Below are 57,671 nucleotides of genomic sequence, written 5' to 3' on the forward strand. Positions count from 1 at the left end.
GTTTCCCGGCCGCAAAACGGGGCCTTCGGGCCCCTTAGTTTCTTCCGCTGGGGCGGACCTTCCCTCCTGAACCGGAGGCCGGCCTCCCCATGCATTCGATGGGATCCGGGCCGGGAAGCCCCGGCCCTCGCAGCTCAGGGGCCCTGGGTCAGGACCTTCCCCCCGCCGGAGAAGTGTTTTCCGGCAAGTTTCCCGGCGTTTACCATGATCTTGCCGCCGTCCCCGTCCAAGAAGGAGTATCCGAAGAACGCCTTGGAATCGACATGGGAGAGATCGCCGCCGAAGCCCACTTCAGCCAGATCGGTCCCAGTGAACGCGCCGTACCCGATAAACGCCACAGAGGACAGGCCTGCATATGTCAGCGACCCACACCCGAAGAACGCGTGCTTCCCGATAGATGCTACCCCGCTCAGATCGATTCTAGCCAGGGACCCGCAACCGCTGAAGGCGCTGGTGCCCAGGGTGTCGGCGCCGCCGAGGTAGACACGCGCAAGGGACGAGCAGCCGAAGAAGGCGTACGCACCGACGGAGGCCGCCCCGTTCAGGGTGACTGAGGCGAGGTTCCTGCAGCCGTGGAAGGCGCTGCGGCCGACGTCCACCTCGGAGATGACCGAAACGATGGAACCGTTCCTGAGGAAGGCTTTGGGCGCGATAGATGTGACGGTCCATTCGAACCCGAGGTAGCTGATGGACGCGGGGACGAAGATATCGGTCGCATCATCGTCGGCCAGGCGGACCGCGGTCACTATCTTGGAATCCGCCCCGTTGTCGGTGATCCTGTACTTCACGCCGTCGTAGACGATGGTCCCCCTGAGGGGCGGGACGTACAGCTCGAGACAGGTGGCATCCACACCGGTGAACTTGTGGCCGGCCATGGCTTCAGCGCTGAAATCCATCGGCCTTTCGTTCTCATCATAGAATTTGCACCAGAGGAAAGCGCCATTGCCGACTTCCGCAAAATCCGCTCCGAACACGATGTAATTGAGGCCGTAGCATTCCGCGAAGGCGTAATCGCCTATGGACACTTCGCCGCCCGAGAACTTGAGGCACTCGAGCGCGCTCCCGCAGAATGCGTAGTACCCGATGGTGGTGACGGTGGCGGGGATCTTCACGTAACGGAAGTAATTGCCGTCCGGGTCCTCATCCTTCAGGGCGGCCCCGGCGCCCATGAAAGCCATGGAGGCTATCTCCTTGACGGTCGCCGGTATGTCGAGGCTCCGCTTCGAGGCGGGAAATTTCAGGAGCGTGGATACCTCTTTGTCGTACAGGACCCCGTCCACGGACGCGAAAGTCGCGTTATCTCCGAGCACCTCTATAGACGCGAGATATGGGCTGTCAAGGGCGTTGTCCCCGATGGACGCGACCTCGGTGCCGATCGAGACCGACACTAAGGTTTCGCATTCCGCAAAGGCCCGTTCGACGATCGCCACGGGAAAATATTCCGCGCCGCCGTGCTTGACCATCGAGGGCACGGACAGGGATTCGGGGGCCCCCACGAAGCCTGCCGCGGATACCCGGCCATCGGAGAGCAGGGCGTAGCACACGGAGCCCTCCGAGAACCCCTCGTACAGATTGCCGTCGCCGGGGCCCACGAACTCCCTGCCGCGGAGGGTTTCGGCGTCTCCATCAAGCTCCGTGTCCCCGCTGTAGAAGGATGCGTCAAATGCACCGGGCCCGAGATAATCCAGAGAATCGGAGAACCTGACGTATGCCAGATTTTCGCAGTGACTGAATGCATTATCCCCCACGCTTGTCGCCGAGGGCAGGCTCACCTCCCTCAGGAACTCGCAGCCCCAGAAGGCGTCTTCCCCCACGCTTGTCGCCGAGGGCAGGCTCACCTCCCTCAGGAACTCGCAGCCCCAGAAGACGCCTTCCCCCACGGACTCCACCGTCCAGTCGATACCGTCGTAGCTCACCGTGCCTTCCACGCGCACGGGGCTGCCGACGTAACCTATGATATTAACGTATTGTCTATGTTCGTCAGTCACTTCGTATACGATGTCGTCCGCGGTGAATTCTTCACCTTCCGACAGCGCCTCGGCGCCGTCCGAGAGGGAGACGGCCGCGAGAGCTATCATCGCCAATGCGATGGCGGCGGCCGATGCCCACTGAAAGCCGCGCAGATTCAATGTGCTTGGTTCCATGGGAAAAGCCACGCCTCGCGCGCACTTAATGGTAGCGATGATCCCCGGCCCGACGGATCTGCCGCCCGGCACCGAACCGCGGCGGGGGTTCAGCGGATGCTGTGTCCGTCCGTGTTAACAGGTTAAAGGAATTAACAGAATTACGTTTGAAACATCATTCTATTATTTCAGTCCCTTCCGTGCGGGCCGCTCCCCACCGGCGTCGACCGCGGAAAGAACGCGGTTCCCCACCGAACATCGAACGGGGCCCGCATCGTCCCTGTTGGGAGCGGGAACCTTCGATCTGGCTCGGGCGGCATCAAAAACGGGCAGGCCCACCTGTTACTAATGCCATTCAAAATACTTTCCCCATTTCTTACAATCAGGATGATGAGGTTCCTTCCTTGCAAAGCCCATTGACTTGCCGTCCTTCATACCGGCGGCCACATCCTTGAAAGACGACTTGCTGACGCGCTTAATTCTTCGAGTTTCCGCCCTATATGCCATATAGGACGAAGCGTCATCGCCAGTCTATTCTTTTATTGGGGTCCGGATACATGGGCCCGTACCCGTGGAAAAAATCCCCTCTGGCCTCGACCTCCGCAGCCTTCGCCTCGGCGGACGCTGCAGCCGCCAGAACGTCGTCCTCGGAGATCAAATATGCCTCCGCCAGGAACGCGACGGTCTCGTTCCTCTCCCTGCGGATGTACGCCCTCGCCTCCAGGAACGTGCATCCGGCGATCTCCTGCAGCAGCCACAAACGGGTACAGTACCTGACCTTCCTCTCCCTCTCCTTCTTGTTCATCGCTTCCTCCTCGGAACCATTGGTATCCGTTGCCCTCACAAAGATTCGGCTCGATCTTGCCGATGTATTTGGTGAGATCGACTCCGGACAGCTAAGACTTGAAGTATTCGAACCATGCCCCGTATTCGTCTAAGTCCATACCGAAAATCTCTTCATAGAACCAGGGCCAGTCGGCTCTCAGCTAGTCGCACCCTACGAACGTCGCCTCCTCGAACGTGAGACCAACCTTCTCCTGCAGAGCCCAGAGAAGAAGAGCATACTCCTCCTGGTAATCGAATATAAAACAGTCCGAATGCTCGGGTCTAAGAATCGGATCGTGCCTGATCTCGCCCACTATCCTCAACTCTCCGTCCGGGCGCTCAGCTCTTTTTTTCCTTCTCCCATGGGATTCCCTCCCGACTCGCTTTCGGATATCTCCAAGGACGTCCTTGTCCCCTCTTTCTTTTTTGATTTCCTCGTGCGGCCTTAGTTCCTTTGCATCATCTTCGCTGCCATATCATCTTTTATCGATTTTCTCTTCGACATCTCGCTCATGACAGTTGATTCCGATTTCGATGGCGAGAAACCCAAAGCAGATTCTATTCAGCTAACATCATCAGAACGAAGGTTCTGAGTAACTATTCAGGACCTTCGCAGTAACACTATAGTAAAATATCATTACGATAGGTCCTGAATAGTTACCTTCCAACTATCTGCGACGATTTTGGAGTCTTGCTCTATGATTTCCCATACAAACACCGTTTCAACTGCGCGATGCCCAGATTCTAACCTCGATGGAAACAGCGACCACTGGTTAAGTAGGCGCCACAGATTGGTTGCTGCGGGATTCATATGAGCAAAAAGAGATCGAAAAGAACAACATACAATGGGCATCCAGAAGGCGAATCTGCCGACCCTATAGTGAAACTGCTGAAAGAGTTCATACCCTGCTCGCGTAAGTATTTCGCAGGCATAGGATGCGAGCCATTCGTGAATGACGACGGGGACTATCAGATACTCCGGAAATTCTCTGGTGAAACGGATATCATATCCTCCAACAAAGAAGGAAGAATCAAAATGACGGTCACTTACATCGTATCTCCGGGCAGGAATCTGCGTCCGGAGACGATCGCCGCCCGCAAAGGGATAAAACTGTTCGAGAGAAACCCGGACGAATTCCTCTCCGAAAGCCCGGACAGAATCCGGAGATATTGCTCCGTAGCAGTGGTCATAGATCCACCCGCAGAGAACAGATGGACCGTCTCATCGTACAACATAAGATGCATGCGCAAAGACAAGGAATACTTCGGCGAGAATGGAGAGGAATTCATGCATATCATAGTCCTGAACCTGGGCCCAAGCAAAGACAGCAATATGAAGGACGGCGCAGGCCTGTTGGGCGTGATATTCGACAAGGATCTCACATTGAAGGAGACCGTATACGCCTTGGAAAAAAGGTTCATGCTGTCCGCCGATCTGAACATAATGGAAGAGATCGCCACCTTACACGGATACCTGAGAGGGTATGCCGATGGAAAGAGCATGGCAGAGCCTGCTTACGATTTCGGGAAGGCAGTGGAGAACATACAGAGAGGGGAATTCATTGCTCTGGCCGAGATGGTCATGCGCGTCCATGACGAATGCGGAGTGCCGATCGAGGATCCCATCAGAGTATTGAAACTGAATGAAGAAGAACGTGAAAAGGTCCTCGCGGAAGTGGAGAAAATCCTGAAAGCCAGGGAGTGCTTTGCCAGGATGCCGAAGAAGACCGATGTCCCCGATGCGAACCGCGAAAATCAGGAGTCTTCAGCGGACGAACCTGCCGCTTGATGCCGTTTTTACCCGTATAGCCTTATCTCCGTAGTATGGCACGCCCATTGGCTTCTCCATGCCCACCGATTCTGCACAGAATAGATTTCAAAGTGTCCCCCATCGGATTCGCTAATGGGGGATCCGGAAATCGCACGATCTCCGGCAAAACTCGTGCCCAGTCATGACAAGCGTTCCAATTCCTCTGCGGCCTCCTCATTGCCGTTCTCTGCGGATTCCGAATACCACCTCTTCGCTTCCTCCAGGGATTTCGGGACTCCCTTCCCTTGCTCGAAGAAGCGCCCTATATGAAGCTGAGCCAGCGCATTGCCACCTTCCGCTGCCTTCAGATACCATTCCGCCGCCTTCTCATAGGATTTGTCCGCTGCCATCCCGTTCTCGTACATATAACCGAGATTGTTTTGAGCCGAGAGATGGCCTTGGTCTGCCGCTTCGGAGAACCATCTGAAGGCTTCCGCATCGGATTTCGGCACACCCTTCCCATCCACGAACATCAGACCGAGACAGAATTGCGAATGCGGATCTCCGAGCTCAGCCCCTTTCCTATACCATTCCGCCGCCTTGATATCGGAATGGCCCGGCCACTCCTCATCCTCATAGATGAGACCCAGTTCGTTGGAGGCGTCCAGCATCCTGCCTTCGAACGCTTTCTCCAGCAGAGGAATCGCCCTCTCATAGGATTGCTCGACGCCTTCCCCGAGGCGGAGAAGCCTCCCCAGATTGTAGCAGGACCTGATGTGCCCCTGGGATACGGCCTTCTCGTAGAACTCGGCAGCTTTCTCGCAGGATTGCTCGACGCCCTCGCCCTCCTCATACATAGAACCCAGATTGTTCTGGCAGTATGGGTCTCCGAGCTCAGCCCCTTTCCGATACCATTCTGCAGCCCTCTCGTAAGATTTCTCGATGCCTTCCCCGTTGAAAAGCGAGACGGCCAGATTGAAGCAGGCATCCGCATCCCCGCCTTCTGCGGCCCTCTCATACCACTTGACAGCCTCCTCGCAGGACTTTTCGACGCCCTCGCCCCTCTCGTACATCCCGCCCAGAAGATACTGGGAACGCGGATCGCCTTGATCGGCGGCCTTGGAATACAATTCGATGGCTTTTGCGTAGGACCTCTCCACGCCTTCCCCATCCCTGTACATGGAAGCGAGATTGCACTGCGCCCTGATATTGCCCTGATCGGCTGCCCTGGAAAACCAGATCAGCGCATCATCGTAGGACTGATCCACGCCCAGGCCGTGCTGATACATCATTCCGACGTTGTTCGCCGCGTCTGCATCCCCATCATCAGCGGCCATTTCGAACAGCTCGAAAGCCTTCTCGTAAGATTTCTCCGTCCCGAGCCCGCTGAAATATAAGAGCCCCAGGTTGTTCATAGCCCGGGGGTATTTCGTGGCCGCCGCTTCTGAGTACAGCTCGATAGCTCTCTCGTAGGACTGCTCCACGCCCAGGCCGTGGTCATAAAGATAGCCAAGATCGCACTGCGCCACGTCCAGCCCCATTTCGGCGGCTTTCCCGTAGTATTCGGCGGCCTTCGCATAGGATTGTTCGGTGCCCTTCCCGTTCTCGTAAAGATTGGCCAAGCAGCGGTATCCCATGGCGTTGCCTCTGTCTCCGGCTTTCTTATACAGCTCCAGCGCTTTCCGGAAGGACTCCTCCGTCCCTTCCTTCTCATGCCTCAATGCCATCATCTACAGACAGAACGCGTTCCCATACTCTGCGCCCAAAGCGTAGAGGTCCATGCCGTCGTAAAACCCGTCCCCGACAATCCCCAATGTCTGGCAGAGATTTCCGGCGCGTTCCATGGCGAACCCGTCGCCCGCATCGGCAGCCAGACCGTACCACCTTATAGCTTCGATCAGACTGGGACGGACCCCCAAGCCATGCTCGAATGCCAGCCCCATCATGCATTGCGCGTCGCGGTCCCCATCTCCGGACGCCTCGGCCAAAAAATCCAACGTTTCCTCGTCCGTGCCGAAGAAACCTGACCATTCGCCCATCCTGGCCGCCAAACGGGACGACATCTCCGAATCCTTCCCGCCGCCTTCCAGCAGCCACCCCACCACCGCGGAAACATCTTTCATGAGGGACGGATGGCAAAAAACGTATTTCGCCCTTGCTTCCCGCCTTCTGCGGATCGGATGGGCATCGCAACGATCGCTGCCGCTCTGGCTTCCGCTGACTTGGACCGATCCGATTACGACGGCCGATCGGGCGCCTCAATGATGGCCTTTCTCATAGGGCCAAACCGGCTCCGGCTGCTCTCCGGACAGATATTTCCTGAGCGTATCGGCCTCAACGACGCTGCATATGACCTCGGCAGCCTTGTTCCCCTCTTGGTTGTATGGGATCGTCGCGTCTTTTCCCAGATACGGGCATATGCCCCTCTCGCCGGCCCCATAATAGGTGGTAATCACGCAGAACTCCGTCAGCATCCCGGCGAATAGGACGCAGTCGATGCCGTTCTTCGACAGGATATCCTCCAGATCGGTCTCCTTGAAGCAATTCATATGCTCCTTGCGGACGATTATATCTGAATCCTCCACTTCCAACCCCTGAAGCCATTCGTCGCCGTCGTCGCCTTCGTAGCCGCAATGGGACGGGCCGACGAATCCGACGAATATCACCGGGGCGCCATATTTGCGGAAAATCCTTGCGTATTCGTTGATCGCCTCTACGGCGGGTTCCATGCGCTCCTTCCAATCCGCAACCGGGAGCGAGAATTTGCGCTGGGGGTCGATGACTATCATCGCCATCTTCTTGCCCCATATGGATTCGGCTTTCATATCTGCACCTCCATAGAAATCGGCTCATACATCTCTTCCAAAGCGACCAGAACGACATCCTCCCTCGAATTTGCCATTTCCTTGAGATCATCCGCGAATCCGCACCCAGAGAACAGCATCAAAATGAGCTTATTGTCTATCTTAATCTTTTTGGAGCCGCTCTGAAGCCTCTTGAAATCGCGCATATCCATGGGGTCCCCGTGGAACCTGGACAGGGTGCATATGTTCACCATGCGCCCATCTGCGTCCCTCGCGATGACGGCGTAATCGGCATCCGGCCCGGAAGGACCTCCGCCGCGAACCTTCCCGACAGATATGGTGTTGTAGTGTATTTTGACGTATTCTTTGGTGATGGTCCTGAATATATCGGAAAGATAAGGCTCCAAAGCATCCAAAGCCGCGACGAATGCCTTGTCCTCGGAGAAGAAATCGTCTCCGAGCCTGCACTTCGTTATCACGGTGAAGTAGAATCTCAGAATATTGCTGGAGAAAACGCACACCCAATTCCTTTTGTCGAAATCGGAGAATTCGCGGGATACCATCCCTCTGTTCTCCATCTCAGCGATCGCCTTCTGGCACTGGCCTGCTGACAGCCCGGACCTTGACTGGATCTCTTTCGGGGATTCCGCCCCGGAGGCCATCGCGTAGAGTACCCTGATGCAATCCCCCTTCGGGGCCACATCGGACATGGTGGATTCGACTTCCAGAGAAAACACAGACATCTTGCCTATGAACTGATCCCTTATTGCATCCTCAGGATCGCCGGCCAGAAGATGCTGGTATGCGGGCGTCCCTCCGACGATCGCGTAAGCCTTGAGCTGCTGGATCGGCCCGAACTCCGGATGGAATCCCGCACATTCCAGATAGTTCATGGGCCTGATCTCTTTCGGATTCGTTATCCTGCCGAAGATGGAGCTGTCGGTATCGCACGCGATAAGGAAGATCTTGGTTTCCTTTATGTCGCGGGAGAGGAATCTGGAGAGAGCGCTGTACATGTGCGGGAACTGGGCCATAAGCTCGGAATAATTGTCGAGGATGACCACAGTCCTTTTCGTGCATATCTGTTTGAGGCGGTCGAACAGCTCATCCTCATCTTCGATATGCTCTTTCTCGCCGGAGCATCTCCCGACAGCCTCCTCGATATTGCGCAGCAGATCCGATTTTGGGCCGTTGAAGCCGGAAATATATATGTGGCGCTTGTACTCGCAGAATTTCTGAAGCAAGGCGGTCTTCCCCAGACGCTTCCTTCCATATATGGCGCAGCTCTGAGGGGCTGCTTTGTACAGGCTCTCCAAATAATCCAGATAATCGCTCCGACCGACGAATCCGTCCATGCCCATAAAACGCCGTTTGTTTATAAGATAATTCTAGGGCAGTGTTTTTAGGAAAGACTAAATTTATATAATATTTAGGTATTCCTAAATTTAGGCAACAAAAGGAGGCGGATAATAAAGAAAGAGTGAAACCAAAACCGGCCCGCGAAAAGTCCAGTGGCAAAAAAGTAGTATCACACGGGCCGGCCGTATACCAAAACTCATTCCCGGTAGAGTTCCGGACGCCTTCTGTCAAGATAATAAACGTTCCTCATCGTGACGTATCCGTCGCCCTCTCTTATGAGCTCAAGCGGTTCCTTGCGTAGATCCGTGACCAATCTGGCCTCGTCGCCGGAGGAATCCTGCGCGATGACCTTCCCGAAGGGATCCAAGACCATGGCGCACCCGCCGAAATTCACGCCGCAACCGTTGTCTCCGGAAGCGTTGACAGCCACAACATACACCGAATTGTCGTAAGCTCTGGCCGGAAGCGTCCTGTTCCAGATGTCCATCCTGCGCTGGGGCGGAAGGGAAGAGGCCGTCGGCATAAGAACTACATCCGCACCGTTCTGCGCGTATGTGCGGGTGATGTCGGGGAAATGCGATTCCCAGCACAGCTGTATGCCGAAAACCGCCTTTTTCGTGTATATGACGTCCAATGAATCTCCCGGCACAATCCTCTCGGATTCGGCGTCGCCCAGATGCGTCTTCCAGTATTCGCCGACTATCTTACCCCTCTCGGCGATGGCTTGGACTATATGGCCTTCGTAATCCACGTAGCCGAAACAGATGCAGATATCCATGGACGCCGCGACCAATCTCCTGAACTCAGAGGAATACTCGCCCGTCTCGACGATCTTGCCGGACGACACTGCATACCCTGTCAGCGAAAGCTCCGGGAAGACTATCATGTCCGCCCCTAGCATCTTCGCCTCCTCTATTTTCCTCAGCATGGAATCGAGGTTCCCGGCGATGTTGCCCGCTTCGGACCTCATGCATGACAACGCTATGCTCATGTCCTCCATGGAATCCGAATGCAAGGGATAGGTTATTGCGGTATCGATTTGGATTCGCCATTATGTGCGTTTCGAAAAAAACTAAACGAATAATATTTTGTAATATCCCGCCGCGGATGGCCCGAGGCGGGGAAATGATTTCATTCGGCTCTCTGAGAGTCGTCGGCGATCGCGTCACCTTCGGGGATTAGAACGTCAGAGCCGATTTCCGAGGGCTTCTTCACCTTGAAGATGATCCCTATGAAGACCAGCAGAAGAATTAGCACGCCTCCGGTGAGGAACGCGAAATCCACGCTGTTGGCGAAGGCCAGAAGGATCTCGCCTGCGACCTGGTTAACCTGATCGGGCACGAGAATGGCTACCTGCGCCCAGAACTCCGGGTCGAGCAGCGAATCCAGCACGCCGGTGTTGTGGGGGACGATGTCGTAAACGGCCTCTGGCAGAAGCTTGAACAGCTCGCCGTCGATCTTGTTGGATATGACCATCGCGAAGATCGCGCTCCCTATGGTCGCGCCTACCGACCTGATGAGATTGACGGCGGACGTCGTCATCCCTATCTCGGAATTCTCGGAGCTGTTCTGGACGGCAGTCATGATGACGCCTATGAAACATCCGAGGCCGAAACCGAGGATGAACAGAGACATGACGTAGTACCCAACGGTGGTCCCGACTGTCATCTGGGACATCAGATAGAGCCCTGCGAAAGCGATGACGGGCCCGGAGCAAAGCCACAGCCTATATCCGGTCTTTTCGAGCAGAGCTCCGCTGGACAGCGAAGTGATCATCATGCCTGCGACCAATGCCAAGGAATAATACGCCGAATCCAAGACGGAGTACCCAAGAACGTAGATCGAGAACATCGATGCGTAGGTCATGGCTCCCATCATGGCTATCCCGAAGATGAACATGAAAAGAGCCGCCTTGACGACCACGCTGTTGTGGATCAGATGGGGCGCGATGATGGGCTCTGGAACTCTCCTCTCATTGATGACGAACAGCGCGATGAGCGCCAAAGCGAGGGCCACCATGGCGAACGATGTGATGCTGAACCAATCGAATTTGTCCCCTCCGAACTGGAAGAAGAGCAGAACGTCGATGAGCATTACAGACAGGAGAGCGATACCCACCTTGTCTATCCTGACCGATGCGGAATCGCTGATGGGCGTGGGGAACTTCTTGATCGTCAGCACGTATGCGGCCGCGGCCATCGGGATGTTGATGTAGAATATCCAATGCCAGCTGATGTACTCGGTTATGTACCCTCCGATAAGGGGGCCTATTCCGCTTCCGATCCCGAAGATGGCGCCGAGCATCCCCTGCATCCTAGCCCTCTCGCGCGGGGAATATAGATCTGCCACGGCGGCGGTGGCGACGGGTATCAGGATACCTCCGCCCAACCCTTGGATAGCACGGCAGGCGATGAACATCTCCATGCTGGTGGACAGCCCGGCCAGGAACGATCCCGCCACGAAGATGGTGAGTCCGATGAGGAAAAGCGGCTTCCTTCCGTAGAGATCCGAAAGCTTCCCTGAAATGGGGATCATCACGGTCTCACACAGCATATATGCCGTGATCATCCATGCATAAAGCTCCGCGCCATGGAGATCTTCTATGATTCTCGGCGCGCACGTGCCGACGATGGTCCCGTCGAAGCACGCGATGAGCATGGCGAGCCCGAGGCCCAGCATTATCATCTTGCGGACCTTGGGATCTATGTTTTTGTAGGTTATCTGTTCGGCTGCCATCTGAATTACGGACGGACATTTCCTTCTGATATTTGTAGGTAAGCGAAGATCGATTCAGAACCGTGGCGACTGGCCCGGTAACGTCAGCTGTTCTCGCGGATATCCGCCACATATGGCTCATAAATGCTCCCGGCAGATATTTCATCGGCGCGTTCGGCGACCTTCGACATCACACTCAAGAAAACCTTCAGATCTTCCTCAGGTATCCCTGTGAAAAGCCTTTCGTTCAGATCGTCGACGATCTCCCCCGCTTTCTTCGAAACAACCTCCCCCGAAGGGGTCAAACTTATCGACCACACTTTTCCGGTGCTGTCATTCCTGACGTATCCGCAGCGTATGAGCTCGCGGACGACGATGGAAACCCTGGATTTGTCTAGTGGGATGCATTCGCACAGGCTCTTCTGGGATATGCATGGATGCTCCCTGATCGCCAGCAAAAACGGTATGTAATAGTACTTGAAGCCGCATTCCTCGGCCTTCTCTGAGCTGACGGTACGCACGCACCTGGACATTATGTCCAAGAATTGGTGAAATTGAGCAAGCGAATAATCATCCATAATTCGTTGAAGATGTATGAGTTTATAATAGCAACCATCAATCTTTATGTGGGGATTGTCTAATACCGTCCTCAGGTGCGAAATATGCAGCTTTATCACGACAAAGATGCGGACCTTTCGATATTCGACGGCAAAAAAGTTGCCGTCCTCGGATACGGAGCGCAAGGAAGGGCGCAGGCCCTCTGCTTCCACGACTCCGGCATCGACGTCACCGTGGGCGTCAGAAAAAACGGGAAATCCTGGGAGAAAGCGAAGGAAGACGGCCTCAAAGTCGCCGAGTTCGCAGACGCGGTGAAAGGCGCCGACGTCGTCCTCATGCTCCTTCCGGACGAAATCCAGCCTGACATCTACAAAGAATATGTGAAGCCCAACCTCAAGAAAGGAGCGGCCCTCGAATTCGCGCATGGATTCGCCATAACATACAAGCTCATAGTCCCGCCCAAAGACGTGGATGTCATCATGATGGCGCCCAAAGCCCCCGGAGACATGGAAAGGATCGTCTTCACCGAGGGATTCGGAGTGCCTGCCCTGATATGCATCCACCAGGACGTCACCGGAAACGCCAAAAAGATTGCCCTCGGACTCGCGAAAGGGCTCGGGGCCACCCGTGCCGGAGTGTTCGAAACCACTTTCGACAACGAGACCTACACCGACCTGTTCGGAGAGCAGTCGGTCCTCTGCGGAGGCCAGACGGAACTCATCAAGAAAGGGTTCGAGACCCTCGTCGAAGGCGGGTACCCTCCCGAGATGGCCTATTTCGAGGTTCTGCACGAGACCAAACTCATCGTCGACCTCATCAACAAGGGCGGATTCGAGCTCATGTGGCATGTGGTCTCCAACACTGCGGAATATGGCGGCATGACCAGAAGGGAGAGGGTCGTCACCGACCAGTCCAAGAAGGCCATGAAGGAGATCCTCACCGAGATCGAGAACGGAACCTTCAAAGACCAGTGGAGAAAGGAGTGGGCCGACGGCCTCGTCAACCTCAAAGCCATGGAAGAGAAAGAGAAGCAGCTCCAGCTCGAAGTAACCGGAAGAGAGATCCGCAAGCTCTTCGAGAGAAAGAACTGAAGGCGGAAGGGGAGAGATATGAGCGAGATATCCATAAGGTGCGTCCATGCCGGGGAATTCCGCGGCGATCTCGACCATTCGGACATATCGAATGCCATATGGCTCTCCCCGCCCGTCACCCTTGAGACGAACATGCTGGGGGGCATGATGTACTGCGAATTGCCCCTGGATGCCGTCCTGCCCAAGGAAAACCGCGTTACCAAATTGGAGATCGGGGACATCGCCTATTGGCCCGGCCCCGGCGCATTCTGCGTCTTCTTCGGCCCGACTCCCCTGAGCGGGGAGGATGGCAAACCTGTCGCCCCTTACCCCGTCATAAAGATCGGAAAGATGATCGGGGACTGCTCCGGAATGGATCGCATCGGAGACAGGCAGAGGATAGTCCTGTCGCCTGTGCTGCGACCGCCGGGAACCCCATTTCAGAAGAAATCATCCAGCTTTTTGACTTTGGCGGATGGCTTCGAAGCCTTCGCCTTGTTCCCCTTCTCCTTCGGCGCGAAAGAGAAGAGATCGGCCTGCTGGTTCCCTGTCATAAGGTCCTTCTCAGTCCATCCGAAGACTTCTGTTATACGGGACGCTGTCTGGGCGATGCGCTCGGCATAATACCTGTAATCCGGCTTCCCGACGAACGGAACGCCGCTGACGTAAGGCTCCACCTTCTGCGGGGTGCTGCTCCCATCGGTCACTATCCATGAGACCTTCATCCCCGGTATGAACTCGTATCCTCTATCTATCATCTTCCTGGCAGCCTGGACGTTGGCCATCCTCTCCGGATTCTCGTATGCGTCCAATCCCTTGCACGTCCTGGAGATCACCAAGCTTCCGATAGGGACTTCCCCTTTCAGCGTGTTTTGGACCGTGCGTCTGACGGTTTCCAGCGCCTCCGAATTCTCCTCGGCGAGGATCTTCTCGAACAGCCCGGCCAGAAGGTCGCTCTGAAGGTCGAACGAATCGGAGCGGCGCATCTCGTAGCCTCTCACAAGAAGCTCGTCGGAAGCCTCCGGCCAGACCACCTTCCCCACGTACCTCTTCTTCATCCCGTGGGTGAACATCGGCTCCAGAAGCTTCTCGAACTCCAGTATCCCGCCGTCCTTGGAGAAACGGTCGGCCATCTTTCCGCCGAAATTCACGGCACCTTCCAGCGTATGGTCGGGAGACTGCATGAAAACCGAGTCGGTATCGGAATAGATTACGGAGATGCCCTCCGACTCCACCGTCTCTATTATCCCTTTGATGTTGGATCTGGCGAACGACGTTATCGCAGAGCCTATGCTCTTGTCGGTGAAACGGTAGAACGAGGAAGCGAAGACCCCGTAGAACGTATTCATCAGGACCTTGACCGCTGCCTGCAGACCGTCCAGATAATGCTTCTCATGGTCATCAGACGTCTGCTTCATCCTCTTCTTTATGCTGTCCCTCTCGTTCATCAGATCGGAAAGGAGCTGCGGCAGAAGCCCGACCCTCCTCTCCTTGGACATGAACCTGGCTCCGGACGGGCTCTTGATCTCCCCGTCGGGAGACAGCGTGGTGAAGCAGATGTTCTTCGCGATGATCAGCGACGGATACATGGATTTGAAGTCGAGGACGCACACCCAATGATACAGACCTGGGGTCATGCTGTGGACGTATCCCCCTTCGATCTGCTCCCCGGACGACGTCCTGGCGCCCATCGGAGGAACGCCGACTTTGTTCCTGTCGGCCATGCGTATCAGAAGGGAATCCACCAGCTGTGATGAGCCTGAGGTCAGCACGTCCTCCAGAGTAAGCTTGGACACGTAGGACAGGTCCATCCCTTTGCGGACCGTCCCCACCTCTATGAGAATGCGAAGCGCGAGCTCGGCATCCTTGATGCAGTATTCCTTGACCTTCCCGGGGTTCTCGGCCCATTCCCTGTCCATATGCTTCGGATCGACGTCCAGCTTCTGCTCCCCTAAAATCTGCATGGAAACGGCGTTGAGCGTCTCCTGCTTGGGCCTGAGCTCCCTGCGGACCGCCCACCAGGCATCGCATATCACTCTGCCTTTGACCCTCCAGAACCTGTCGTTGACGAGCCTCGGCTGGCTTCCGTCGCGCCCCCACGGCATCGGATCCCTGACTTTGCAGGCCTTCGCCCTTTCGTCGATCTTCCTTATGTCGTAGTTGTCGATGTTGTATCCCGTGATCACATCGGGATCCTCTTTCCTGATGATCTCCGCGAACGCCCGGATAATCTCTTCCTCGGTCCCGACCGCGGGCTCGCAGGCTCTTATGCCGTCCCTGTCGTGTATGACGGCGCATATCGTATAGAGCGTGTCGTGCTCTACGCTGTTCTCGACGTCGAAGGAGAGTATCCTGAGCCCGGGATCGAACGCCTCTATGTTCTCGAAGGATTCCATCTCGATGACGACGTCGGTGCCGTATTGCCTATCGGACGGCTTCCCGGTGACCCTTATGCACGCGCCCATATCGTTGTCGTAGAAGAAACGGTGGTGATGGGGTATGTCCCCGGACAGGATCCTGTTCTTCTTCCTGATGGCGTTCCTCCATTCGGACAGCTTGCGGGGGTCGCTGAAAGTCACCTTGAGGACGTCGTGCACCTCGGACTTGTACAGCAGCCTGTCGGGCTCGGCGGACTCTATCCCTTCCTCCTTGGGCAGCAGATCCTTGAGCTCAGGCGCGGGATCGACCACGAAGAAATATGGCTTGAACCCGGAGGCCAAGACCGTCACGGACTCGCCCGTCCTCGCCCTTCCGAAGAGCTCGATGCAAGCGCCGCCCCCGTCTTGGACGAAGGAAGATCCTATCAGCCTAAGGTCCCAGGTTCCCATATGGATCACTTGTTCGCGACTATCCTTATGATGTCGCCGTCCTGAAGCTCGTAGTCGGCGCCCACGGTGCGTTTGGTGCGGGCGTTCACGGCGCGGATGAATTTGTCGCCCAGATCGGTGTGGATCTTGTACGCGAAATCCCTGGCGGTCGTGCCGCGGGGAACCAGGAAAGCATCCGGCAGCACCCTTCCGAAGTGGTCGGTGAACTTGTTCTCGTCTTCCACCGGATATACGGCTATCAGGCCCAGCATCTTGTAGGCGGCGTCCTCCAAGCATTTCTGCACTCCGGTGCCGCCGTACTTGTCCATGTTGGCCTTCATGTACTCCAGGCCTTTCCTCTGGGCGTCGGTGAGCTTCTTCCCCTCCACCACCTTGAAGGTGGGATCTCCGGGCACATATTCGACCAGACCTGCCGCGGCGGCCCTCTTCAGCGCCAGCTCCGTCTCGGCCATGGTCACGACGCAGATGTCGTTTATGGCTTCGACCTTCTCGATGTTGCCCTCCGGCGCGATGTCCGCCTTGTTCATGGCGGCGATCATCGGCTTGGACCTCTTCCTGATCTCTTTGCACAGCCTCAGCAGCGATTCGTCGTCCCACTGGGTAGGGTCGTCAGGCAGAGGAGCCTCTCTGAGCGCGTCCTTGACCTGCTGCTCGGTGACGTTGAGCCCTGCGAGCCTCTCGTGGAGTATGGCCTCCGGCTTGCTGCCCTGCATCCTCGCCTGCCTGGCGATCTTGGAGAAGCCGTTCTTGATTATCTCTCTCATCCAGCATTCGATCTCGGTCCTGAGGAACAGGATGTCCTCGGTGGGATCATGGGACCCAGGCTCTCCGGGCACACCCTCGATATCTGTGGAACCGCTGACGTCGACGACGTTTATGAGCGCGTCTGCCTGTCTGAGGTCGTCCAAGAACTGGTTCCCAAGGCCTTTGCCCTGCCAGGCGTCAGGCACCAGCCCGGCCACATCCAGAAGCTCGACCGGAATCATCCTAGTGCCGTTGACGCAGAGCGAATTGTGCGGGGTGCAGGTGACCCCGAGCCCTTTGCACGGGCATGGAGCACGGACGTATCCGACGCCTTTGTTGGGCTCTATTGTCGTGAAGGGATAGTTGGCGATCTCCACTGGAGCCATGGTTGCGGCCCCGAAGAATGTGGATTTCCCGACGTTCGGCTTCCCTACTATTCCGATTTGCATGAGATCAATGGGAGTATATCTCGCATCGGATTAGTTTGTATCGTCCAGAGGGCGCCCGGAGCCAGGATGCCTTGCACGATACACCGCATCGGCCAGCTCCCCTATCTCCGCCGGGCGGAGGTTCTCTATCCTCTCGTCCAGATACGGGAACCCATCGGCGGAATCGATCATGCGGGTAGCCTTCAGGGACGTGCCGATCTTCTTCCTGCGGTGGTTGAACGCTACCTCGACTACCCTGAAGAAAGTGGCCTCGTCAAGCACGCTGAACGGCGCCTTCCTGGGGACGATCCTGACCAATGCGGAATCGACTTTGGGCCTGGGGTCGAACCTTGACGCCGGGACGCTCTCCAATATCTCGCAATCGGCACGATAGAACAGATCGACGGTCAGGCGAGAATAGTCGGGGCTGCCCACGTCGGCGACCATGCGATCGGCGAATTCCTTCTGGACCATCACCACGGCGGACCTGAAATCATAATCCAGAAGCTTGAAGATGATCGGGGTGGAGACGCTGTAAGGCAGATTGCTGACGAAGACGTCGAACTCCGGGAACGGGACCTTGACTGCGTCCCCGCGTATGAGAGTCAGACGGCCGCCGTACTCGCCTTCTATGTAGTCGGCGAGCTTCTCATCCAATTCTATGCAGGTCAGGCTTCCTGCGGCCTCTACAAGCCTTGAGGTGAGGACTCCGAATCCGGGCCCGACCTCGAGAACCCTGTCGCCTTCCCTTATGCCGGCGTATCCGATGTGCCTGTCGGCCACCCTGCCGTCGATCAGAAAATTCTGGCCCCTGCTCTTCCTCGGGACGAAACCGGGGTCAGGCCTGCCCGCACCCGTCATTTCGACACGAACAGATAGCGCTTGAGATCGGGGCTCTCGATCTCTTCGATAATGCGCCTGGCGAGCAGCTTCTCGGGGACCTTTATCTTGGCCCTCTCGGTGAGATCGGCGAAACCGGTGAATTTGGCTTTCTCCCTCTCCCTGAGGATCTCCTCGACGGATTTCTTCCCCAGACCGGGGATCTCCTCCAGAAGGTGCTTGCGGAGGCTGATCGCCTGGGCTTCGTTGAAGAACCTGATGAATCTGTCCTCATGGAGCTTCACGATCTCGATGATGGCGTATTCCAGCTCCGACAGGGCGTTGTTGGTAAGCTCCCCGTACCCTATGCGGCTCTTGACGTGGTCTATGACGTCGCGCTTCTGCGTCGGGGTGTCTTTGCCTATGTAGACCCTGTCCCCCACGCCGAATATGGCGTTCGTCTTCGGGACCAGGATGAAAAGCTTGAACTCCTCGTCCCCCACGGCATAGGCCACGGGCTCTTTCTTTCCCATGCCCTGGCCCGAAATGCCTGTCGGCAAGTAATCCAGGATGTATGCGAACTCTTCCGTATGAACCGCCTCCGGAAGTCTTATCCGATGTATTTCGCCACTATGTCCAGGATCGACTGGATCCTGTCGGCGGTGAGTTCGATCCTTTCCTTGTAGAATATGGCGCGGACATCGTTGGGGTATTTCGGCAGTATGTCCGCGATTTTGGCCGCTATGCGGTCGTCAACTATGTCGAGGGCGCTGACCTCTTCGACGAGCCTGCGCGTGTCCTCGGCGGAAAGGTAGGAGACTTTCTGGGCGTGCTCGAGCGCCGACTTCTGCGACGTGAGAAGCTCTCTCTTCTCGCTTTCCTCCGTCAGGAGTTCCTTCACTTCAGCCAGTGTTACGTAACGCTCAGATATAGTCTCACTTCCTTTTGTTTGTCGTTTCAGCTTTTGTTCTTCACGAGGTGCTCGGGGCGTGCGATGACGGTCTTGACTTTGTCTCCGTCCTTGACGCTGACCTCATAGGCGCTTCCCCTCTCTCCGATGATGACCCCGGTGAGGCCGTGGAATCTGGAGAAGGGCATGCCTTTGTGCACGCTCGGGTCGATTATTATGTTGACTTTCTCCCCCTCTTCGAAGGTCTGAAGGCCTTTGGTGATAGGGGAAAGCCCGCGTGCCCTCGCCTTCTTCTTCAGAAGGTTGCGGGTTTTGGTCCTTGTTCCTCTGGATGCTTGCATTCTGATCCCTCATGGTTCATAGTAGTTTATCGCCAACACATCGAGGGCTTCGACTCTGCACTGCACCCCGAGCCTCTCGGAGAAGCTCGGAACGCTGCGCCCATCATCGCCGGACACGAATTCCTTGACGTAGGTGCCCGAATCTGTCTCCAGCTCGAGATCGAACGAATCTTCGGAGATCGAGTCCGCCTTTACCCAGTGGACCGTCCTCTTCCTCACCAAATCGGCGCGTCTGTGCTCGACACGATGCGGAGTTCTCTGGTCTATATTGGCGTTCTTGAACGATAAGGCAACGTCAACTACTCTATCTTTATTAACTTTCCCCTCGACCACTACATGCGCGCGATATACCTTGTCAGATGCCGCTCCTTTGTATCTTTCGACGGCTTCGCGCTTCGCGAAATGCAGATCGCGGTATGCCGCCAGGCCGCCGGCATTGGCGCGTTCGGCTAGCTCGGCCAAGTCTATCCCCCTGATTTTGGGGTCGCTGATCTCCAGGACGAAGGGTCTCCCATCCCCCAGCATGCGGGCGTCGATGTCCTCGCGGCCCATCCCATGGAAGAAATGCTCCTTGCCGCCGGTCATCTCCAAAGCTATGTCCCCGATGATCTCCTGCACGGATGTGGAGTACATCTTCCCTTTCCCATGGCAATGGTCGCACCCTTTGCCGTGGCAGACCCTGCAGGGCCATATGGTCTGGGGGATCTCCCTGCTGTATTTGTTGTAGCGGCCGGCTATGAAAAGCGGAGCTATGTCCAAAGTCACGTCGGCGAAGCGGGTGTCCACGCAGGCCACGACCTGAGGGTTCTTGAACTCCACCGGGCGATGGATCTTGCAGATGGCGATCTTGCCGATCTCGCGGTTGAGCTCTGATTTGATCCCCTCGGCGTTATCCAGGCCCATCTCCGCGACGATTTCCTTCTCTCTCTTGGCGATTTCAGGTTCAACCCTGCTTCCGATCAGGAAATTCTCGGACTCGACCGAGTTTACGCTCTCTGCCGCCGCGTCCGCGAACCTCTCGAGCATATCGAACACGTTCTCGCAGAGGGGGCATATCTCCTCCGCCTCGGACTCGACGCCCTTTTCGGATAGGGCCTCGCGGATCATCCTGCCGCGGACGTCGTTGGTCATGTTCGTCCCGAGCTTGCCGAACATGCGCCCGAGGCAGCGGTCGCAAAGGCCCATGCCGGCCAGCTTCCCGGCGGCTTCCAGATTCCCGGCGATCCATTCCTCCATCGGCGCACCTCAGATGTCGAACCCCATCTCGCTTATCCTGAGCAGAGGGCGCTGGCTTTCCATGTAATGGTAGACGGTGGCATGCTCGCTCCCATGGATGAGAAGCTCCACCGCGTGTTTTGCTACGGGGAGGCTGACGCTGTTGCCTATCAGACCCACGGTATTCCCGTAGATGACCATGTCGCACCCGGTCAGCTCCTCGATGAGCTTGCGGGTCTTGCCGCCTTTCCCTATTATGCGGCCTCTCACGCGGGATACCTGGGTCGCCCCCACGGCATCCTTTATGTCCACTATCTCGAGGTACTCGTCGTCATCGAAGAGCCTCATGGCTTTGTCGGGGTTGAATCCCCTACCGACCGCCTTTATCACATCCATAATCTTCAGCGCCATAACGGGGTCCTCAAGCTCCACTTCGTCATGGATTATGACCTCCCCGTCCTCCGCGCTGATCTCCAGCTTCACCCCGGAGATGTCCTGAAGGGCCTTTTTCGTCTCCCCGCCCTTCCCTATCAGCGTCCCTACCCTGTCGGCGGGCACTCTTATCGATCTCATTCTTCATCCCCTTCCTCTTCGTCGTCGATCCCGTTGAGCGCGCAGTCCATGATTTTCTCTGCCTCTATGATATCCGCGCCCCTCTGTCTGAAGAACCTGTTGACGTTGGCTATGTCCCTCATCAGATACTCTTTCGCGTTGTAATGGTCGCAGGTCATCGCCTGGCCGACGTCGATGAGTATCGGCTGCCCATCCTGCATGAGGATGTTGTATTCGCTGAGATCCCCATGGACCAGATGGGCGTCGCGCCAGCCGTCTATTATGAATGAGGTGACCTCATCGTAAATGTCTGTGGGATCGTCCAGAACGCAGTCTTTGAGCTGGGGCGCCGGCCCCGTCTCGTCGCCTATGTACTCCATCAGGAGGCAGTTGTTCTCGAACGCAACCGGTTCCGGCACCGGGATATCCGCGTCGTAGTATCTCAGAAGGTTCTTGTATTCCTTGTTTACCCACGCGTAAATCATCTTCCAGCGGTTGCCGCTGACCCCTTTGAACCTGGGGTCGCCCTCGATGTACTTCGATACCCTCTTGAACGTGGAGGTGGAGGTCCTGAATATCTTCAGAGCCAGCCCCTCGCCGTCCTCGTCCGTGACGTAGAAAACGTTTCCCTCTTTGCCGGTGGAGATGGGGTAGTGCACCTTATCCAGAAAACCGTCGGACATGAGGTCATAGATCGTCATGAGGGTCTTTTTGTCGAAGACCTCGCCGTCGGTCTGCCGTTCGTCTCCCGTTTTATTGGTCTTAAGGGCATCCACGTGCTTTTCGAGGTAAGCGTACTTCTCTTCGTATGACGGCATGCGGATCCCCTTGGATCTCAGAAGATGTCCAGATTCTTGGGCACTTTGTTCTTCTTGCTGAGGTTGACCGCCTGGGTTCTGGTGTATCTGAACCTTATGTCGCATTTGTCCGGCTGGAAGTCCCAGACGGAGACGATAAGCAGATCTCCCTCTCTAATCCACATTCTTTTCTTTATTTTGCCGGGGATGCGCCCCACGCGGGACACTCCGTCCTCGCACATGACCTTGATCTTGGATGCCCCCAGGAGCTGATCGGCTATGCCGAATATCTCTCCCTCTTTGATGTTGGGCATGCGGATGCGGGATACATCCTCCTCGGTGCTTTCCATAGGCTGCTCTGTCATTGCCATCTCCGCATAACATGAATCGACGTTTTATAAAAACATAACCATTTTTTCGGTGCGAAGCCAGACTCGGAATACGGCGCTGGGACATGAAAACCCGTGGGCTTTCGGAAACCATTATAAACGATGCTGTGATGGGGCTATTGCGCTCCAGTGGTGTAGTGGCCAATCATTCAGCCCTTTCGAGGCTGATACCTGGGTTCGAATCCCGGCTGGAGCACTATCACTTCTAAATTTTGGATGGCTGATTGTTTGTGACTGTAATCGCGGGCGCCGCCTCAGATTTCGCCTTTGATCATCCTGTCGCGCATCTTCTCGCTCTTCTCGCAGAGGTCGTCCAGATCAACGTCGTCCGTGGCGTAGACCTCCGGGAACTTCTTTTCCGATAGCAGCCTGTCAGCCAGATGCCTGTCCGGGAAATCCCCGCTGTCAGCGAATCCCCGGTCCCACTTGTCGGCCAGATCGAGAACCGCCTGTATGCCTTTGTCGTAGAAAGTCCCGGCCAACACGGCGCCGACGGTGGCGCTCTCGGAAATGACGGTTATGTTGCTACCTCTGATCGCTATCTCAGACCCGTTGAACGACATCGCCAGGCCGCTGCTGTCCTTCACAAGGCTCAGACTCTGGTAATCGGTGTGGTCGTCGCCGATGTATATGGTCCCGTCCAGATCGATGCCGCGCTGGCGCCTGAGATCCAGGATTCTGTACGCCTTCTTGCTGGAGTCCATCGGCTGGCAGGATTCCATCGCAAGCCTGCCCTCGTCCGTCATGCCGTCGCCCAGGAAATGGTCCAGCTTCTGTATGATTTTGATGTCCCTTTTGTCCAAGTTGGTGGGTACGTTGAACTGGTATGTTACGTCGGGTATCTCCAGGGAATTCATCTCCGCCGCCATTTCCCTGAGGACTTTGGAGCCGATGCGGCCGATCTGCCCGGTGGTATAATCGTATTCGGTGGGCTCGGACTCGCATAGCGGCGTTCTGAGCTTTTCCTCGAGGGCCATCAGCGCTTGGTCATACGAAGAGGTGGTGATGAAAGTCGGCAGAAGATCCGCCAGATACTTCATGACTTCCGGGGCATTGTCGACCAGCCTCAGAGATTCTTTGGCCGCCTTATAGATGAGATAATTGGTTGCCCCGTAGGCTTTGAGAAACGGCAACGCGTACTTGGGGACGTTCCCGGCCACCAGATCGTCCCTTCCCAGAACGTAAGTGACTAAGCAATCGTATCTGGATAAGAGATCGTAAAAATGCTCGCCGTCAGGAATGAAATGGGCGCATATGTCCCTCGTGCTGTCGTTGCGGGACAGGAATCCCCTGCATCCGCATATGACCATCTTCTCTGGAGGCAGACCAAGCTCCAGGGTGGGGTCGAACTCTCCGGACATTCCTCTCACTCCAAAGACGCGTCGACCTGCGAGGACAGATCGTACGGTCCGTCCAGAGGCTCCCCTTCCGCGTAAAGCCTTTTGTTTTGTATGGACACGCGGCCGTCGGCGAACGCCTTTATGGTGGCGACGATCAGCGGGAGCTCGCGTTTGGCGCCGTCCTCCCTTATCCTCTTGAAGAGCGGCTCTTCCGTGCCTTCCATCTCCTTGATCTCATCCAAAGTGTATGATTCCAGCTTCTTGCCGAGATCCTCCCAGAGAGCATCGTATTCCCCTCCGCGGATCGGGAAGCAGCAATAGGTCAGCGGGGCGCCCCTGTCCCATTCCTCGGTGCAGATGTGCATCATCGCGCCTTGGCGGTCGGCATTCTCGGCTATCAGCTGCCAGATGACTTCCTGCCATGTCCCTTTGGGGCCATCAGGAAGTGCGGGATGCAGGTTCAGCATGTCATACTGCTGGCAGGTCTCGTCGTCCATCCACATCATGTAACCCGCGAGGATCCCCAGATCGAAGCCGTAGACGGAGGTCTTCTCCCTAAGGAGCCTCCCGTATTCGACCCTCCAAGCGGCTTCGTCGCTCTTCCTGAGCTCGGGCATGAACCTTTTCCAGGACGCGGTCAGCAGCGGTATGCCGTATCCGCGCACCATATCGAAGAACATCTGCCTCTGCTCCCTCTTGGGGTTGTCTTCCTCCTCGTTGTCCCAATTGCAGAAGACGAAGGGTATTTCGATGTCCAGGACGCCCTCGTCTCTCTTATCCATGACCGCTTTGAGCAGATTGCGAGACCCTGGGCCCCTTCCCGTGGAGAACCATCCTAACCTGAGCATCGCTCCCCCATGATTGAACAGGGATATAGAATTTCAGACGTCGAACACCACCGTGACCGAGGGCGTCTCCCGATCGACCTCCATCATATGGTAGGTCACGGCCTTTACCTCGGACCTTATCCTGTGCTTGGATCTGTCCAGCCTCTCGCCCCTCCCCCTGCAATGGACCTTGTTCCCGTCGATGGAAACTTCGATCTCTTTCAGGATGAGGTTCTCGCAATCCTCGATGAAAAGCAGCTCCGAGAGGAACGAGAACAGCATATCCTCGTCGTCGATACCCTCGACCTCGAATTCCGTCGCCACGGATTCCCCTATGCCGGAGAGATCCACGGTCTCGTTGAACAGGGCGAAACCCGCGTTGGCGAAGCACTCCTCCAACGTGCTTCCGAATGCCTTCACCATCATATCGGCGGTGTGGTCTATAAGGGCGTATCTCTCCATGCCACCGGAATCCGCCCGCCCGATTTTAACGTTGCCCGGATCCCCATGGGCAAATTGAAAAGCATATCCGACGTTGCCCCGCCATGGACGGCATATTCTTGAGAGCCGAAAAGTTCGCCGAGGGAGTTTTCGCAGGTGATTCCGGCGGACATGACATCTACCATACGCTCCGGGTGCACTCTGTGGCCAGAAGGATATGCGCGGAAGAGGGCGGGAACGAGAGGATAGTCCGCCTTGCCTCCCTCCTGCACGATGTGGACGACCCCAAACTGTTCGGGAACGCTGGATATGCCAACGCCATGCGCTTCATGGAATCCGAGGGGATCCCGGCGGAAGAGCGGGAAAAGATAATCCGGATAATCTCCCAGATATCTTTCAGAGGCTCGGGCTCATCGGTGCCTGACACCTTGGAAGGGAAGATAGTCCAGGATGCCGACAGAATGGATGCCATCGGAGCCATTGGCATCGCCAGAGCCTTCGCATACGGCGGAAGCAAAGGGCGCCCGATGCACATCCCGAGCGAAAAGCCGAGGGAATCCATGACCGAAGAGGAATACAGATCGGAAGGCACGACTCTGAACCATTTCCATGAGAAGCTCCTGAAGCTGAAAGGGCTGATGAACACCGAATCTGCGAGGAAAATGGCGGAAAGGCGGCACAGCTACATGGAAGAATTCTTGGACGAATTCCTCAGGGAATGGGACGGAAAAATGCGATGGCCACTCTTATCGTAGAATTATTACGTTATTCGTATTATCAATTATAATTAGCATACGAATCTGTCTTAATACCTGTATTTTTACGAAAAATATCTTAATATACCATCCCATTTGGGGCCTCATGCGCATAACAATAGCCGGATGCGGATCGATCGGCCAGATGCTGGCTGAAGCCGCCGACGAGATGGCCGAGGTGAAGAGAATATACCTCACCGACTCAGACAAAGCGAGGGCTGAGGGCCTGGCGTCGAGACTGAAGAAGGGCATCGTCGTCGAAAGCGTGGAGGAGGAGCTGTACCATTGCGATCTTGTCATTGAATCGGCCACCCAGGAAGCCGCCAAGGCCATCATCCCCAAAGTCGTGGCCAGAGGCGTCGACATCATGGTCATGTCCGTGGGCGCCCTTGTGGACGACGATTACAGAAAATCGGTCACCGAGAAAGCGGCGGAATGCGAGGCGAAGATATACATACCGTCCGGAGCCGTGTGCGGGACCGATGGGCTGAGATCTTCCTCCATGGGCAAGCTGGATGAGGTCGAGCTCATAGCCATACAGGGGCCGAAAACCCTGTCCGGCGTGGATTATGTCATCAATAAAGGGATAGACGTCGGAAAGCTGACCGAGAAGACCGTTGTCTATTCCGGCACCGCCAGGGAAGCCGTTCAGATGTTCCCCAAGAACGTGAACGTAGCGGCGACGGTGAGCCTTCTGGGCATAGGGTTCGACAGAACCAAGGTGACCATAGTCATGGACCCGGAGACCCACAGCAACTCCTACGAACTGAAGCTCAAAGGGGAATTCGGCGAGATGGACTGCAGCACATACAACGTCCCCGCCCCGGATAACCCGAAAACTTCGTACCTCTCGGCCATGTCGGCGATATCCGCTCTGAAAAGGATAGTCAGGAACGAATGGATCGGAATCTGATTCGATTCTGACAGAGGGCGGGCTTCCGATGGGGATGTCCTATCCCAAAAACCGGATTCCCGCCCTTTGGCATCCCTTCTGAAGAGTCCTCCCGCAGGACTTTTCCATCAGGAGTTTCCGATTATTTTGGAATCCCAAAATATTTCATGCCAACTCCGCATTAACCTCCATGGCCAAAACAAGAGCCGAAAGGCTCATATCGAATGCGGAAGGCATGGATGCCGTCGTCATAGCCAACGATGGCGAGCCCTTCCTGGACTCCACGTTCTGGTATCTGACGGAGCAGAGCTCGGGCACTTTCGAAAGCTCCTTCGCGATCGTGAAAAAGGACGGGTCCATGGACGTCATAGTGAGCGTTCTGGAGGAGGAATCGGCGAACGCCGGCAAAGGCGACGTGCGCGTGTACCATGACCGCGAAGAGAGGGAAGCGTTCATCAAAGAAGCCCTCCGCGGATGCTCCAAAGTCGGTTTCAACATGCATTCGGCCACTTACGCCGCAGTGCAGTACATAAAGAAGGTTGCGGGAGAGTTCGAACCTATAGACGCCGGAAAAGCCATCGGCGACACCGTGTCGGTGAAGGACGCCAAAGAGATCGAAGCCACCAGACGCGCCTGCGACATCTCATCGAAAGTCGCGGCCGAGATTCCGGATTACCTCTCGGAAGGCGTCTCTGAAAGAGAAATCGCCGCGAGGATGGACAGCAGGATGAGAGAGCTGGGCGGGACCGGAAACGCGTTCGACACCATCGCCGCATTCGGCGAGTATTCGTCCCAGCCGCACCACATGCCTTGCGATTATAGGCTTAAGAAAGGGGACACTGCGCTGTTCGACTTCGGGTCGAAATACGACAGGTATTGCTCCGACATGACCCGCACAGTCTTCCTGGGAAAGCCCCCGGAGATAATGGAGAGAGCATACGAAATCGTGAAGGAAGCCCAGATCGCCGGGATCGAGGAATACCGCGACGGCGCGGAAGCAAAAGCGGCAGATCTGGCTGCGAGGAAAATAATCGACGATTCCGAGTTCAAAGGGAAATTCATCCATTCGTTCGGACACGGCATCGGCATGGACGTCCACCAAGACATATCCGTGTCGCCGAGGTCGGATCAGATCCTTCGCGCGGGCAACATCGTCTCCGCCGAACCGGGGATATACATCCCTGGCGTGGGAGGGATAAGGATCGAGGACACCTGCCTCATAACTGAAAATGGATGCGAGATCCTCACGTCCTTCGACCATTCGTTCACGGTGGTATGATGCAGAAACAGATCCTCATGAAAGCCGAGGACACCCAGGACATCCTCCACAAAGCGGTGGGAAGGATGGTCGATCTGGGCGCGGAGTTCTGCGACGCGAAGTCCCAGACGATAAGGAGCATCGGGATAAGCTCCATGGACGGGGAGCTCAGGCAGCTCGTCAGAAAGAGCACAGGAGGGGTTTGCCTCAGAGCATGGGCAGGCGGCAGATGGGGATACGGAACGGTGACGTCATTCGACCCCGACGCGGTCATGAAAGCGGCGGAAGATGCCGTAAAGAACGCCTCCGGCGAAAGGAAATCGGACCTTGCCTTGGAACCGTCCGCCATAAGGAAGCACATGCCTGCGCAGGTGAGGATACACCCGGATTCCGTCGGCTTGGAAGAGAAGATCCAGGCAGCGCTCGACTTGGACAGAGCCCAATCCATCGACGATCGCATAGCGAACCGCATGGGTTCCTATTCCGAGGAGATCAAGGAGAACGCCTTGGTGAACTCCGCGGGCTCCGATCTGAGCTGGGAGGAAGTCCGCACCTTGTGCAGGGCGATGTCCGTCGCTTTCGACGGGAACTCCATGGAGAGATACTACGAGGGCCCGGACAGCACCTTAGGGTACGAGACCGTGAAAGACGCCGATCTGGAGGGGATCGGAAGGACCGCCGCAGAGGAGGCCATTAAGACTCTGTCCGCGAAGAGGGCGCCGTCCGGCAACCTCACGGTGATCTCCGACCCGATGGTGTCCGGGCTGCTGGCCCATGAGGCCATGGGGCATGCGTCGGAGGGCGATGAGATCACCAAAAAGCGCTCGTTCCTCACGGGAGCCGTCGGGAAGAAGGTAGCATCGGACATCATCACCATGTATGACAACGGAACCGTCCCGGGAGCCCACGGATCCGTCCCGTTCGACGACGAAGGCACCCCGTCATCATGCACCAAAATCATAGACCGCGGAATCTACAATGGATATATGCACAGCCTCGAGACGGCATCTCAGCTGGGGTGCAAACCCACCGGGAACGGAAGGGCGGAGAATTTCGGCAAGAGGGCTTGGGTCAGGATGACCAACACCTATTTCGGGCCGGGTGACTGGGACAAAGACGAGCTGATCGCAGACACCGAACATGGGATAATCTGCGACAAGATGGTCAACGGAATGGAAGACCCGGTAGGCGGATGCTTCGAAGCCAAATGCCTGAGGGGGTTCGAGATCGAGAACGGCGAGATCAAAGGGATGCTGAGATCCTTCACGCTCACCGGGAAATCGGTGGAGATCCTGTCCTCCGCGGACGCGCTCACCAAAGAGGTGATCCTGGACGGAGGGATGTGCGGGAAAGGCATAGAGGATTGGGTAAGGGTTTCCTCCGGAGGCCCATACATGCGCGCCAGGATGATCGTGGGGGGAGGCCAGTGATCTACCCGGACGATATGGCCGTGCAAGCCATGAAGAAGTATGACCAAGCCGAGGTCTACGTGAGCAGAGCCGTCGTGAACACCGTTTACATCGACAACTCACAGATAAGCAACATCGAGACCAAGACCGACGAAGGCATGATGTTCAGGATGTCCGAGGGCCGCAGGCTGGGGAAATCATCCGTGTCCCTGAACTCTCCCGATGCCGTCGGAAGCTGCTTGGAGATGGCCGATTCGGTACTGAGACATTCGCCGGAGAACGCCGCCTTCAAAGGCTACGCCCAACCGGGACGGGCCAAAATCGCCTCGCCCGATATATGGGACAAAAAGGTCGAGAACATAACTCCGGAAGAGCTGAGGGAGCTGGCGAAATCCGTAATCGAGAATTGCCGGGTGAACATCCCAAGAGCGCAGATACGCGTGTCATGCATGGAGTCCAGGGTCGTGAACGGGAACGGCGTCGACGTGGGGCACAGGAGCACCCTCGTCTACGGCCATTTCACATCGATGGCCAGCATCGACCATCCTGGCGAAGGGATGGAAACGTTCCACGGAACCCATCTGAATTTGGACCCAGCCCTGATCGGCCACAGCCTCTCCAGAAAAGCTGAGGCGGCGGCAACATGCAGGGAATTCAGAGGATCGAAGAAGCTTTCGATGATACTCCCGCCGAGCGAACTGGGCGACATGCTCTTCTCATCCGTGGGATCGGCGGTGAATGGGGAGAACAGAAAATACGGGAGAAGCCTCTGGAAGGATTCCCTCGATGAGAAAGTCGCCTCGGATTGCGTCACCATCATCGACGACCCTACCGTCAGCGCCCCGCTTTCTTGCGCGTTCGACGACGAGGGCGTCCCGACCGAAAGGCGCCCGATCATAGAGAACGGGATTCTGAGAGGATTCCTCAGCGACACTTTTTGCGGGGACAGCACCGGAAACGGGATGAGAAGGTCCAGCGTAGAACCTCAGGGAGCCTACGACAGGACTCCCGCCATAAAACCGCTGAACATGTCCGTCAAGCCCGGGAACAAAAACCCGGAGGACATCGTCTCGCAGACGGACGATGGGATCCTCGTGGAAAAATTCGCTTGGCCGGAGGCGGATGAGCTCACCGGAAGGTTCGGGCTGAACGTCAGATGCGGATATATCGTCAGAAACGGGGAGATTGTGAGCGTCGTTAACAACGCCCTGCTCATGGGCAATATGCTGGATGCGATCGCGAGCGTCGAAGCCATCGGGAACGACCCCGCGCAGATGGGAGTCATAACCGTCCCGACGATGAGCTTCTCGGGGACCGAACTGGTTGGAAACTGATGGCTCAGGCCGCGGCGGATCCTAATATAAAGCGCCGCGGCCGAGCCGAATCAGATCTGCTTGAACAGCTCCTCCTCGCTGATTATCCTGATCTTCTTCCCTTTCTCGCGCATTTCCTCGGCCATGGCGATCTTCCCGCCGCCACCGCCGAATCTGAATCTGTTCACGCCGAGGTTTCCGACGAAAAGGTAATCCAGATCGTTGGAGACTCTCATCTTGCTTATGGCGCCCTTGGATTCGAGGACCTTCCTGACTTCCGGATCGGAGCCGTACTCGAAATCCCCCGCGAGGCAGAACGTCTTGCCTTTGAGCTCTATCTCATCGAACTCGTTGCTGTCTGGGTTGAGGATCTCCTTGAACTCGTGGAGGATGGCTTCCTGCTCGGCGGACGATATCATGTTGTCCTTGAGAGCTTCCGTAATTGCGGAATAGACCTTGTCATACGGATATACGCCGGACAGGTAATCGTTCTCCTCCAGCCAGCCCTTCAGATACATGCCCTCAGGCCTGCTTATCTTGCCGTCGGCGGCAATTCCGCGTATGATGCCCTGCAAGAATTGGATCGCTACGGTGCTGTCGCTGTAGAATTTGTTCTTCCCGATGGCGCTGGCGACGTTCATGAGATCTTTCTGCTCGTAAGCGGTTATCACCCCGTCATCCAATGCCTTGTCCAAGGCCGTTATGATGCGATCGAACAATGGATACTCCCTGAGATCCATGTTGTTGCCCATCCATTCGCGGATGCACTTTATCTCGTCCGGGGATATGTTCCTGTCAGCGGTAATGCCCATGACTATGCCGTAGATCTCATTGAGCCTGACCACCAGGTCGACGTCCATCGAATCCTCTTCGCTCTGGCGATACTCATGGATTTCTGAATCATCCACGCCATATTTCCCCTCCAGATATTCGAACAGAGCCTGGGTAGCTGATGCGTCGCCCATGACTTGACGCCCGCTGTATTGATGGCCTATGGACTTGGAAAGTTCGCCGAGATTGTACGATGGCGCGTCCATGTATTTGCGGCAGAGCTTCAGCGTGTCTATGTATCTGAAATCCGGGACGTCAAGACTATAGCGCTCCAAAGACCGCGTAAGGACCGCCAAACCATACTTCGCATTGTGGCTCACGATGACGAGATCCCTAAGATATCCCTCCACCTTCGGCCAATATTCCGGCAATGTCGGATATCTCTCTATCCTGGCCGCATCTATCCCGGTGACGGCCGCGTTGCGCTTGTCTATCCTGTCCTCAGGGTTGATCGTCGAATACAGCCGGTCGACAACCTTCCCATCCTTCACTACGACCATCCCTATCGCGCAGATAGAATTTCCACGGGAGTTCGGATTCTCCAGGTTAAGAGCTACGTAATCCTTCATCGGCCTCGGGGCTAATTCGTGCGCATTCGGTTTAATTGTTGCTATCGCACAGACGGCCATGCTAGCATCCGCGCTGAAAAGCCTGAAGATTGGTTCGAGGAATCTGTCCCGAATTGCCCAGAAACTGAGCTTCGGTTCGAAAGAAATAGCGCATTAGAAACTGGAGGCTTGACAGAGACCATTAAATAAAGGATGGCGATGCGCAAACCGCAGAACAATTTGTTCCGCGAACGGAAATGTACCTTAGGGCGAATCCGTAAAGGTGATACAAATGAGCGAAGAGACTCAGGAAGCACGCCCGGTCAACGGGAAAAGCATGTACAGCTACATCGCCAAGGCTTGGGATGTTCCCTCCGAATCCTATGTGAAAGCTCTCAACTACGAGCGCCGCATCATCTGGAGAAAGGAAGAGAACTTCCTCCGCATCGAGAGGCCTACCCGCCTCGACAGGGCAAGAGCTCTTGGATACAAAGCTAAGCAGGGATACATCGTCGTCAGGGCCAGAGTAAGGAAGGGAAGCTTCCAGAAGAGAGCCATAGTTACTGGAAGGAGAGCCAAGAGGAAGGGTATCAACCAGATCACCGTCGGCAAGAGCCTCCAGAGGATGGCTGAGGAAAGGACCGCGAAGAGATTCCCCAACATGGAAGTCCTGAACTCCTACTGGGTCGGAGCAGACGGACAGCAGGAGTGGTATGAGGTCATCCTCGTCGACCCCGCGCACCCCGTCATCAAATCCGACAAAAAGATCAACTGGATCTGCGACTCCACGCACAAGAACCGTGTGTACCGCGGAAAGACCTCCGCCGGACAGAAAGGACGTGGAATGAGGCACACCGGAAAGGGAGCCGAGAAAGCCAGGCCGTCCGTCAGAGCCAACCAGAGGAGAATCAAGTGAGATTCCTTCCGCCTGCCTAGTTTGGCAGGCCCAAACTCCTTACCATTTCTAATCTCAATTATCGCGTCCCAGCTTCTATTAGAAAGGATAGTGCCTTATTCTATTTCATTTATGGATTATTTTATCATATTTGATTCATTTTAACATATAAAGAAACAGATAATAGCGTATAATTACTATAATTTATATGAGATGACGCCAGGGAGGAAGCCCAGTGTACAGGGGCTTCCGGCGTGCACTGGGCCCTGTCCTGAGCCATCGAAAGGAAGTGAAAAAATCTCCGAAGAGGGAAAGGACCGGGGTCAGACCACTAAACTCACCCTGGCCCTCGAGACGATCAGGCTGATAGCCGATCTTCTCCTGGCTGCCTTCCTTTGAAGAAGGCTTCAAACACCTTACGGCTTCCTTCGGGAGGCCGGCAAGGTTAGGTTAATATTGTCTGGCACAACCTTAATACTATCGTTTCAACGCATCAAATATTCAAATTCGTGAAGAACCGCGATTTCATAAAGGTCAGAAACGAATCGGAGCGATCGTTACGAGCCCTCTCATACGTTGCAATCGGAATCCAGCCCTGATTTTGGCCGCCAAATCGCCGACTTCCTCATCCGACATGGCGACAGTGGGGAAAAACACAGGGAGATCATATTTTGACGCGTCGAAATCCTCGAGATCGGAGATTCCTTTGCCTTGAATGTACGCCAACGCATATCTCACGTTCTTATCGTCAGCCATCCTCATCTCCGGATCGTAATTCCTCAGAGTCTCGAAGTCTCCCGGACCCCTGAATATGATTCTGCAGCCTCTCTTCATGGCCAGCCAGGCGGAGACCAATCCGCGGTCGTCTTCCACATCGGCCACGACTTTGCCTTGGGTACCTATCGGGAGCCCGGAATGGCATTGAATAACCTCCTGGAAAATATACGCCTTGTTGTCCCTGACCTCGACGAAAAAGGTGACATCCGGGTTTTTGAGCTTGACTTTGATCCCCAGGCTTTCGTTCTCCAGGAAAATAGCCGATCCAGCTTCTCTGGCGACATCTATGCTGGTGTACGGATGGCTCCCGTCTCTGCGCGCATCGACCGCGAATGTCTGGCCCTGAGATAATCTTCCCTTGGAATAGGCGGCTGCTGTCCTGCAGATGTCTTCCATATCGGAAGAGCAGGTCTCCGCGACAGACATCGACGCCACGCCGAACACTTTCCTGGCGGATCTTATCGCTTTCTCGGAATCATCGGTTTCTATGAAGATCCTGGCGCCTTTCTTGGTGACGAAAGCCTCCACCCCATCCTTAGCTAGCATCGCCATTATGTTTTCTCTGAGCTGATTCTCGAATCTTTTGCGGACCGGATCGCTTTTCAGCCCTATTTCCGAATATCTGAGGAGAAGAATCGTCACAGCCCGCCATGTAAGATTCAACCTTAAAACATATCGTCCTTGGCCTCCAAAATTCCGATTCAGCCCTTGAGCGGATTCCGTCCCGCTCCAGCCTGCGATGCCATTATTGGTTTACAATCCGTCGTGGCCATTCCGTGTGGGCATCAGAGGGGCGCAAAAATGTTTGGCGGGAGCCGGCGGCTTTTAAATCGACCCCCGTTAAGCATCATTCCTTTCCGCTATCCTCGGCGGCCTCGACGTCATCCTTCCCGAGAGTAAATGAATACGCTATGAGGATGGCGGTGACCGCAGCCATAATGGCGATAGACACCACGAATCCGTCGCTGAGAGAGCTGGCCGCGCTCTGGACGTCGTTCATGAGCTTCGCGGCCACCTCTTTCAGCACATTCTCAGCGACGGACAGGTCTATGGGAACCGAGACATAATTGCCCTGGGTTACCTCACTGATATACGACCCGACGATAGCATTCCCTACGAATATGCCCACCATGCGTATTGCCATGAGGTTGCCGGTATGCTGGCCCATGTCTTTCACATCCGATACGCTCTGCAGAGCGCATATCAGCTGGTTCACGATGAATCCCAGGCCGAATCCGAACAGGAACAGGGAGATACCGAATTGCAGTATGCCCTGGCTGATGATAAAATGGGTGAGGATGAGTGCGGCAGTGACGATGGCCGATCCCGCGATGATCCACGGCCTGACTCCCGTCGAGAACACCTTGCGGCTTCCGATCATTGAGGGCACGGCTGCCCCGGCGATCAGCAGCCAAAACATGGCGCTCGCCTTGTATATATCGAACTCGTAGCACGTGAGATACATCTTGAAGAAATACTGTATCAGACCGAGCCCGCATAAGCTGAATATGAACATCAATACGAGGACCTTCCTTTCGAACGGCGGAATCCTCACGGGTATGACAGGGCTCTCAGAGCGCTTTGCATGAGCCACCAAAGCGACCGCCCCGACGACGATCAGCCCGGCGATAGCGAACGAAGGGACGCTGATCAGATCGAAGTTGACGTTGACAAGCTGGGTATACACCGTCGCCGATCCGAAGACCAGAGCCGCGAGCGCCATCCCTACTATATCGGACTTCTGATGGGAACCCCTATCCTCCGGGAGGAATCTCCACGCAAGAGCCAGCCCTACCGCCACCATCAGCGAAAGGGCCATGAACCCGAGCCTCCAGTTGAAGTTCTCCGTGAGGAAATAGCCCGCAGCCGATCCGAACAGCGAGCCTACGGCAAAGGACGCCGTCATCAGCTCGCTAACCTTGCCTCTCTTAAGCGTAGGATAAAACTTCCCTACTGCGGTGTACGCGAGCGCGAGGATGAGGCCTGCCCCTATCCCTTGGACGAACCTGAAAGCCACCAGCATCTCGACGGACACCGACAAAGCGCAGACCATGGAAGCCGCGATGAAAATCAGCGGAGCCACCGATAGCACGCGCCTTGCTCCGAACAGATCCGCCAGCTTGCCTCCCAGCGGGATCATGGCGACCTCCGAGACCACGTACGCAGGCACGATGTAATCGATGTTGGGCGATTTCGGGAGGTCTACGACGGACCAGACCATGCCGAACCTCATGAACATCCATCCCGCGGCTGCCGCAGTCAGACAAAGCGCAAGTCCCCACATCGCGAACGCGCGGTTCCTTTCCGATCCGGACATGCTCATGCGGAGCGCCTCCTCATAAGTATCGCGGCGCCCAGACACCCGATCAGACCCGCGGTAGACATCGCGACATACTCTATCGGAATCTTCAGCTCGTATTCCTCATCGTATTTTATCATGGCATTGGTGTGCTCGTAGACGGCTTCGTACCTGCCTTTTGTCTCATCGTCCATCTCATCGACGTCGACGGTGCCCCATCCCAGCAGTATCGCGATGAGTTCGATGATGTCCTTGGCCCGTTCATCCAATATGTACGACGGCACGAGCCTCAATATATCGCTGACCTCTATGCAATAGGCGGACTTGGGCAAGCGGAACGTCTCCCCGGCATCTCCTTTGACCTGCCTGAGCTCCACGTATTCGTCGCCGGCCTCATCGGACACGTTGGACGCCTGGAATTCCGCCAGGTAATCGATGTCCTTTATCGTGGTGCCGGTCAGCGACTTAAGCGTCTCGACCAGATCCACTACCCTGCTGCCGGATTCGATTATATTCAGCACCAGATCTGGGAGCCTGCTCTTCAAAAGCCCTTCGATCCCTGCGAACTGAGAGACCATGTTCCACAGGCCGCTCGCCAGATCCGACGAAACAGTGATCTCGTCGATATGCTGGGTCATCTTGGGGCTGATGCTCCAAGACTCCCTGCTGTCGAAGATCTTCATCCCCTCGTAAGTGAGGCCCATCCCCATGCTGACATAGAAATTGCTGTATGACACGCTGTTTCTGTATTGGATGGTCACCTCATCGAGAACCCCGTCGCTGTCCTCCGCCGTAGAGACATCGAAATCTCTGCTCTCATACTCGACGACGAACAGCTTGGCGAACACATCGCTGCGGACCATCTCTCCGGTCACCGTGTCTATCTCGGTGGAGATATCCACATCCACGTATATGCAGAACTGCAAGCTCAGATCGATGTCGCGAGGATCCGGCGAGGCGCTCCCCTTCAATATCCTTTCCAGGAAGCTTTCCTCGTCCTCCCCCTCCTGCCTCTGATAGGTGCCCTCCTCAGGCATATTCCCATGGGCTCCGGCGGCGGTTACGAACTCTATGTAAGCGGACACGTGGTCATCGATGAGATAGCTCGTCCCGACTGTCCGCACATCCCTCTTGGTGGCGAACTCACCTTCGAAATGCGGTTCGGACAGCCTGAGCTCAAACCCCAGCTGGCTCTCGGAAAAATCCATTATCAGTTCCTCAACGGATTTCCCGGTCATCTGCTCGCTTATCTTTTCAACCTCGGTCCAAGAGAATCCCATGGCCGTCCCGTAAGTTCTGTCGGAGACGTCCGCGCCGGCTTCTTCAAAGGAGATCGGAAGGCACGTGACCGCCAGCAGCAATGCTATAGCAAATGCTGAAGCGGCCCTCGCTTCATTTTTCATAGACACGCGATAACTGATTGGTGTTTAAGGATGCGCGTCAGTTATGCAAAAAATAGCCCATTCCTCCGATGGAATGAGAGAAATTGCGAATAACGCCGGAACAGGATGGATTCAGAAATGATATAATAGTCTCGACCATACGCAGGAGCATGGAAGCGCTCATTCTGTTGGGTCTGCTGGCGACCGGATCGGCCGCCGGGATACTTGGAGCGCTGTTCGGGCTCGGAGGCGGGTTCATCTTCGTTCCCGTCCTGATGCTCGCATTCGGATTGGCTCCCGCAGAAGCTGTTGCCGTGAGTCTTATCGGCATAATTGCGGGATCTGTGGGCGCATCCACCGTATTCGTCGACAAAGGCGCGGCCAACGTGCGCTTGGGACTGCTTCTGGAAATAACCACTGCAGCGGGGGCGATAATCGGCGCGCTGATTGCCGGGCTGCTTGAGGATTGGATTCTGATGTGCATATTCTCGGCCGTGGTCCTTTACAGCGGCATGAGGATGGCCCTGAACCCCGAGAAGGTCTTGGAGCCCGCCGAAGGGTCGGATGGCAGATTCGTCTTCTCTTATGAGGGCGACAGCGGGAAAGAAGTGAGATATGAAGTGCAGAACATGAAAGGCGGGATGGCCCTGTGCACGGCTGCCGGCATGATTTCCTCGATGACCGGAGTCGGCGGAGGCGCAATCAAAGTCCCGCTTATGAACCTGTACATGCATGTGCCGATCAAAGCGGCGAGCCCCACCAGCAGCTATATGATCGGCATAACCGCTTTCTCCGGGGCAATCACATATTTCCTGTCAGGGACAGTCCTGCTGGAATACGCCGCTGGAATCGCGATAGGAGCTTTCGCCGGGTCTCTCGCGGGTACAGCCCTCTCAAAAAGAATACATGCCAAGCATCTGAGGAAATACTTCTCCGTTCTGCTGTTCGTCGTCGCAGTATTGGTCCTTCTGCAGGCTGGAGGCATATTATGAATCTTAACAAGACCACCGCGAGGACGCTTCGCGTTGGGATCATCATAGGAATGGCGTTGATAGCCATAGGGCTGATTCTGTCGGCTTTGGGATACGGGAATTCGATGCTCAGCGCGGGGATTCTGATCCTGATAATATCCCCATTGGCCGGCGTCATCGCTTCGTTCGCTGCCCTGGCGACGGAAAAAGATTGGTTCTGGGCATCGATAGCGGCCATCCTGCTAGCGATCACCGTCGTCGGGATGGTTTTGGCTGCTCTCCGATGGTTTCGCCCGCCCAGATCGGCGCAAGAATGGGAAACGTCAGGTCGAGCGCTCCCTCCCTCGTCATGAGATTGATCGTCAAATTTTCTGACGCGGGCCAGAATGGCCTCGGATCCCTTGGGCACAACCAAATCTAGATCCTTCATCATCTCATAATTCTGGCAGTATTCTATGCGCCTCTTTTCCTTATAATCCAGATAGAATTTGAGGGCGTCATTTACCAGTTCCGCGATGGTCTCCCCTTGGAGGACGCGTTCTTCCTCCAGCCTTTTCCTTAGCACAGTACTGATTTTGACCGAGATTTGGACTGATGTCTGTCCTGCAGCACCCATACAATTCGTTATGTACCTGTAATACTAAATTTATATCCAGTCAAACATGGTGCATATGAATTCTGTATCAATCAAATAATAGGTTATACAATCCATCCAACCTAATAAGAATAAACTAATTAACGAGTTCCCAACGAGCCGTATAGTCAGTTGACAGGATTCTTTTTAGGCCTCCCCCTAGGCCTCTTAGGCTTCTCTTCGGTGCCCGTTTTCTTAGGTCTTCCACGCTTCTTCGGAGCGACCGGTTCGGGGCCTTTGGACAATCCCAGCTTCTCCATGGTCTCATGGACATTGGGAAGCGTATGCACCCAAGCGCCGTCCGAACGGGACGGCGCCTCGGGTCCATCCACCCTCCGCCATGCGGATGACAGGTCGTCCATGAGGTCCCTGTACGAGGCCTCCTCCAGGAGCTTCGTCTCGGTGAACCGCCTGATTATCCTGCATGTGATTATCGTCGCGATGCTGTTGATGAACTCGCTGCCCCGCACGGAGAAATCGCCCTGGACCCTGATGTCGTCCAGGCCCTCGTCATTCTTGTAATAGTTGAAGACCAGCTCCAGGAGCCATCTGTCGTCGTAGCATCTGTACGCCGTCTCGCAGTCCATATCGAGATCGGATTCGAACACGATCGTCCCGAAGTTCCTGTCCTTCTTCGAATATTTCTGATAATCGAAGGACTTCTGGGTGCTCCTCCTGCCCAGGTAGGTCATCTCCTCCAGGGATGCCTTGTACGGGTCCTTGAAGGCATAGAGGAACATGCCGCCCTGTATGCGGCGCTTCCTGTAGAGCACCTTATGCTCGGTGTTCTCCAGTATTCCCTCGAAATCCAGCATGTCGTTGTTCGTTATGCGGATGTCGTTGCGCTTTATAGGAGTGAGGAAATGGAGCTGGGGGCGGTCCCCCAGCTCCTCCCTTATCCTGCTGGGAGGGAACCCCTTGTCGGCTATGATGATGCCTTTCCGGATGTCGTTGTCGCGGATGAAATCCGAGTATGCGACGGCGTCTATGCAGTTACCCGGGAACACCTCGGCACATATGGGCTCCATCCTCTCGACGTCATAGGCATAGATGACTGAAACGTCCTTGGTGCCCTTCACCCTCGACTTGTATGAAAAATCCGAAAGGTCGTTGACGGTGCTGTTATCAGTCTTCAGTGTCCCGTCGATGGCCACATGATGCGTCTCGGCCACTGCCTTGATGCGTCTGGAATAGAACTCCTTGCGCTTGGGCCCGTTCATGCCCAGCAGCTGATGGAGCCCGCATACGCTGTTCTTGGAGATCGCCAGGTCGGGGTAGAATACGCTGGCGAACGTCCTCCTGTAATGGGTGGACAGGCGATTATCGGTCACATGCGGTATCGCCACCCGCAGGGCGGCGATGGCCATGATCTGATATCCCGCATCGATACCGTAGACGTCCAGGAGGTCGTTAAGGATGTCATCGGATACCGACCTTACCAATGCCAGTGCACCGAACGACAGTTCCTGTGGCTCAGATCCGGAGAGATCCGATACGGGAACGAACCTCCCGTTGTGGATGTATCCGATCACCTCTCCGTTGACAGGCTGAGGGTTGTGGCCGGGAACGTAGATGACCTTCTTGCGCGACCTCACGGCGTACCTCTTCCTTCCGTCGCCGCCATTGTCGACGACGACGGTGTTGCTCGGTCTCGGGACCTTCCTGATTTCCTCCGGCACTCCCATAAAATCCCCCTAAATATAGTATTTATTCTATATTTCAGTACTATATATTAACATTTTTGCCTGTCATTATTCAAAGATTACGGACCCCGTCCATCACTTCGATTGCCGGAAGAATCCTGAAAAGGCCGACAGGATCGAACAATAAACGTTACTTCAGCCCAAAACAGGCCCGAAATACACTGATTCTCAGAGGGATATAGTACGGCTCGTTGGGAACTCGTTAATCGATCATTCTGTTCATATCATCGGTCGTATCCGCACTGACGTAAAGCCACCCTTCGCCAACATCCATCTCGATCCGACTGCTACGGTCTGCGGTTGATTCGTATTTCAGCCCGATGATATCATTCACATCGAAAAGTGCATTCATTAGAGATGCCTCATTTCTTTTCCGATTCATCTGGATCCGTCTGGATAGATGGGTTCATGCCCGAAGAATATCTCCCTTTCTTCCATCGCATCCTCCACCATCTTCCTGATCATAGGTTCGGCTTTCAGAACAGCTTCAGTCCGTTGATCTTCTTGATCAGTCCGGCATCTACGAATCTGTAGTAAGCATCCCAGAGTCTGCTGTCATCGGCATTCTCCACATCGCCGATGTCCCTGCTCCTTTCGATGTACTTCCCCTGGTTCAGCTCCCTGAACTCGTCAGATTGCCTCTTTTCTGGGGCAACTTCTGACTCTCTTTCCATGAGTTTTTCACTCCGTCATCCGGACGATTTTGAGGACGATTCCGATGCTTTCGCTTGTGCAACGAGCGCATTGCACCGAAACTAATGTCTGGCTAGTGAAAAAGTGGTGCAAGGGAAGGGATTTGAACCCTCGAACTCCTACGAGAATAGGCCCTGAACCTATCTCCTTTGGCCAGGCTCGGATACCCTTGCACAGGATGAGAACCACCATTCTTTGCTTGTATTTCAATATTGTTACTGGCTCAGGAGTTGTCCTTCATGATCTTCATCCAGCCACCAGACTCGTAGATGGCAAGACCCCTTTTGCTCAGAAGAGCTTCGAATTCCTTCCAGGAGATAACCTCGAGCCTGTCGTTGTAGCCTTTAGTGAACTGAACGCCTTCGGTTCCCTTCACCTTTCCGGGTTTCAACCCTTTGTTCTTGGCTATTGTCTGGGCTTTTTTGATTGATATGCGTTCCATGGACATCCTTAGGTCACAGTATCATATCGCTAAATATCATATAAAAAACATTGTCAAAACAAGAAAAATCTGGCAATTCAATGGAATAGTGCCAGTATCAAATATTATAGATATCTGGATTAATAATCCAATTTAAACGCATCCATGATGACCGCAACCCATATCAATGTCAGTGCGTAAAAGGTTGGCATGCCTGAAAGAATGGGTCTCGTTCTGCGCTCCGGACCGGGCGCGGCCGTGACCACGGAGATGGGGATCGAAGTCGGCCGCGCCCTGGCCGCAGAGCACAAGCGCGTGGCGGTCATCTCAGACGACATGAGGAGCACCCGCATGATGAAGGAGGCGCTTATATCTGGGATTCTGTCCCAAGGCGCGGACGTCTTGGATTGCGGAAGCGCCACGGAAGCCGCCGCCGCATACGCCGCAAGGCTCGCAGATTGCTCGGCTTACGTCTCGGAATGCCCCACCTACGGAAATGCCAGCGGATACAGGCTGTTCGGCAGGGACGGAAGGCAATTCACGGAATCCCAGATCAGGCGTTTGGACTCGATCCGCGATAACTTGGTGACCCCAAACCACATGGGACTGGGGAAGAGGATCCCATATGTCAACGCCGTCTCCGACTACAATTCGTTCGCGTCCTCCCGCATCGGGAAAATATCTGGGGCCCCAGTTCTCCTGGACTGCGGATGCGGCATAGCGTCCGAATCCGCCCCGCAGGTGCTGGAATCCGTCGGCATAGAGGTCATTTCGGTGAATTGCCACCGCAGCAGGGATTTCGTGCCGAAAGACCCTTCAGCAGAGGCCCAGCAGTTCGGATGGCTGCACGATCTGATCTCCAACAAAGAGGGATGCATAGGCATCGGCATGGATCGCATCGGGTCCCGCGCCACCGTCATCGGCGAGGACGGGAACATCATAGACCATGCGTCGGCGTCCGCTCTGGCAGTGAGATCGGCCGCCCCAAAAAGCATCGTCATGTCGATGAATGTGACATCGAGGGTGAAGGATGAATTCCTTAAGAACGGCGGGGACCCAGAGATGATCTACATGGCACCCATGGGGACAGCCGATGTGGCCGCCGTGATGGCCGAGAAAAATGCCGACATGGCCGTATGCGACGCCGGGATCATGTACAGCGGAATCCCCGCGCTGGACGGCATCCGCACCGCCGCGGCCATATCGAAGCTTGCGAACAGCGGAAGCCTCAAGAAAATGGCCGAAGACGTCTCCACCCTTAGGGACATCTCATCGATCAAGGTCGACAATAATCCCGGCGCGTTCGACAGAGGGATGGAAACAGCCCTCTCCGGAAGGGAGGGGAAAATCTTCGTCTGCAAGGATGGGTGGAGAGTCGACATGGACAAGGGATGGGTCCTGATCCGCAAGCCGAAGGAAGGCGTCTGCAGAGTTTCCGCAGAATCCCCGGACAGCGCATATCTGGCCGGCCTCCTGGAAACCGGAGCCGATATGGTCAGAATCGCGTCCAAATCTCAGTAAACGATCTCCAGATCCAGGACGTTGCCATCGGAATCGTACGCCCTCCAGCTCCGGCGGTCGTAGGGCTGGCAGGTTATTATGTGGACGCCGCCCATGTTGCGGAAATAATCCAGGTCGGCGTCCGACGCTTGGTTGGAATAACCCGGATGGGAGTGAGCGGAACCGGCGATGCTGTAATCTATCGGGGCCATCCATTGGTTCAGGAAGCTGTGGCTGTCCCCGTAGACCGTCCCGGGAAGGATGATCATCTCCGAGATTATGCCGTCTATCTCGCGGGTCATGCACAGGAACTCGTCCGGATAGGTTGACCTAGCCGCGTCGTTCAGACCGTCTATGAAATCCACATCGACCCCGGTTATCTTCATTCCCCGTTCACCAGCTTCTCGCGGACGCGCGAATAGAAATCGTCGTTGAAACGTATCAGACGGGCTTTCTTGGATGACATCATGAACTGCACGGAGGTCCCGCCTTCCATCTTCACCTCGCTCTGGCCGTCCAATACAATCATGCAGCCTCTGTCGAGAACGTTCTCCACCGTTATCTTGGAGGTCGCCGGGACCAGGAACGGACGGGAGGTGTACTTGTAAGGGGCCATGGGAACCACCAGCATCGCCTCGACGTGGGGATCCATGTACGGCGCCCCGAGGCTCATTGCATAGCACGTCGATCCCGTGGGAGTGGATACGACTATCCCGTCCGCGCGGAAATCAGCCGCCAGAACATCGTCCACGTAAATGCGGTAATGGCGGATCTTCGCGACGGTATCGGTATGCACCACGGCCTCGTTCACGGAATCCGGGAGATATTCCCCGCCATACCTGGTGGCTATCTTGAAGCGGGTATCCACGGCGTAATCCCCCGACAGGAGACGGGTTATGCCCTCTTTGATGTGGTCGCGGTCTATCTCGGCGAGGAATCCGACGCTTCCGCCGTTTATGCCGATTACCAACGCATCGTTGTTCTGCATAGCTCTGAGAAGAGTCCCGTCCCCTCCGATGACGATGACGATGTCCGCGTCCATATCTTTCAGTGGAGTGCCCTGGATGCCGAGGACCTTCGCTATGCCGCTGTCCACGATGTAATCCTGGCCCTGCAGCGCATCCAAGACCTGGCGCGTGTATTCGGCGGCGTTGCTCACCGAGACGTTAGTGTATACGCCATAGGTCAGACCGTCATGCGGGAGTATGTCGTTCTTCATGGCGTAGTCGTAGACTTTCTTGTCCCCGACGGCCACGAAATTGGATCTGCGGTCGAGATCGAATGGCATATCCATCGGGTTCCCGCCCAAGTCGTAAATCTCGCCCCCGGCCTCCTTCAGGATTATGTAGCTCGCCGCGATGTCGACCACCCTTATCGCGCGGAAATAATTCCTAGAATTCATGTAATAGCCATCGGCCTCCCCTTCGGCGACGATGGCCATCTCCAGGGAAGCGCATCCGAACGAGCGGGAGGACTTCACCCTCCGCGCCAACGCAGCTGATTCGGGAGCGGCGCTGTTGCCCTGGTATATCATCATGAAGAGCTCGCTCAGATCGGCTTTGCGGACATGGATGGGCTTCCCGTTCTTGTAGGCGCCTTTCCCTTTCTCCGCCCACATCTCGTCGCCGGTGGCCAGATTGCGAAGATAGCCGACGTAGATGTCGGAAAGGGCGGATTTCCCCACGGCGAGGGACACCGTGTAATATGGGATCGAGGCGATGGCGTTCGATGTCCCGTCTATTGGGTCGATGACGAGGGTATCCTCGAACCCGTTGTCGACGAATCCTATCTCCTCGCTGAGGATGTTGACCGGGATGCCGGAGCGCTCTATGAACATCATCGCGGCGTTCTCGGCTATCTTGTCGATCTGCGACGTGGGAGTCCCGTCGGCTCCCATGCACACCTTCTCCCTTTTGGATGCGGAATCCGGGATCAGGGCAATCGCGTCCCGGACCGCGTCAGCGATGCCCGAAAGCATCTCGACCGTAATCATGAGATGCCTGATGCGATAGTGATTAATTTGGGTTTCCGACGCCGGAAAAACAACCCGATTCTAGCGACTAGGTTTATTATTCTATGACTGAATGGCATGGCGGTCGTTCTCGGATGGATGCGGAAATCAAAAAAGCTATGCCCGGGCTGTGGCTGCTGTCATTCAGCACCTTTGTGGTATGCGTGCCTGCGGCGTTCACGCAGATTCTCTCGCTGGATCTCATGATGGATTTGAACTCGTTCCCCACCGAGGGGTACGCATGGACGTTCCCGGCTTTCGTGGGCGGAGAATGCGCCTCCATGGCCCTTTTCGCCGGCCTGATGGACAGCGTGGGCCGCAAGAAACCGTATCTGATCGGTTCGGTGCTGTTCATACTGAGTTCGATAGCCTGCGCCATGAGCTCCGATATGTCCGAGTTCATTCTGTTCCGCGTGATAGAAGGGTTCGGGGCCGGGATCATAATCATCGCGTGCATAGCGCAGATTTACTACGACGTGCCGAACCCAAAGCTCCGCTACATCGCCAACGGGATAATGTCCCTGGGATTCGGGCTGGGGATGCTGGTGGGGGTCTTCCTTGGGAAAGCGATAATAGACGGCATGGGCTGGGAGCTCACGTTCTGGGCGATGGCGGCGCTCCAAGCTATCGTCACCTATCCATCGCTGCTGACCCTGTCCAAAGGCGAGCCCAGCAGCATGAAACCGGACTACCCAGGCGCCATCATTCTCATGTTCCTCTCTGGGTTCTTCGTGTTCTTCCTTCAGAAGCTGTATCTCGACTGGGGCCCGGTCAGCCCGGAAGGCCTCATGGGTACGGCGCTCATCGTCATGCTGATCGTCGCGCTGGCAGTCGCTGAATCTCTGAATCCGAATTCCATCGCACACCGCAAGCTGGACGACAAAAAGCTCACCGCCGCGTGCCTGATATTCATAATAATTCTGGGGGCGCTAGACATGGCCGCCGTGGGGTCGATGATAAAGATCTCGTTCTTCACATATCAGATGTCCATCCTCGAAGTTGCCCCCTATTTCACGATAATGGTTTTGGGGGCCGCGACCACCGCCATAACCATCTCCAAGAAGATCGACAAGACGGGGCATCTCGTCTGGCTCCTGCTGAGCGCCGTGCTCACGCCCATAGCGCTGCTGTCGATGCTGCTGGTCAAAGCGGACGACCCCTCATACATATTCGCCATCCATCTGTTCCTGCTCGGCCTCGCCATAGGGTGTCTGGTATCCATGCTTAATGCAACGATCCAGAACCGCACCGACGAAAGCAACAACAGCGCCATCATGGGATTCGCCATACTCATCCGCACGGCGGCCCTTTGGCTGGGATACAACTTCTATCAATTCATCACGGACCAATACATGCTGAACAAGCTGAGCCCGTACGTCGAGCATTGGAACGAGATCTTCCCGTTCGATATCCCCGCGGACAGCATGCTGGCCAACCTTCTGATCACCCCGATGAAAGAGCTACTGAAGCTATTGCCCGGACTGACGGACGCCATCGCGGATATCTACGCCGAAGGGATGGCTCAGGCGCTCATGCTGGGAGCCGTCATATTCGTGGCCGTTGCGATCCCCACCGCGGCCATCCTCGTAGGCAGGAGGAAAACATTATGAAAGCAATCCACGCGGCCTTCCTGGCGATGCTCGCCATAACCATTCTGGCCTCTGCCTTGGCATACGATCATATCGACGCGGAAACGCTGCCGACCGGCGACGTCGTGATTTCCGGCGACGTCTATCTCGACGGCGACGTGCGCATCGAAAGCGGCTCCGACGTCATCATCATGGACGGGGCCAGCATCGACATCTCGGATCATACCGTGACTATCGGCCAGGGATCCAAAGCCCTTGTGCTGGGGTCGGCGTCAGTCTCGAGCTCGGGCGGCAGCATCATACTGGAAAGCGGGGTTCCGTTATCCATACTCGACATCCCCCTGTTCCGCATGGAAGGGGACATAACAGTCACCTTCGATGGGACCATATCGCTGAGCCTGGATCCTCTGCTGGGAACGCTGAGATTGGGATTCCAGCCGTCCGGCTCCGACAAATCCATCCATCTGTCGCAAGGCAGCAGAACCTTGGCGCTGGAGAAACCGGGCCTGACAGCGAAGATGGGCATCGGAAACGTGGACATAACGGTCGGATTCTCTAAGATCGTCCTTACCGAGGAGAAGAGAGACGGCAATTCCTTGGTGAGCAGGACCGCGACGACCATAACATCAAGCAACCCGGAAGATTCCTTGGAGTTCGTCCTCTACCTGATAGACGAAGGATACGGCGACTTCTATCTCAAAGACATCAACATCAGGAGCGTGGAGATGTCCACATACCACGCCGAAAGCAGGATCACCACATCCTGGTCGCTGTCCGGATTCCATCACCTGAGCGTCTCCCTGAGCGGAAGCGGCATAATTTCCGTGAGTTCGGCGATAGACAAAGCGACATTCGAAAGGAGCAGAGACGGCATCGTCGAAAGCAGAACAGTTCTGAACTCAATAAACTGGGATGTCGACCTGGACCTGATCAGACTCTTCCAGATGCTGGAAGCCGTCATATTCGGGGGAGACAAGATCGAAGTCTCTGACATGATCAAGGATGTGACGGTCGCCATAAAGTCCATTTCGATAGACGACCGCGAGAAAGACATCAGAAAGAATCTGACCGGCTTCCGCTTCGAACTGCAGAGGGACGCTCCCGCGGAATTCCGCAACGTCATCGTATGGAAGGACGGGGACACATCCTATAGGCTGGCTTTCTCCGGGGTCATCCTCAACTCTATCGGCATAGGAACCGATTTCATGATGGACCTGGACGTCTCGGTGGCGGATGCCAGATTGGATGTCGTGCCTTCCCAAGGACCAAAGACGGCGGCGACTGCGACGGACCTGGATTTTGAGATAAACGATCTGGATCTGCCCGGGCTTCTCTCTGTCCTATCCAGAACGGGAGAGATCGATATCCAGCAGATTCTGGACCATTGCCTGCGCTTGCGCCTGTCCGCATCCTCGATGGCATACTCCAAGGACGGCCAAACGATCGCCGCCCGCGGCATCAGCATGTCCCTCGAAAAGGATGTCAGAGGGCGCAGCACATTTGCTCTCGGTTTCAGCAGCATAAAAGGCTCCGCCATTCTGGAAGACGGCGGATACCTCAGCATGGACATCGGGAAGACGGCGGCATCCCTAACCACCGACGGCTCCCTCGCAGAATACATAGACGCGCTCAGATCTGTCCCGCACATATCCGGAGACTCGGACCTTGCCATACAGATAAAAACGGAATCGGTAAGAATCGACTTCGAAGATGCCGGCGGATCAGCCTCGGTCTCGAGCAGACCAGTAACCGCGAACCCTTCCGCCATCTCTCTGGATCTGTCGGTCAGGCATACCGCGTACAAGGACATAACCGGCCTGAGCGGCAGCTTTTTGGCCGTCGGGCACGAGATCACTGCGAAAGAGCACGATGCCGAGAAAGGCTTGGACCTGGTCGCCATCATAACCGATCCCGACCTCACCCTGAACGGAGCAGACCTCGGTTCTCTGGCCGCGATCCGCGAGGAAACAGGGAAGATAAGCGTGCTGGACATCGCCGACAACATCGACAGCGCCGAACTCCTCGCCCGCTACGCAGATGTGAGAGCCGATGGCAGCCGCATCAAACTCGCATCCCCTGAAATCAGAGCCGGAGCGATCAGAAGCTATTCGGTCGGCATAAGCGCGGATTCTATGTCCGCTGACGCCTCTGCGGCGGGGCTCTCCATTAAATCTGGATCGGCCTCGCTTTCATTTTCGTCCAGCATCTCGTTCAGCACCCTTCAGAAGGCTTTCTCCGACGGATTCAGATTCGATTCCGACGTCTCCATCTCGTTCGAAGGGACCGTGACCGACGCCGAAGCTAAATACGCCGGCGATTCCCTCACCGCAGTTATATCCAACAGCGGGTCGCCTACGTTGGAGATCGATCTGTCTTATGAGCGCTCGGAAAGATGGGGCATATCCGCCCTTACTGCCGAACTGTATGCCAATGGATACGGGATCGAAGCCGATGGAAGCGACAAAAACGGAGAAAGATTCGCCGTATCCCTGCAGGATCCGGAAGCCGCCGTTAAGGATCTGGATGTCGATGCGCTCTCCGCCGCGAAAGAGGCCGGAGAGATAGATGTCTTCGACGTTCTGGACAATACCGGTAGGGCCGACATCGACGCATCATCCGCGAGCATGAATTACAGAGGCTATGAGATAACCGTCAGATCGTTCGGCATCGATACGATCTCTTCGAACGTGTGCAGCGCATCCCTAGCGGCCAGCTCTCTGTCCGCTCTCGCGCCTGCTAAGACAGGAAACGTGAGCATCAAATCGGGGGCTTTGGATTTGAGAGTCTCATCCAACATGTCCTTCGCCGGGATCCGCGACGCCCTCCTCGAAGGCAAAGAATTCGAGCCGGGAGCCAAGATCGCGGCGGAAGCCAGCTTTGAAAGCCTCAACCTCAGCTATTCCGCCGACTTTGCCATTTCCATATCGGGCACGAGCGAAAAACCGACCTTGACTTTAGACGCCACCGCCGCCCGCCTGACGGATTCCTCTGAGACTCTGTCGGACATGGAAATCGTAGCAACAGGCTATCGCATAATAGTTGACTCGGCTGGATCCGATGGGACCGCGATGAACGCGCGCATAGACGACCCCTCTGCCTCAGTCAAAGGCCTGGATATCGATGCGGTGCGCTCCGAATTCGAAGAGAGCGGGAAACTTACCTTGGACATGCTGGATCATTGCGAGTCGGCGCGCATCCAAGCCGCAAGCCTTTCCGTCGATGCGAAAGGAGAAAGGACTTTCCAGGCAGATGCCGCCGCGCCCTCGCTTATCGTCGGGACCGGCGCGGAAAGCAGCGCCCGCTTTGAATCAGGGACTTTGGAGATTTCAGCATCCTTGGATGAAGGTAAATTGAGCATGAACTCTTCCGCGATGGAAGCGGCCGCATCCTCTAACCTGTCATTCGCAGACATCATGGCCATCATCGGCGGCGACCTGAAACCCGGCTCGGATTCGGAAGCTGCTGTGAGCTTATCCATGACGGACCTATCTGCAGACTATGCGGACGAGAAAATCAAAATATCACTCGGCAGAAGCGCATCGGCCTCAGCAACGATGACGCTGGACGCGACCGTCAGGGGCGAGGATGATTCCGGCGACATCTTCCTGTGGGCAGACCTTTCAGCCAAAGGGTACGCCATGAGGTTCGACAGCTCCGGCGTTTCCTACGGCAAAGTCCCCGTCAAAGGCGACAAACTGCATATTGAATCCCGCGACATCAACCTCTCTGCGTCAGAGCTGAATCTGAGCGAGCTCCGCAGGATATATGACGAGACTGATAAGATCAAAATCCAGCAGATCATTGACAGCTGCTCCTCGCTGAGCCTATCTGCCGAGCATGCCGAATTGGAATGGGATGGGGACGGGAAATCCGACGCCATCATGGAAAAGAGCGAAGCGAACGCCTCCAAGGATGGGAACGGAATTTCGACTGTCACCATGGGCGTCGAAAAAGCGGCGGCGTCCATTCCCTTGGAGGGGCGCATGGCGGACATCCAATCGAACAGGACCGAGATATCGCTGTCTTCGAGCATCCCGATCTCCGAGTTGGTGGAGCTAATCATCGACGGGCTGGATTTCAAGAAGGATACGTCCGTAAGAATATCCGCCGAGACGGATGGAATCCGGATTGCGGCCGAAATGGAGAAGGGAGATGTGTCCTTGGAATTGTCTCCGAAAGAGAATCCCGGCGACGCGATAGCTAAGGCGGAGATCGCTCTGGATCACTCGGAATCTTCCGGCAGCACGACGATAGACGGGAAGATCGATGCGCTCGGATACAGAACAACAATAAATATGGTCCTGAGCCAGAAGTTCTCCGGGAAGCTCTCGGACCTGCCGTTCCCTGTCGGGGAAGGATCGGCCATCGCGATGGGATTCGACGATCTGAGCGTGGATTTGGCCGGATTCGATGCTGCAACCGCTTACGAGCTGCTGTCCGAATACGGATCTCTGACCGCCCAACAGATCTTGGACTGCTGCGATCGGATGGGAATCGGAGCCTCGGACGCGTCCATCGACATCAACGGCGACGGCGAAATCGAACTGGCAACCAGAAATTCCCAGGCCACATTGAGCAAGAACAAAGGGCAGAACATGATTTCGTTCAATTTCGACTGGCTGAAGACCTCGATGGAGATGAGCGAAGCAGAGATCAGAGCCCAGCTTGGCGCCTCGGAGATCCTTCTCTTCACTGAAGGATCGATCTCGGAATGCATAGACGCGCTATTCAGCGGCGTCAACTTCTCCTCCGACACGCGCGCAGAACTGCACATATCCAACGAGGCCGCCGTGATCGAATGCCTCAAGGAAGAGGACTGCCTGACGATGACCAACGCGAATCTGCGCGAGAACTCTCCGAAATACGTTACCGTAGTGATGTCTCTGGAATACTCGAGCTACAGAGACCAGACCACATTGGTGGGGAAGATCTCGTCCATAGGACACTCCGTAACGTTGAAAGACAGGTCTGCCGTCAACGACGAGGGCGGGATTCTGGACCTGTCCTTCAGGACCGATGAGGTCTCGGGCGGATTCGAAATGGTATATGGAGATGGCATCGGATTCTCCGCGAACCTCTGCATGCCTTGGAAAGCGGAATTCGGGTATTACGACGTGCAGTTCCAGATGGAAAGCGGCGAATCCGTGGTCTCTTTGACCCGCGGCAATCTGGCCGTCGACGGATATGACCATAGGAAGCAAGGCCTTCTTGCCGTCGTTCCCGCGATAAAGAGCAGCAGCTTCGCCTTCGAGAACAGGGTTCTCATGTCATCCGATTCGATGCGCGTCCTCAGAAGCGGAACCGGCGAAGTGATCAGCTCGTACGGAGACGCGGAGCTCGACGTGGAGAAGGTCAAAGCGGATCTGAGAAGGGGAGATACCCTGAACGTGATCTTGGAGAGACTGGACATCCGCATAACCGATCAGGACGGAAAAGTCACCGAAAGGTCGCTGGAAAGGCTTGACGTAACCACGGACCAAAGCGGAGCTGAACCAGAGAAGAGCTGGGTGGAAAAGAACTCCCTCCTTCTGGCCGCGGTCTTCATAGCGGCGTCGATCGCCATGATAGCAGCTTTGATCATCATCCGCATGAAAAACCGTGAACCGCCGGAGACAGAGGGATGATCCCCGATCGGAGAATGCCCCCAACGGTTTATATCGCCGAAACCATGGGCGCTAACGATGGAAACCGTCGACCGCACGAACGGAAGGGTATTCTCCGATAGGGGCCGCCTGTACACGGAATCGCTTTTCCCAGGCAAGAGAATCTATGGCGAAAGGCTGGTGAGCGCCTACGGGACCGAATACAGGGAATGGGATCCCAGAAGAAGCAAGCTTTCGGCATACCTCTCAGCCGGCGGAAGATCTTTCCCGTTCCATGCGGACAGCAAAGTCCTCTATCTGGGCGCATCCAGCGGAACCACCGCATCCCATGTGGCGGACATATGCCCTGATGGGAAGGTCTTCTGCGTGGAATTCGCCCAGAGGATGTTCAGAGAACTGGTCTCGACGTGCGAAACCAGGCCCAATATGATGCCGATCCTTGGCGACGCCACCAAACCGGACGGATATTCCATGTTCGTGGGCTCGGCCGACATAGTCTATCAGGACGTGGCCCAGAAGAGGCAGGCAGATATCATCTGCGACAACATGGACGCTTTTGGCTCGCAATACGGGATGGTTGCCATCAAAGCCCGTTCGGAAGACGTCACAGCGTCCCCGGAAAGCATATTCGCCGCCGCTGAAGGCAGAATAAAGGAGAGAGGATTCCGCATCATAGACGCGCGTTCTTTGGAGCCGTATGAGAAATCCCACGAGATGATCGTCTTCGAGAGGAAAAGCCCATGAGAACGGCGTATGCGGTGGCGTTCGAGGGGGACCGGTTCCTGATGGTCTGGAACCCGCGCCGCGGCGGATGGGAGATGCCGGGAGGCCACGTGGAAGAGGGCGAGACCTCCGAGGAAGCCGCCGCCAGGGAGTTCGAGGAGGAAGCCGGATATTCGATAGAAATCGTTGCCACCAGGGATCTGGGGCCTTGCGATGTATGCGCTGCGATAATTAAATCCAAAACCGGAAATCCCTGCGAGATGAGATCAGAGCTGTTCTCCGAACTCCCCGAGACGCTTTCGTTCGGCAGGGAAGAATACGAGGATACCGTCCCTTGGGCAAGAGAGATGCTGAAAATACGATTTCAAATCAATTTTCGGACTGCTCCAGACGCCGAAAAAAACATCGGTAATGAGCCGCCGGAGGACATCTGTTGGATGGGTGAAGCAGATGTGAGAGGCAACGTTACATCCTGAGTTGGCATATTATTTTCTACTTGTCCAGACGTTACTTTTTTCAAACGGGGCTGATGCCATGAAAGGGAATAATATAGCGATTATCGCCGTGACTGCGGTTATAATCGTCATAATACTCGCATATTGTATGTTCACCTACGGCGACAACGACCGTAACGACCAATCCAACGGGGCCTCACCGGTAGAGCTGACCTTCTCCATCGATGATTCGAAGCTGAAGGTTGTCTGCGGAGACAGGGAAATCAAGGACAAAGACGTGATCACGTTCGAAGAGGATTCTTCTCTGACTGTGACAACGCTCGACGGACAGAGACATACCATAGGCTACGCCGGCAGCTGGCAGAACGACGCAGGCATGGGCGAAAGCAGCAGCGCCAGCGTGCTGACAAATAGCCTATCAATCCCCATCGATTGCGTCTACGGCGGCAAGGCCACAGGGAATATGAGCATAAGCTGCGACTGAGAATAGATTGCACGGCTCCGTCTCATAGAGGGGCGGGGCCCTTTTTTCAAACTGCTTGCTTCTTCGCACTTCTAATTACTGTGACAAGGTCGGAATCGATAAGACGATGGAAGCGTCAGCGTGCAACGATTCCTGCTGGATCGCGGACCCGCAAAGAGATCTTGACGGATGCCTATGACCGCGGCATCGAAGAAGCTGTTACGAACAGCCGATATTAGTCGAAAAGATTACGTAATATTACGTGATTTTTTCATTATGCGGATCGAAAGGCCAATCCACCTCCAATAATTGATCGACCGCCGCGATAACGGTCTGATCAAAGTCATAACAGGGGTCCGCCGCTGCGGAAAAACGTACCTCGTCGAGATACTGTTCAGAGATTGGCTGATTGAAAATGGCGTGGATCCCAAAAACATCATATTCATATCGCTTGAAACGGGCCTTAATGCCCATCTCAGAAATCCCCTTACGCTTTCAGAGCACATTCACGACGCGATTGGCGGCTCCGACTCCAGAAAATACGTGATTATAGACGAGATACAGCTTTGCGCCAGCGTGGACAACCCATACCTTCCCCCAGAATCCCGCACTATAGAGAACATGATGACGTTCTATGACGTCGTCTTAGGTCTGAGAGAAAAATGCGACATTTATGTCACCGGAAGCAATTCAAAAATGCTTTCCAAAGATGTCCTCTCCAGTTTCAGGGGCAGAACGGACGAAATACCCATAATTCCCCTGTCATTCTCTGAATTCCACTCTGCCCTCAGAGGGGACGTCAGGTCGGATTGGATGGAATGCCTCTACCATGGAGGAATGCCTGGAACACTGCTATATCATGATGCCCCGTCCAAAAACAGGTACCTATCAAGTCTGTTCAATGAGATCTACCTCAAAGATATTCAGGAACGCTATGGAATCCATGGCATCGACGATCTGTCAGCGATCGTTGATGTTCTCGCCTCATCATCCGGAGGGTTGGTTAACCCGCAGAAAATCGCTGACTCCTTCCGGGACAGGAGCGTCAGCAGGAACACCGTGGCCAATTATATAGAGCATCTAGAGGACTCTTTCCTGATATCCGGATCCATGCGCTTCGATATCAGAGGGAGGAGGCACATAAACGGCCTAAAAAAGTATTATTTCACGGACGTGGGGCTGATGAACGCCAGACTCAATTTCAGGGAGATGTCGCGTGCAAAGCTCATCGAAACCGTGGTGCATAACGAATTCCTGCTTCGTGGATGCAACGTAGATGTCCGAAGAATAGATGTCAGAAGAAGAAACGAAGAGGGAAAATCTGCGATCATATCTCTGGAAATAGATTTCGTCGTCAACAGATCGTTCGATAGGGCTTACATACAAGCGGCCATGGGAGTGGATGACCCAGGAAAAATGGAGCAAGAGACCAGATCGCTGAAGGCCATCAAGGATGGCTTCGCAAAGATCCTGCTGATAGATTCCGACGTCCCAGAGCATGTCACCGAGGATGGCATCAGGGTGATGTCCATCATAGATTTCCTGCTCGACGAGGGCTCCCTGAGATTCAACTGAAAAAATCGCGTAATTATACAGATATTTTGAAACGCGGTGCATAGTCATATTTTAAATAGGGATTGCCCATAGCCACTGACAGCCTCGCCGCATAGATATGATTCGGAGGATCAGACTATGGCAAGAATGCACACCAGAAGAAAGGGAAAATCCTGTTCCAAACACCCCATGGTTTCCGAGAACCCCGCATGGGTCACCCTCAGCGCCACCGAAATCGAGGACCTCATCGCGAAGCTCGCCAAGGATGGAATAGTTTCCGCTAAGATCGGGCTCATTCTCAGGGACCAGTACGGCGTCCCCGACGTGAAGCTCGCCACCGGAAAGACCATCACCAAAATCATGGAGGAGAAGAACGTCATGCCCTCTCTTCCCGAAGACCTTTCCAACCTCATGAGACGCGCAATCTCCCTCAACGGCCACCTCAAGGAGAACAAGGGAGATATCTCCAACAAGAGAGGCCTCAACATGATCGAAGCTAAGATCAGGAGGCTCGAGCGCTACTACAAGAGGAACGGCGTCCTTCCCGCGGACTGGAAATATTCTCTTAAGAACGCGGAGCTCATGCTTAAGTGAGTCGGATGGACGGACAGGTCCCATCAAAACTTCTTACAACCTTATCAAAAGCCGCGGATACCGTTCGCGGCCATGATTTCATCCAAGTATATTCCCACTATGATGCCGACGGCGTATCTTCCGCGGCGATCGTGGCGAAAACCCTTCTCCGGATGGGCAAAGAATTCAGGGTCACGCTTTTCACAACGCTCAACGACCGCGGCATCGACATCATACGCGGATGCGGCGCGAAATGCGTGATCATAACCGATCTTGGCGCATCCTACATAGATCAGCTGGACCAAATGCCCTTCGACGTCGTCGTGCTGGACCACCACACAATAATCTCCGAGGCGAAACGCATATGCTACGCCAATCCCCACCTTTACGGGATCGACGGGATGACCTCCGGATGCGGCGCCACCATGTCGCTTCTGTTCGCGGTGGCTGTCGATGAGAAGAACTGGGATCTGGTCCAGATTGCGTTCGCAGGGATAGCCGGGGACAGGCAGCACATCAACGGGCTGTCCGGATTGAACACATATCTCCTTTCGGAAGGGGAAAGGCGCGGATACATCGAGAAGATGCCGGGATCGCTCATACCCGCGGGGGATCTGGCTGAGGGGCTGTATCTCCTCACCGACCCTTACATTCGCGGCGTCAGCGGAAGCAAAGAAGGCGTATCCGCGATTCTCAAGGACGCCGGGATCCCGGAAGGGAAAAGCTATTCCGACCTGACGGACGAAGAAAGCAGGAAACTCTCGTCGCTGATGGCCATAAAACTGGCGTCCCAAGGCATGCTCCTGCAATCGATGGCCGAAGTTGCCCGCGACAGATATTATCTCAGAGGGCTGGACATGGACGCGGAAGTCCTGTCGTCCGTGCTAAACAGCTGCGGGCGCGCCGGAATGGGCGGAACAGGGATCGCCGCCGGCATGGGAGACAAGGCCAGCTTCGATTACGGATGCAAAATAACCAAAGAATCCGCCGAGCAAGTGGTCGCGTACATGGTGGATCTGGATTCCGCCGGGCTCAACCAGATGGAGCACATCCAGTGGTTCGACACCAGCGATTCCGGTTTCACCGGGATGCTTTGCGGCATCGCCATGCAGTGCATAGGGGACCCAGACAAACCGACCATTGGCCTGAACAAATCCAACACTCCTGTTAACATATCCTCGAGAGGCATGTGGGGGCAGCTGGAGAAGGGCGTGGACCTTTCCGTCGCCATGAGAGAGGCCTGCTCATCGGTCGGAGGCGTCGGCGGCGGGCACAAAATAGCTTCCGGAGGATCCGTACCCCCAGACAAAGTGGATCAGTTCCTCAGAAATCTGGATGAGATAATCGGGAGGCAGCTCAGCTCCTCCACGTGACCGGGACCTCGTCCGTCCTGAACCGCTGCCTGACCGCCGTCTCGGACACGTCCATTCTGACGCCGGCCGAATGCATCTCGTTTCCCAGCCATGCGATCATCGCCCCGTTGTCCATGCACAGCCTGCGGTCCGGGACGAACATCTCTGCGCCCCTGTCCGCGGCCATCTCAGTGACCATCTCCCTCAGACGCATGTTCTGGGCCACTCCTCC

Annotated in this window: 50 protein-coding genes, 2 tRNA genes and 2 pseudogenes (1 of these 54 running past the window's edge); 21 read left to right on the forward strand and 33 right to left on the reverse strand. The window is 55.5% G+C overall.

Translation table 11 applies throughout. The features are described from left to right. Positions 1-134: 134 nt before the first annotated feature. Positions 135-2,144: a leucine-rich repeat domain-containing protein gene (locus tag IKP20_01005; protein MBR4503555.1), complete on the reverse strand. Its 2,010-nt coding sequence runs from the start codon at positions 2,142-2,144 to the stop codon at positions 135-137. A gap of 499 nt (positions 2,145-2,643) precedes the next feature. Then, a complete protein-coding gene (locus IKP20_01010; protein ID MBR4503556.1) occupies positions 2,644-2,928 on the reverse strand; it encodes a hypothetical protein in 285 nt (94 codons plus the stop codon). Between the two features lie 831 nt (positions 2,929-3,759). On the opposite strand from IKP20_01010, the gene IKP20_01015 reads away from it, so the two are divergent. Then, the gene (locus IKP20_01015; protein MBR4503557.1) at positions 3,760-4,737 is read left to right on the forward strand and encodes a hypothetical protein; all 978 of its coding nucleotides are present in this window, start codon (positions 3,760-3,762) and stop codon (positions 4,735-4,737) included. A gap of 161 nt (positions 4,738-4,898) precedes the next feature. Here IKP20_01015 and IKP20_01020 read toward each other — a convergent pair whose 3' ends face one another. From IKP20_01020 to IKP20_01050, 7 genes are all read right to left on the reverse strand, one after another. Next, positions 4,899-6,425 carry an SEL1-like repeat protein gene (locus tag IKP20_01020; protein MBR4503558.1) on the reverse strand — a complete coding sequence of 509 codons (1,527 nt, stop codon included), beginning with the start codon at positions 6,423-6,425 and terminating at the stop codon, positions 4,899-4,901. Between the two features lie 3 nt (positions 6,426-6,428). Then, a complete protein-coding gene (locus IKP20_01025; GenBank protein MBR4503559.1) occupies positions 6,429-6,821 on the reverse strand; it encodes a sel1 repeat family protein in 393 nt (130 codons plus the stop codon). Positions 6,822-6,956: 135 nt separating this feature from the next. Further along, complete coding sequence (locus IKP20_01030) at positions 6,957-7,523, reverse strand: cysteine hydrolase (protein ID MBR4503560.1); 567 nt, start codon at positions 7,521-7,523, stop codon at positions 6,957-6,959. Beyond that, complete coding sequence (locus tag IKP20_01035; protein MBR4503561.1) at positions 7,520-8,857, reverse strand: hypothetical protein; 1,338 nt, start codon at positions 8,855-8,857, stop codon at positions 7,520-7,522. The genes IKP20_01030 and IKP20_01035 overlap by 4 nt, the downstream gene beginning before the upstream one ends. Positions 8,858-9,057: 200 nt before the next feature. Next, entirely contained in the window at positions 9,058-9,861 is an 804-nt protein-coding gene (locus IKP20_01040; GenBank protein MBR4503562.1) for a hypothetical protein, read from the reverse strand. Between the two features lie 131 nt (positions 9,862-9,992). After that, positions 9,993-11,546 (reverse strand): MFS transporter, encoded by a 1,554-nt coding sequence (locus IKP20_01045; GenBank protein ID MBR4503563.1) that lies wholly within the window; start codon positions 11,544-11,546, stop codon positions 9,993-9,995. Between the two features lie 134 nt (positions 11,547-11,680). Further along, positions 11,681-12,118: a winged helix-turn-helix transcriptional regulator gene (locus IKP20_01050; protein ID MBR4503564.1), complete on the reverse strand. Its 438-nt coding sequence runs from the start codon at positions 12,116-12,118 to the stop codon at positions 11,681-11,683. 120 nt (positions 12,119-12,238) lie between these two features. Between IKP20_01050 and ilvC the strand changes: the two genes are divergently transcribed. Continuing rightward, positions 12,239-13,225, forward strand: coding sequence for a ketol-acid reductoisomerase (gene ilvC, locus IKP20_01055; protein MBR4503565.1), 987 nt, complete (start codon positions 12,239-12,241; stop codon positions 13,223-13,225). An 18-nt stretch (positions 13,226-13,243) separates the two neighbouring features. Next, a pseudogene (locus IKP20_01060) lies at positions 13,244-13,603 on the forward strand (AfsR family transcriptional regulator). Between the two features lie 41 nt (positions 13,604-13,644). On the opposite strand, the gene IKP20_01065 reads toward IKP20_01060, so the two are convergent. From IKP20_01065 to eif1A, 10 genes are read right to left on the reverse strand one after another with little or no spacing between them, the layout of a single operon-like run. Further along, positions 13,645-16,032 carry a DNA polymerase II gene (locus IKP20_01065; GenBank protein MBR4503566.1) on the reverse strand — a complete coding sequence of 796 codons (2,388 nt, stop codon included), beginning with the start codon at positions 16,030-16,032 and terminating at the stop codon, positions 13,645-13,647. Between the two features lie 5 nt (positions 16,033-16,037). Next, complete coding sequence (locus IKP20_01070) at positions 16,038-17,225, reverse strand: redox-regulated ATPase YchF (protein ID MBR4503567.1); 1,188 nt, start codon at positions 17,223-17,225, stop codon at positions 16,038-16,040. 30 nt (positions 17,226-17,255) lie between these two features. Next, positions 17,256-18,065, reverse strand: a complete 810-nt coding sequence (gene rsmA, locus IKP20_01075; protein ID MBR4503568.1) for a ribosomal RNA small subunit methyltransferase A — start codon at positions 18,063-18,065, stop codon at positions 17,256-17,258. Then, the gene (locus IKP20_01080) at positions 18,062-18,637 is read right to left on the reverse strand and encodes a DUF655 domain-containing protein (GenBank protein MBR4503569.1); all 576 of its coding nucleotides are present in this window, start codon (positions 18,635-18,637) and stop codon (positions 18,062-18,064) included. The genes rsmA and IKP20_01080 overlap by 4 nt, the downstream gene beginning before the upstream one ends. After that, the gene (locus tag IKP20_01085) at positions 18,634-18,924 is read right to left on the reverse strand and encodes a hypothetical protein (GenBank protein ID MBR4503570.1); all 291 of its coding nucleotides are present in this window, start codon (positions 18,922-18,924) and stop codon (positions 18,634-18,636) included. Before IKP20_01085 ends, IKP20_01080 begins: the two co-directional genes overlap by 4 nt. A gap of 56 nt (positions 18,925-18,980) precedes the next feature. Further along, positions 18,981-19,274 (reverse strand): 50S ribosomal protein L21e, encoded by a 294-nt coding sequence (locus IKP20_01090; GenBank protein ID MBR4503571.1) that lies wholly within the window; start codon positions 19,272-19,274, stop codon positions 18,981-18,983. Positions 19,275-19,283: 9 nt separating this feature from the next. After that, positions 19,284-20,510, reverse strand: coding sequence for a tRNA pseudouridine(54/55) synthase Pus10 (locus tag IKP20_01095; GenBank protein ID MBR4503572.1), 1,227 nt, complete (start codon positions 20,508-20,510; stop codon positions 19,284-19,286). A gap of 9 nt (positions 20,511-20,519) precedes the next feature. Then, the gene (locus IKP20_01100) at positions 20,520-21,062 is read right to left on the reverse strand and encodes an RNA-processing protein (protein ID MBR4503573.1); all 543 of its coding nucleotides are present in this window, start codon (positions 21,060-21,062) and stop codon (positions 20,520-20,522) included. Continuing rightward, on the reverse strand, positions 21,059-21,865 hold the full coding sequence (locus IKP20_01105; GenBank protein ID MBR4503574.1) for a serine protein kinase RIO: 807 nt from the start codon (positions 21,863-21,865) through the stop codon (positions 21,059-21,061). Before IKP20_01105 ends, IKP20_01100 begins: the two co-directional genes overlap by 4 nt. 11 nt (positions 21,866-21,876) lie before the next feature. Continuing rightward, positions 21,877-22,203, reverse strand: coding sequence for a translation initiation factor eIF-1A (eif1A, locus tag IKP20_01110; GenBank protein MBR4503575.1), 327 nt, complete (start codon positions 22,201-22,203; stop codon positions 21,877-21,879). A 147-nt stretch (positions 22,204-22,350) separates the two neighbouring features. Between eif1A and IKP20_01115 the strand changes: the two genes are divergently transcribed. After that, positions 22,351-22,423 (forward strand) — tRNA-Glu (locus tag IKP20_01115). A 58-nt stretch (positions 22,424-22,481) separates the two neighbouring features. Here the strand turns inward: IKP20_01115 and IKP20_01120 are convergent. The 3 genes from IKP20_01120 to IKP20_01130 are packed head-to-tail and all read right to left on the reverse strand — an operon-like array spanning position 22,482 to position 24,856. Then, positions 22,482-23,588, reverse strand: coding sequence for a hypothetical protein (locus IKP20_01120; GenBank protein ID MBR4503576.1), 1,107 nt, complete (start codon positions 23,586-23,588; stop codon positions 22,482-22,484). Between the two features lie 5 nt (positions 23,589-23,593). Next, positions 23,594-24,415 (reverse strand): phosphoribosylglycinamide formyltransferase, encoded by an 822-nt coding sequence (locus IKP20_01125; protein MBR4503577.1) that lies wholly within the window; start codon positions 24,413-24,415, stop codon positions 23,594-23,596. A 33-nt stretch (positions 24,416-24,448) separates the two neighbouring features. Further along, positions 24,449-24,856, reverse strand: coding sequence for an archease (locus tag IKP20_01130; protein MBR4503578.1), 408 nt, complete (start codon positions 24,854-24,856; stop codon positions 24,449-24,451). 83 nt (positions 24,857-24,939) lie between these two features. Here IKP20_01130 and IKP20_01135 point away from each other — a divergent pair, with 83 nt between their 5' ends. The 5 genes from IKP20_01135 to IKP20_01155 all read left to right on the forward strand — a co-directional run bounded on the left by IKP20_01135 (position 24,940) and on the right by IKP20_01155 (position 30,483). Further along, positions 24,940-25,590, forward strand: a complete 651-nt coding sequence (locus IKP20_01135) for an HD domain-containing protein (protein MBR4503579.1) — start codon at positions 24,940-24,942, stop codon at positions 25,588-25,590. Between the two features lie 106 nt (positions 25,591-25,696). Then, the gene (locus tag IKP20_01140) at positions 25,697-26,503 is read left to right on the forward strand and encodes an aspartate dehydrogenase (protein MBR4503580.1); all 807 of its coding nucleotides are present in this window, start codon (positions 25,697-25,699) and stop codon (positions 26,501-26,503) included. A gap of 214 nt (positions 26,504-26,717) precedes the next feature. Next, the gene (locus IKP20_01145; GenBank protein ID MBR4503581.1) at positions 26,718-27,761 is read left to right on the forward strand and encodes a M24 family metallopeptidase; all 1,044 of its coding nucleotides are present in this window, start codon (positions 26,718-26,720) and stop codon (positions 27,759-27,761) included. Beyond that, positions 27,761-29,170, forward strand: coding sequence for a TldD/PmbA family protein (locus IKP20_01150; GenBank protein ID MBR4503582.1), 1,410 nt, complete (start codon positions 27,761-27,763; stop codon positions 29,168-29,170). The genes IKP20_01145 and IKP20_01150 overlap by 1 nt, the downstream gene beginning before the upstream one ends. After that, the gene (locus IKP20_01155; protein ID MBR4503583.1) at positions 29,167-30,483 is read left to right on the forward strand and encodes a TldD/PmbA family protein; all 1,317 of its coding nucleotides are present in this window, start codon (positions 29,167-29,169) and stop codon (positions 30,481-30,483) included. Before IKP20_01150 ends, IKP20_01155 begins: the two co-directional genes overlap by 4 nt. A gap of 50 nt (positions 30,484-30,533) precedes the next feature. Here IKP20_01155 and IKP20_01160 read toward each other — a convergent pair whose 3' ends face one another. Continuing rightward, the gene (locus tag IKP20_01160; GenBank protein ID MBR4503584.1) at positions 30,534-31,862 is read right to left on the reverse strand and encodes a hypothetical protein; all 1,329 of its coding nucleotides are present in this window, start codon (positions 31,860-31,862) and stop codon (positions 30,534-30,536) included. Positions 31,863-32,133: 271 nt separating this feature from the next. Here IKP20_01160 and IKP20_01165 point away from each other — a divergent pair, with 271 nt between their 5' ends. Further along, positions 32,134-32,757: a 50S ribosomal protein L15e gene (locus tag IKP20_01165; protein ID MBR4503585.1), complete on the forward strand. Its 624-nt coding sequence runs from the start codon at positions 32,134-32,136 to the stop codon at positions 32,755-32,757. A gap of 513 nt (positions 32,758-33,270) precedes the next feature. Here the strand turns inward: IKP20_01165 and IKP20_01170 are convergent. The 3 genes from IKP20_01170 to IKP20_01180 form a co-directional block, all read right to left on the reverse strand. Then, the gene (locus tag IKP20_01170; GenBank protein ID MBR4503586.1) at positions 33,271-34,155 is read right to left on the reverse strand and encodes a hypothetical protein; all 885 of its coding nucleotides are present in this window, start codon (positions 34,153-34,155) and stop codon (positions 33,271-33,273) included. Positions 34,156-34,360: 205 nt separating this feature from the next. Further along, positions 34,361-35,836: an MFS transporter gene (locus IKP20_01175; GenBank protein MBR4503587.1), complete on the reverse strand. Its 1,476-nt coding sequence runs from the start codon at positions 35,834-35,836 to the stop codon at positions 34,361-34,363. Next, positions 35,833-37,215 (reverse strand): hypothetical protein, encoded by a 1,383-nt coding sequence (locus tag IKP20_01180; GenBank protein MBR4503588.1) that lies wholly within the window; start codon positions 37,213-37,215, stop codon positions 35,833-35,835. The genes IKP20_01175 and IKP20_01180 overlap by 4 nt, the downstream gene beginning before the upstream one ends. A 137-nt stretch (positions 37,216-37,352) precedes the next feature. Between IKP20_01180 and IKP20_01185 the strand changes: the two genes are divergently transcribed. Beyond that, positions 37,353-38,186, forward strand: coding sequence for a sulfite exporter TauE/SafE family protein (locus IKP20_01185; GenBank protein MBR4503589.1), 834 nt, complete (start codon positions 37,353-37,355; stop codon positions 38,184-38,186). Beyond that, entirely contained in the window at positions 38,183-38,518 is a 336-nt protein-coding gene (locus tag IKP20_01190) for a DUF1634 domain-containing protein (GenBank protein MBR4503590.1), read from the forward strand. The genes IKP20_01185 and IKP20_01190 overlap by 4 nt, the downstream gene beginning before the upstream one ends. Before the next feature lie 409 nt (positions 38,519-38,927). Here the strand turns inward: IKP20_01190 and IKP20_01195 are convergent, their stop codons facing one another. From IKP20_01195 to IKP20_01210, 4 genes are all read right to left on the reverse strand, one after another. Further along, positions 38,928-40,484, reverse strand: coding sequence for a transposase (locus IKP20_01195; protein ID MBR4503591.1), 1,557 nt, complete (start codon positions 40,482-40,484; stop codon positions 38,928-38,930). 494 nt (positions 40,485-40,978) lie between these two features. Then, the gene (locus IKP20_01200; GenBank protein MBR4503592.1) at positions 40,979-41,176 is read right to left on the reverse strand and encodes a hypothetical protein; all 198 of its coding nucleotides are present in this window, start codon (positions 41,174-41,176) and stop codon (positions 40,979-40,981) included. Positions 41,177-41,280: 104 nt separating this feature from the next. Then, positions 41,281-41,368: transfer RNA gene (locus tag IKP20_01205), tRNA-Leu, on the reverse strand. A 50-nt stretch (positions 41,369-41,418) separates the two neighbouring features. After that, on the reverse strand, positions 41,419-41,637 hold the full coding sequence (locus tag IKP20_01210; GenBank protein ID MBR4503593.1) for a hypothetical protein: 219 nt from the start codon (positions 41,635-41,637) through the stop codon (positions 41,419-41,421). 189 nt (positions 41,638-41,826) lie between these two features. On the opposite strand from IKP20_01210, the gene IKP20_01215 reads away from it, so the two are divergent. Further along, a complete protein-coding gene (locus IKP20_01215; protein ID MBR4503594.1) occupies positions 41,827-43,137 on the forward strand; it encodes a hypothetical protein in 1,311 nt (436 codons plus the stop codon). On the opposite strand, the gene IKP20_01220 is transcribed toward IKP20_01215, so the two are convergent. After that, positions 43,131-43,502 (reverse strand): Mov34/MPN/PAD-1 family protein, encoded by a 372-nt coding sequence (locus tag IKP20_01220; GenBank protein ID MBR4503595.1) that lies wholly within the window; start codon positions 43,500-43,502, stop codon positions 43,131-43,133. The two genes, IKP20_01215 and IKP20_01220, sit on opposite strands and share 7 nt — an antisense overlap. Next, entirely contained in the window at positions 43,499-45,109 is a 1,611-nt protein-coding gene (locus IKP20_01225; GenBank protein ID MBR4503596.1) for an NAD(+)/NADH kinase, read from the reverse strand. Before IKP20_01225 ends, IKP20_01220 begins: the two co-directional genes overlap by 4 nt. Positions 45,110-45,222: 113 nt before the next feature. Between IKP20_01225 and IKP20_01230 the strand changes: the two genes are divergently transcribed. The 8 genes from IKP20_01230 (at position 45,223) to IKP20_01265 (ending at position 57,460) form a co-directional block, all read left to right on the forward strand. Next, positions 45,223-46,737, forward strand: coding sequence for an MFS transporter (locus IKP20_01230; GenBank protein MBR4503597.1), 1,515 nt, complete (start codon positions 45,223-45,225; stop codon positions 46,735-46,737). Then, on the forward strand, positions 46,734-52,340 hold the full coding sequence (locus IKP20_01235) for a hypothetical protein (GenBank protein MBR4503598.1): 5,607 nt from the start codon (positions 46,734-46,736) through the stop codon (positions 52,338-52,340). Before IKP20_01230 ends, IKP20_01235 begins: the two co-directional genes overlap by 4 nt. A 57-nt stretch (positions 52,341-52,397) precedes the next feature. Then, positions 52,398-53,063 (forward strand): fibrillarin-like rRNA/tRNA 2'-O-methyltransferase, encoded by a 666-nt coding sequence (locus tag IKP20_01240; GenBank protein ID MBR4503599.1) that lies wholly within the window; start codon positions 52,398-52,400, stop codon positions 53,061-53,063. Further along, complete coding sequence (locus tag IKP20_01245; GenBank protein MBR4503600.1) at positions 53,060-53,518, forward strand: NUDIX domain-containing protein; 459 nt, start codon at positions 53,060-53,062, stop codon at positions 53,516-53,518. Before IKP20_01240 ends, IKP20_01245 begins: the two co-directional genes overlap by 4 nt. A 58-nt stretch (positions 53,519-53,576) precedes the next feature. Continuing rightward, positions 53,577-53,981, forward strand: coding sequence for a hypothetical protein (locus tag IKP20_01250; GenBank protein ID MBR4503601.1), 405 nt, complete (start codon positions 53,577-53,579; stop codon positions 53,979-53,981). A 288-nt stretch (positions 53,982-54,269) separates the two neighbouring features. After that, entirely contained in the window at positions 54,270-55,535 is a 1,266-nt protein-coding gene (locus IKP20_01255; protein MBR4503602.1) for an ATP-binding protein, read from the forward strand. Between the two features lie 117 nt (positions 55,536-55,652). Beyond that, on the forward strand, positions 55,653-56,108 hold the full coding sequence (locus IKP20_01260; GenBank protein ID MBR4503603.1) for a 30S ribosomal protein S15: 456 nt from the start codon (positions 55,653-55,655) through the stop codon (positions 56,106-56,108). Positions 56,109-56,113: 5 nt separating this feature from the next. Next, positions 56,114-57,460, forward strand: coding sequence for a DHH family phosphoesterase (locus IKP20_01265; protein MBR4503604.1), 1,347 nt, complete (start codon positions 56,114-56,116; stop codon positions 57,458-57,460). On the opposite strand, the pseudogene IKP20_01270 reads toward IKP20_01265, so the two are convergent. Then, positions 57,444-57,671 (reverse strand): annotated as a pseudogene (locus tag IKP20_01270) (bifunctional N(6)-L-threonylcarbamoyladenine synthase/serine/threonine protein kinase); it runs 756 nt beyond the window's last position. The gene IKP20_01265 and the pseudogene IKP20_01270 overlap by 17 nt on opposite strands.

The organism is Candidatus Methanomethylophilaceae archaeon, from assembly GCA_017524805.1.
Taxonomy (GTDB): Archaea; Thermoplasmatota; Thermoplasmata; order Methanomassiliicoccales; family Methanomethylophilaceae; genus Methanoprimaticola.

Excerpts from the sequence above, each read along its gene's own strand:
- IKP20_01140 (MBR4503580.1), top strand. The coding sequence starts at position 25,697 with ATGCGCATAACAATAGCCGGATGCGGATCGATCGGCCAGATGCTGGCT.
- IKP20_01210 (MBR4503593.1), bottom strand. The coding sequence starts at position 41,637 with ATGGAACGCATATCAATCAAAAAAGCCCAGACAATAGCCAAGAACAAA.
- IKP20_01045 (MBR4503563.1), bottom strand. The coding sequence starts at position 11,546 with ATGATAATGCTGGGCCTCGGGCTCGCCATGCTCATCGCGTGCTTCGAC.
- IKP20_01160 (MBR4503584.1), bottom strand. The coding sequence starts at position 31,862 with ATGAAGGATTACGTAGCTCTTAACCTGGAGAATCCGAACTCCCGTGGA.
- IKP20_01225 (MBR4503596.1), bottom strand. The coding sequence starts at position 45,109 with ATGATTACGGTCGAGATGCTTTCGGGCATCGCTGACGCGGTCCGGGAC.
- IKP20_01030 (MBR4503560.1), bottom strand. The coding sequence starts at position 7,523 with ATGAAAGCCGAATCCATATGGGGCAAGAAGATGGCGATGATAGTCATC.
- eif1A (MBR4503575.1), bottom strand. The coding sequence starts at position 22,203 with ATGACAGAGCAGCCTATGGAAAGCACCGAGGAGGATGTATCCCGCATC.
- IKP20_01005 (MBR4503555.1), bottom strand. The coding sequence starts at position 2,144 with ATGGAACCAAGCACATTGAATCTGCGCGGCTTTCAGTGGGCATCGGCC.
- IKP20_01195 (MBR4503591.1), bottom strand. The coding sequence starts at position 40,484 with ATGGGAGTGCCGGAGGAAATCAGGAAGGTCCCGAGACCGAGCAACACC.
- IKP20_01065 (MBR4503566.1), bottom strand. The coding sequence starts at position 16,032 with ATGGGAACCTGGGACCTTAGGCTGATAGGATCTTCCTTCGTCCAAGAC.
- IKP20_01040 (MBR4503562.1), bottom strand. The coding sequence starts at position 9,861 with ATGGAGGACATGAGCATAGCGTTGTCATGCATGAGGTCCGAAGCGGGC.
- rsmA (MBR4503568.1), bottom strand. The coding sequence starts at position 18,065 with ATGACGGGTGCGGGCAGGCCTGACCCCGGTTTCGTCCCGAGGAAGAGC.
- IKP20_01145 (MBR4503581.1), top strand. The coding sequence starts at position 26,718 with ATGGATGCCGTCGTCATAGCCAACGATGGCGAGCCCTTCCTGGACTCC.
- IKP20_01260 (MBR4503603.1), top strand. The coding sequence starts at position 55,653 with ATGGCAAGAATGCACACCAGAAGAAAGGGAAAATCCTGTTCCAAACAC.
- IKP20_01165 (MBR4503585.1), top strand. The coding sequence starts at position 32,134 with ATGAGCGAAGAGACTCAGGAAGCACGCCCGGTCAACGGGAAAAGCATG.
- IKP20_01215 (MBR4503594.1), top strand. The coding sequence starts at position 41,827 with ATGCCTGAAAGAATGGGTCTCGTTCTGCGCTCCGGACCGGGCGCGGCC.
- IKP20_01035 (MBR4503561.1), bottom strand. The coding sequence starts at position 8,857 with ATGGACGGATTCGTCGGTCGGAGCGATTATCTGGATTATTTGGAGAGC.
- ilvC (MBR4503565.1), top strand. The coding sequence starts at position 12,239 with ATGCAGCTTTATCACGACAAAGATGCGGACCTTTCGATATTCGACGGC.
- IKP20_01150 (MBR4503582.1), top strand. The coding sequence starts at position 27,761 with ATGCAGAAACAGATCCTCATGAAAGCCGAGGACACCCAGGACATCCTC.
- IKP20_01190 (MBR4503590.1), top strand. The coding sequence starts at position 38,183 with ATGAATCTTAACAAGACCACCGCGAGGACGCTTCGCGTTGGGATCATC.
- IKP20_01175 (MBR4503587.1), bottom strand. The coding sequence starts at position 35,836 with ATGAGCATGTCCGGATCGGAAAGGAACCGCGCGTTCGCGATGTGGGGA.
- IKP20_01095 (MBR4503572.1), bottom strand. The coding sequence starts at position 20,510 with ATGGAGGAATGGATCGCCGGGAATCTGGAAGCCGCCGGGAAGCTGGCC.
- IKP20_01135 (MBR4503579.1), top strand. The coding sequence starts at position 24,940 with ATGGACGGCATATTCTTGAGAGCCGAAAAGTTCGCCGAGGGAGTTTTC.
- IKP20_01200 (MBR4503592.1), bottom strand. The coding sequence starts at position 41,176 with ATGGAAAGAGAGTCAGAAGTTGCCCCAGAAAAGAGGCAATCTGACGAG.
- IKP20_01240 (MBR4503599.1), top strand. The coding sequence starts at position 52,398 with ATGGAAACCGTCGACCGCACGAACGGAAGGGTATTCTCCGATAGGGGC.
- IKP20_01250 (MBR4503601.1), top strand. The coding sequence starts at position 53,577 with ATGAAAGGGAATAATATAGCGATTATCGCCGTGACTGCGGTTATAATC.
- IKP20_01230 (MBR4503597.1), top strand. The coding sequence starts at position 45,223 with ATGGATGCGGAAATCAAAAAAGCTATGCCCGGGCTGTGGCTGCTGTCA.
- IKP20_01010 (MBR4503556.1), bottom strand. The coding sequence starts at position 2,928 with ATGAACAAGAAGGAGAGGGAGAGGAAGGTCAGGTACTGTACCCGTTTG.
- IKP20_01015 (MBR4503557.1), top strand. The coding sequence starts at position 3,760 with ATGAGCAAAAAGAGATCGAAAAGAACAACATACAATGGGCATCCAGAA.
- IKP20_01265 (MBR4503604.1), top strand. The coding sequence starts at position 56,114 with ATGGACGGACAGGTCCCATCAAAACTTCTTACAACCTTATCAAAAGCC.
- IKP20_01130 (MBR4503578.1), bottom strand. The coding sequence starts at position 24,856 with ATGGAGAGATACGCCCTTATAGACCACACCGCCGATATGATGGTGAAG.
- IKP20_01090 (MBR4503571.1), bottom strand. The coding sequence starts at position 19,274 with ATGCAAGCATCCAGAGGAACAAGGACCAAAACCCGCAACCTTCTGAAG.
- IKP20_01180 (MBR4503588.1), bottom strand. The coding sequence starts at position 37,215 with ATGAAAAATGAAGCGAGGGCCGCTTCAGCATTTGCTATAGCATTGCTG.
- IKP20_01125 (MBR4503577.1), bottom strand. The coding sequence starts at position 24,415 with ATGCTCAGGTTAGGATGGTTCTCCACGGGAAGGGGCCCAGGGTCTCGC.
- IKP20_01220 (MBR4503595.1), bottom strand. The coding sequence starts at position 43,502 with ATGAAGATAACCGGGGTCGATGTGGATTTCATAGACGGTCTGAACGAC.
- IKP20_01100 (MBR4503573.1), bottom strand. The coding sequence starts at position 21,062 with ATGAGATCGATAAGAGTGCCCGCCGACAGGGTAGGGACGCTGATAGGG.
- IKP20_01025 (MBR4503559.1), bottom strand. The coding sequence starts at position 6,821 with ATGAAAGATGTTTCCGCGGTGGTGGGGTGGCTGCTGGAAGGCGGCGGG.
- IKP20_01235 (MBR4503598.1), top strand. The coding sequence starts at position 46,734 with ATGAAAGCAATCCACGCGGCCTTCCTGGCGATGCTCGCCATAACCATT.
- IKP20_01120 (MBR4503576.1), bottom strand. The coding sequence starts at position 23,588 with ATGTCCGGAGAGTTCGACCCCACCCTGGAGCTTGGTCTGCCTCCAGAG.
- IKP20_01070 (MBR4503567.1), bottom strand. The coding sequence starts at position 17,225 with ATGCAAATCGGAATAGTAGGGAAGCCGAACGTCGGGAAATCCACATTC.
- IKP20_01245 (MBR4503600.1), top strand. The coding sequence starts at position 53,060 with ATGAGAACGGCGTATGCGGTGGCGTTCGAGGGGGACCGGTTCCTGATG.
- IKP20_01020 (MBR4503558.1), bottom strand. The coding sequence starts at position 6,425 with ATGGCATTGAGGCATGAGAAGGAAGGGACGGAGGAGTCCTTCCGGAAA.